Origin of the sequence: Sulfolobus sp. E5-1-F (assembly GCF_009601705.1) — an archaeon.
Lineage (GTDB): Archaea > Thermoproteota > Thermoprotei_A > Sulfolobales > Sulfolobaceae > Saccharolobus.
The window spans coordinates 1,741,241-1,798,911 of the sequence record NZ_CP045687.1; the positions used below are offsets into that span (position 1 = coordinate 1,741,241).

58 protein-coding genes, 3 tRNA genes and 1 pseudogene (2 of these 62 running past the window's edge) are annotated in these 57,671 nt (G+C 34.1%); 23 read left to right on the top strand and 39 right to left on the bottom strand.

All coding sequences use genetic code 11. The features are described 5' to 3' along the window. Positions 1-451, top strand: partial view of a DNA primase regulatory subunit PriL gene (gene priL, locus GFS03_RS08920; protein ID WP_153423599.1) — the end only. 473 nt of this gene lie to the left of the window's left edge; the window shows 451 of its 924 coding nt (coding positions 474-924); its start codon lies off the left edge, out of view; its stop codon occupies positions 449-451. Here the strand turns inward: priL and pgsA are convergent. Next, positions 430-1,017, bottom strand: coding sequence for an archaetidylinositol phosphate synthase (pgsA, locus tag GFS03_RS08925; protein ID WP_153423601.1), 588 nt, complete (start codon positions 1,015-1,017; stop codon positions 430-432). The two genes, priL and pgsA, sit on opposite strands and share 22 nt — an antisense overlap. 34 nt (positions 1,018-1,051) lie before the next feature. On the opposite strand from pgsA, the gene GFS03_RS08930 reads away from it, so the two are divergent. From GFS03_RS08930 to GFS03_RS08940, 3 genes are read left to right on the top strand one after another with little or no spacing between them, the layout of a single operon-like run. Continuing rightward, the gene (locus GFS03_RS08930) at positions 1,052-1,363 is read left to right on the top strand and encodes a hypothetical protein (RefSeq protein WP_153423602.1); all 312 of its coding nucleotides are present in this window, start codon (positions 1,052-1,054) and stop codon (positions 1,361-1,363) included. A gap of 27 nt (positions 1,364-1,390) precedes the next feature. Then, positions 1,391-1,876: a protein-lysine N-methyltransferase gene (locus GFS03_RS08935; RefSeq protein ID WP_153423604.1), complete on the top strand. Its 486-nt coding sequence runs from the start codon at positions 1,391-1,393 to the stop codon at positions 1,874-1,876. Then, positions 1,873-2,316 (top strand): DUF2286 domain-containing protein, encoded by a 444-nt coding sequence (locus GFS03_RS08940; protein ID WP_153423605.1) that lies wholly within the window; start codon positions 1,873-1,875, stop codon positions 2,314-2,316. The genes GFS03_RS08935 and GFS03_RS08940 overlap by 4 nt, the downstream gene beginning before the upstream one ends. Positions 2,317-2,397: 81 nt before the next feature. Here the strand turns inward: GFS03_RS08940 and GFS03_RS08945 are convergent, their stop codons facing one another. Then, a complete protein-coding gene (locus GFS03_RS08945) occupies positions 2,398-5,049 on the bottom strand; it encodes a DNA-directed DNA polymerase I (protein WP_153423607.1) in 2,652 nt (883 codons plus the stop codon). 218 nt (positions 5,050-5,267) lie between these two features. On the opposite strand from GFS03_RS08945, the gene GFS03_RS08950 reads away from it, so the two are divergent. Then, positions 5,268-5,342, top strand: a tRNA-Arg gene (locus GFS03_RS08950). A gap of 6 nt (positions 5,343-5,348) precedes the next feature. Here the strand turns inward: GFS03_RS08950 and GFS03_RS08955 are convergent. Together GFS03_RS08955 and GFS03_RS08960 are read right to left on the bottom strand one after the other, a co-directional pair. Then, complete coding sequence (locus tag GFS03_RS08955; RefSeq protein WP_153423609.1) at positions 5,349-5,849, bottom strand: DUF367 family protein; 501 nt, start codon at positions 5,847-5,849, stop codon at positions 5,349-5,351. 161 nt (positions 5,850-6,010) lie between these two features. Continuing rightward, positions 6,011-6,955 (bottom strand): annotated as a pseudogene (locus GFS03_RS08960) (mechanosensitive ion channel family protein). 134 nt (positions 6,956-7,089) lie between these two features. On the opposite strand from GFS03_RS08960, the gene GFS03_RS08965 reads away from it, so the two are divergent. The 4 genes from GFS03_RS08965 to GFS03_RS08980 are packed head-to-tail and all read left to right on the top strand — an operon-like array spanning position 7,090 to position 10,574. Next, the gene (locus GFS03_RS08965) at positions 7,090-7,875 is read left to right on the top strand and encodes a hypothetical protein (protein WP_153423611.1); all 786 of its coding nucleotides are present in this window, start codon (positions 7,090-7,092) and stop codon (positions 7,873-7,875) included. Between the two features lie 41 nt (positions 7,876-7,916). Continuing rightward, on the top strand, positions 7,917-9,152 hold the full coding sequence (locus GFS03_RS08970) for a phosphoglycerate kinase (RefSeq protein WP_181443749.1): 1,236 nt from the start codon (positions 7,917-7,919) through the stop codon (positions 9,150-9,152). Then, positions 9,145-10,167: a phosphorylating glyceraldehyde-3-phosphate dehydrogenase gene (locus tag GFS03_RS08975; RefSeq protein ID WP_153423615.1), complete on the top strand. Its 1,023-nt coding sequence runs from the start codon at positions 9,145-9,147 to the stop codon at positions 10,165-10,167. Before GFS03_RS08970 ends, GFS03_RS08975 begins: the two co-directional genes overlap by 8 nt. After that, complete coding sequence (locus GFS03_RS08980) at positions 10,164-10,574, top strand: universal stress protein (protein WP_153423617.1); 411 nt, start codon at positions 10,164-10,166, stop codon at positions 10,572-10,574. Before GFS03_RS08975 ends, GFS03_RS08980 begins: the two co-directional genes overlap by 4 nt. Here GFS03_RS08980 and glyA read toward each other — a convergent pair. The 6 genes from glyA to speD all read right to left on the bottom strand — a co-directional run bounded on the left by glyA (position 10,567) and on the right by speD (position 16,188). Beyond that, positions 10,567-11,868, bottom strand: a complete 1,302-nt coding sequence (gene glyA, locus GFS03_RS08985; protein ID WP_153423618.1) for a serine hydroxymethyltransferase — start codon at positions 11,866-11,868, stop codon at positions 10,567-10,569. The genes GFS03_RS08980 and glyA overlap by 8 nt on opposite strands. Before the next feature lie 43 nt (positions 11,869-11,911). Further along, positions 11,912-13,141: a hydroxymethylglutaryl-CoA reductase (NADPH) gene (gene hmgA, locus GFS03_RS08990; protein ID WP_153423620.1), complete on the bottom strand. Its 1,230-nt coding sequence runs from the start codon at positions 13,139-13,141 to the stop codon at positions 11,912-11,914. Further along, entirely contained in the window at positions 13,138-13,539 is a 402-nt protein-coding gene (locus GFS03_RS08995) for a Zn-ribbon domain-containing OB-fold protein (RefSeq protein ID WP_153423622.1), read from the bottom strand. The genes hmgA and GFS03_RS08995 overlap by 4 nt, the downstream gene beginning before the upstream one ends. A 6-nt stretch (positions 13,540-13,545) precedes the next feature. Beyond that, positions 13,546-14,625: a thiolase family protein gene (locus GFS03_RS09000; RefSeq protein WP_153424578.1), complete on the bottom strand. Its 1,080-nt coding sequence runs from the start codon at positions 14,623-14,625 to the stop codon at positions 13,546-13,548. Further along, on the bottom strand, positions 14,625-15,677 hold the full coding sequence (locus GFS03_RS09005) for a hydroxymethylglutaryl-CoA synthase (protein WP_153423624.1): 1,053 nt from the start codon (positions 15,675-15,677) through the stop codon (positions 14,625-14,627). Before GFS03_RS09005 ends, GFS03_RS09000 begins: the two co-directional genes overlap by 1 nt. A 106-nt stretch (positions 15,678-15,783) precedes the next feature. After that, entirely contained in the window at positions 15,784-16,188 is a 405-nt protein-coding gene (gene speD / locus GFS03_RS09010) for an adenosylmethionine decarboxylase (protein WP_153423626.1), read from the bottom strand. Positions 16,189-16,299: 111 nt separating this feature from the next. Between speD and GFS03_RS09015 the strand changes: the two genes are divergently transcribed. The 3 genes from GFS03_RS09015 to GFS03_RS09025 all read left to right on the top strand — a co-directional run bounded on the left by GFS03_RS09015 (position 16,300) and on the right by GFS03_RS09025 (position 17,411). Continuing rightward, entirely contained in the window at positions 16,300-17,118 is an 819-nt protein-coding gene (locus GFS03_RS09015; RefSeq protein WP_153423628.1) for a hypothetical protein, read from the top strand. Between the two features lie 43 nt (positions 17,119-17,161). Next, positions 17,162-17,253 (top strand) — tRNA-Met (locus tag GFS03_RS09020). A 68-nt stretch (positions 17,254-17,321) separates the two neighbouring features. Beyond that, positions 17,322-17,411, top strand: a tRNA-Glu gene (locus GFS03_RS09025). A gap of 91 nt (positions 17,412-17,502) precedes the next feature. Here the strand turns inward: GFS03_RS09025 and GFS03_RS13830 are convergent. Next, positions 17,503-17,562 carry a putative integrase gene (locus GFS03_RS13830; protein ID WP_409349258.1) on the bottom strand — a complete coding sequence of 20 codons (60 nt, stop codon included), beginning with the start codon at positions 17,560-17,562 and terminating at the stop codon, positions 17,503-17,505. 456 nt (positions 17,563-18,018) lie between these two features. Between GFS03_RS13830 and GFS03_RS09035 the strand changes: the two genes are divergently transcribed. Together GFS03_RS09035 and GFS03_RS09040 are read left to right on the top strand one after the other, a co-directional pair. Further along, a complete protein-coding gene (locus GFS03_RS09035) occupies positions 18,019-18,207 on the top strand; it encodes a hypothetical protein (protein WP_153423629.1) in 189 nt (62 codons plus the stop codon). Positions 18,208-18,210: 3 nt separating this feature from the next. Then, entirely contained in the window at positions 18,211-21,849 is a 3,639-nt protein-coding gene (locus GFS03_RS09040; protein WP_153423631.1) for an end-filament protein, read from the top strand. Positions 21,850-22,156: 307 nt separating this feature from the next. On the opposite strand, the gene GFS03_RS09045 is transcribed toward GFS03_RS09040, so the two are convergent. Together GFS03_RS09045 and GFS03_RS09050 are read right to left on the bottom strand one after the other, a co-directional pair. Next, positions 22,157-22,471 carry a hypothetical protein gene (locus GFS03_RS09045; RefSeq protein ID WP_167738488.1) on the bottom strand — a complete coding sequence of 105 codons (315 nt, stop codon included), beginning with the start codon at positions 22,469-22,471 and terminating at the stop codon, positions 22,157-22,159. A gap of 31 nt (positions 22,472-22,502) precedes the next feature. Then, complete coding sequence (locus GFS03_RS09050; protein ID WP_153423635.1) at positions 22,503-23,489, bottom strand: tetratricopeptide repeat protein; 987 nt, start codon at positions 23,487-23,489, stop codon at positions 22,503-22,505. 169 nt (positions 23,490-23,658) lie between these two features. On the opposite strand from GFS03_RS09050, the gene GFS03_RS09055 reads away from it, so the two are divergent. After that, positions 23,659-23,814 carry an AbrB/MazE/SpoVT family DNA-binding domain-containing protein gene (locus tag GFS03_RS09055; RefSeq protein WP_009991401.1) on the top strand — a complete coding sequence of 52 codons (156 nt, stop codon included), beginning with the start codon at positions 23,659-23,661 and terminating at the stop codon, positions 23,812-23,814. Here GFS03_RS09055 and GFS03_RS09060 read toward each other — a convergent pair. From GFS03_RS09060 to priX, 5 genes are all read right to left on the bottom strand, one after another. Beyond that, entirely contained in the window at positions 23,811-24,746 is a 936-nt protein-coding gene (locus tag GFS03_RS09060; RefSeq protein ID WP_153423637.1) for a nucleoside hydrolase, read from the bottom strand. The two genes, GFS03_RS09055 and GFS03_RS09060, sit on opposite strands and share 4 nt — an antisense overlap. 2 nt (positions 24,747-24,748) lie before the next feature. Continuing rightward, positions 24,749-27,553: a leucine--tRNA ligase gene (leuS, locus tag GFS03_RS09065; protein ID WP_153423639.1), complete on the bottom strand. Its 2,805-nt coding sequence runs from the start codon at positions 27,551-27,553 to the stop codon at positions 24,749-24,751. Between the two features lie 60 nt (positions 27,554-27,613). After that, complete coding sequence (locus GFS03_RS09070) at positions 27,614-28,513, bottom strand: hypothetical protein (RefSeq protein WP_153423641.1); 900 nt, start codon at positions 28,511-28,513, stop codon at positions 27,614-27,616. A 129-nt stretch (positions 28,514-28,642) separates the two neighbouring features. Beyond that, positions 28,643-28,846, bottom strand: coding sequence for a hypothetical protein (locus GFS03_RS09075; protein WP_153423643.1), 204 nt, complete (start codon positions 28,844-28,846; stop codon positions 28,643-28,645). A gap of 82 nt (positions 28,847-28,928) precedes the next feature. Next, a complete protein-coding gene (gene priX, locus GFS03_RS09080) occupies positions 28,929-29,393 on the bottom strand; it encodes a DNA primase noncatalytic subunit PriX (RefSeq protein WP_153423645.1) in 465 nt (154 codons plus the stop codon). 59 nt (positions 29,394-29,452) lie between these two features. Here priX and GFS03_RS09085 point away from each other — a divergent pair, with 59 nt between their 5' ends. Further along, positions 29,453-30,142: a hypothetical protein gene (locus GFS03_RS09085; RefSeq protein ID WP_153423646.1), complete on the top strand. Its 690-nt coding sequence runs from the start codon at positions 29,453-29,455 to the stop codon at positions 30,140-30,142. Between the two features lie 35 nt (positions 30,143-30,177). Here the strand turns inward: GFS03_RS09085 and GFS03_RS09090 are convergent, their stop codons facing one another. Both GFS03_RS09090 and GFS03_RS09095 read right to left on the bottom strand, forming a co-directional pair. After that, positions 30,178-30,846, bottom strand: coding sequence for a hypothetical protein (locus GFS03_RS09090; protein ID WP_153423648.1), 669 nt, complete (start codon positions 30,844-30,846; stop codon positions 30,178-30,180). Continuing rightward, a complete protein-coding gene (locus tag GFS03_RS09095) occupies positions 30,831-31,076 on the bottom strand; it encodes a hypothetical protein (RefSeq protein WP_153423650.1) in 246 nt (81 codons plus the stop codon). Before GFS03_RS09095 ends, GFS03_RS09090 begins: the two co-directional genes overlap by 16 nt. A gap of 56 nt (positions 31,077-31,132) precedes the next feature. On the opposite strand from GFS03_RS09095, the gene GFS03_RS09100 reads away from it, so the two are divergent. Next, positions 31,133-32,392, top strand: coding sequence for a hypothetical protein (locus GFS03_RS09100; RefSeq protein ID WP_153423652.1), 1,260 nt, complete (start codon positions 31,133-31,135; stop codon positions 32,390-32,392). Here GFS03_RS09100 and GFS03_RS09105 read toward each other — a convergent pair. The 12 genes from GFS03_RS09105 to GFS03_RS09160 all read right to left on the bottom strand — a co-directional run bounded on the left by GFS03_RS09105 (position 32,373) and on the right by GFS03_RS09160 (position 44,390). After that, complete coding sequence (locus GFS03_RS09105) at positions 32,373-33,983, bottom strand: hypothetical protein (protein WP_153423654.1); 1,611 nt, start codon at positions 33,981-33,983, stop codon at positions 32,373-32,375. The genes GFS03_RS09100 and GFS03_RS09105 overlap by 20 nt on opposite strands. Beyond that, positions 33,980-36,142, bottom strand: a complete 2,163-nt coding sequence (locus tag GFS03_RS09110) for a hypothetical protein (RefSeq protein WP_153423655.1) — start codon at positions 36,140-36,142, stop codon at positions 33,980-33,982. Before GFS03_RS09110 ends, GFS03_RS09105 begins: the two co-directional genes overlap by 4 nt. A gap of 54 nt (positions 36,143-36,196) precedes the next feature. Continuing rightward, positions 36,197-37,021: a pyrroline-5-carboxylate reductase gene (gene proC, locus GFS03_RS09115; protein ID WP_153423657.1), complete on the bottom strand. Its 825-nt coding sequence runs from the start codon at positions 37,019-37,021 to the stop codon at positions 36,197-36,199. Positions 37,022-37,105: 84 nt separating this feature from the next. Further along, complete coding sequence (locus GFS03_RS09120) at positions 37,106-37,768, bottom strand: DUF72 domain-containing protein (protein WP_153423659.1); 663 nt, start codon at positions 37,766-37,768, stop codon at positions 37,106-37,108. Next, complete coding sequence (locus GFS03_RS09125) at positions 37,765-38,790, bottom strand: pyridoxal-phosphate dependent enzyme (RefSeq protein WP_153423661.1); 1,026 nt, start codon at positions 38,788-38,790, stop codon at positions 37,765-37,767. Before GFS03_RS09125 ends, GFS03_RS09120 begins: the two co-directional genes overlap by 4 nt. 483 nt (positions 38,791-39,273) lie before the next feature. Beyond that, positions 39,274-39,933, bottom strand: a complete 660-nt coding sequence (locus tag GFS03_RS09130; protein ID WP_153423663.1) for an ABC transporter ATP-binding protein — start codon at positions 39,931-39,933, stop codon at positions 39,274-39,276. Then, positions 39,911-40,897, bottom strand: coding sequence for a FecCD family ABC transporter permease (locus GFS03_RS09135; protein ID WP_153423665.1), 987 nt, complete (start codon positions 40,895-40,897; stop codon positions 39,911-39,913). The genes GFS03_RS09130 and GFS03_RS09135 overlap by 23 nt, the downstream gene beginning before the upstream one ends. Continuing rightward, positions 40,898-41,854 carry an ABC transporter substrate-binding protein gene (locus GFS03_RS09140; protein WP_153423666.1) on the bottom strand — a complete coding sequence of 319 codons (957 nt, stop codon included), beginning with the start codon at positions 41,852-41,854 and terminating at the stop codon, positions 40,898-40,900. Positions 41,855-42,188: 334 nt separating this feature from the next. Further along, the gene (gene tatC, locus GFS03_RS09145; protein ID WP_153423669.1) at positions 42,189-43,061 is read right to left on the bottom strand and encodes a twin-arginine translocase subunit TatC; all 873 of its coding nucleotides are present in this window, start codon (positions 43,059-43,061) and stop codon (positions 42,189-42,191) included. Continuing rightward, on the bottom strand, positions 43,045-43,362 hold the full coding sequence (locus GFS03_RS09150; RefSeq protein WP_153423671.1) for a twin-arginine translocase TatA/TatE family subunit: 318 nt from the start codon (positions 43,360-43,362) through the stop codon (positions 43,045-43,047). Before GFS03_RS09150 ends, tatC begins: the two co-directional genes overlap by 17 nt. A 37-nt stretch (positions 43,363-43,399) precedes the next feature. Next, a complete protein-coding gene (locus tag GFS03_RS09155; protein WP_162000410.1) occupies positions 43,400-43,681 on the bottom strand; it encodes a twin-arginine translocase TatA/TatE family subunit in 282 nt (93 codons plus the stop codon). A gap of 76 nt (positions 43,682-43,757) precedes the next feature. Then, positions 43,758-44,390, bottom strand: coding sequence for an HAD family hydrolase (locus GFS03_RS09160; protein WP_153423675.1), 633 nt, complete (start codon positions 44,388-44,390; stop codon positions 43,758-43,760). Positions 44,391-44,466: 76 nt separating this feature from the next. On the opposite strand from GFS03_RS09160, the gene GFS03_RS09165 reads away from it, so the two are divergent. Next, positions 44,467-45,888 (top strand): tRNA uridine(34) 5-carboxymethylaminomethyl modification radical SAM/GNAT enzyme Elp3, encoded by a 1,422-nt coding sequence (locus GFS03_RS09165; protein ID WP_153423677.1) that lies wholly within the window; start codon positions 44,467-44,469, stop codon positions 45,886-45,888. On the opposite strand, the gene GFS03_RS09170 is transcribed toward GFS03_RS09165, so the two are convergent. After that, positions 45,872-46,420, bottom strand: a complete 549-nt coding sequence (locus GFS03_RS09170; protein WP_153423679.1) for a class I SAM-dependent methyltransferase — start codon at positions 46,418-46,420, stop codon at positions 45,872-45,874. The two genes, GFS03_RS09165 and GFS03_RS09170, sit on opposite strands and share 17 nt — an antisense overlap. A gap of 32 nt (positions 46,421-46,452) precedes the next feature. After that, the gene (locus GFS03_RS09175) at positions 46,453-47,553 is read right to left on the bottom strand and encodes a metallopeptidase TldD-related protein (protein ID WP_153423681.1); all 1,101 of its coding nucleotides are present in this window, start codon (positions 47,551-47,553) and stop codon (positions 46,453-46,455) included. A gap of 175 nt (positions 47,554-47,728) precedes the next feature. Here GFS03_RS09175 and GFS03_RS09180 point away from each other — a divergent pair, with 175 nt between their 5' ends. Then, positions 47,729-49,354, top strand: a complete 1,626-nt coding sequence (locus GFS03_RS09180; protein ID WP_153423683.1) for a B12-binding domain-containing radical SAM protein — start codon at positions 47,729-47,731, stop codon at positions 49,352-49,354. Here the strand turns inward: GFS03_RS09180 and GFS03_RS09185 are convergent. Further along, entirely contained in the window at positions 49,351-50,799 is a 1,449-nt protein-coding gene (locus GFS03_RS09185) for a DUF790 family protein (RefSeq protein ID WP_153423685.1), read from the bottom strand. The genes GFS03_RS09180 and GFS03_RS09185 overlap by 4 nt on opposite strands. Continuing rightward, positions 50,786-52,120, bottom strand: a complete 1,335-nt coding sequence (locus tag GFS03_RS09190) for a DEAD/DEAH box helicase family protein (RefSeq protein WP_153423687.1) — start codon at positions 52,118-52,120, stop codon at positions 50,786-50,788. Before GFS03_RS09190 ends, GFS03_RS09185 begins: the two co-directional genes overlap by 14 nt. Positions 52,121-52,199: 79 nt before the next feature. On the opposite strand from GFS03_RS09190, the gene GFS03_RS09195 reads away from it, so the two are divergent. After that, positions 52,200-53,291, top strand: a complete 1,092-nt coding sequence (locus tag GFS03_RS09195; protein WP_238699091.1) for an alcohol dehydrogenase catalytic domain-containing protein — start codon at positions 52,200-52,202, stop codon at positions 53,289-53,291. On the opposite strand, the gene GFS03_RS09200 is transcribed toward GFS03_RS09195, so the two are convergent. After that, positions 53,288-53,569, bottom strand: coding sequence for a TIGR00304 family membrane protein (locus tag GFS03_RS09200; RefSeq protein ID WP_153423691.1), 282 nt, complete (start codon positions 53,567-53,569; stop codon positions 53,288-53,290). The genes GFS03_RS09195 and GFS03_RS09200 overlap by 4 nt on opposite strands. A gap of 50 nt (positions 53,570-53,619) precedes the next feature. On the opposite strand from GFS03_RS09200, the gene GFS03_RS09205 reads away from it, so the two are divergent. Then, complete coding sequence (locus GFS03_RS09205; protein ID WP_153423693.1) at positions 53,620-54,525, top strand: translation elongation factor; 906 nt, start codon at positions 53,620-53,622, stop codon at positions 54,523-54,525. 15 nt (positions 54,526-54,540) lie between these two features. Next, positions 54,541-54,804 carry a hypothetical protein gene (locus tag GFS03_RS09210; RefSeq protein WP_153423695.1) on the top strand — a complete coding sequence of 88 codons (264 nt, stop codon included), beginning with the start codon at positions 54,541-54,543 and terminating at the stop codon, positions 54,802-54,804. Here the strand turns inward: GFS03_RS09210 and GFS03_RS09215 are convergent, their stop codons facing one another. Then, entirely contained in the window at positions 54,805-56,553 is a 1,749-nt protein-coding gene (locus GFS03_RS09215) for an ATP-binding protein (protein WP_153423697.1), read from the bottom strand. Beyond that, entirely contained in the window at positions 56,534-57,292 is a 759-nt protein-coding gene (locus GFS03_RS09220; RefSeq protein WP_153423698.1) for a DNA double-strand break repair nuclease NurA, read from the bottom strand. Before GFS03_RS09220 ends, GFS03_RS09215 begins: the two co-directional genes overlap by 20 nt. Between GFS03_RS09220 and GFS03_RS09225 the strand changes: the two genes are divergently transcribed. Continuing rightward, positions 57,252-57,671: the 5' portion of a thiamine-phosphate synthase family protein gene (locus tag GFS03_RS09225; RefSeq protein ID WP_181443750.1), read on the top strand. Its footprint extends 501 nt past the window's final position; the window shows 420 of its 921 coding nt (coding positions 1-420); the start codon lies at positions 57,252-57,254; its stop codon lies beyond the right edge, outside the window. The two genes, GFS03_RS09220 and GFS03_RS09225, sit on opposite strands and share 41 nt — an antisense overlap.

Consider the following 57,671-nt stretch of genomic DNA (forward strand, 5'->3'; position numbering starts at 1 on the left):
GAGTAAACAGATTTTACATAATGGATACGTATATTTGGATAAAAATCAACTTACCGATCTGATAGCTGAAAATATTAAGAATAAAATAATTGAAATGATAAAACCACTGAATCTTAAGGAAATACCAGAAAAATTGAAGAGCTTAATAGAAAAGAAAGGAATAATTCCTCCTTGTATAGAAAGCATTTTAGGGAAGGAAAAGTTAAATGAGGAGGAAATAAGGACTTTAATTACATTTTACATTAACATAGGTAAGGGATTAAGTAGCATAGTAGCAATAATGAAAAAATGGAACGTTACGAACATAGAGGACCTATATAAGAAATATAGAGGAGATAAAGAGACTAGGTATATCGTGTATTCATGTGCGAAGATGAAGCAATTAGGTTTATGCGTAAGTAATTGTAATGTTAAAAATCCCTTACAGCTTTACTTCCTTAGTAACGAATAGACAGCATGGAATCTCTGGATCACTGTAATTACAGTAAGTAACATGAATAAATAAAATACATACAAGGAAACCTGTTTACTAACTATTAGGTAAAGTAGAAGAATTATAAGTACAAATATTATCCTTTCTCCTCTCTCTATTATTCCTCTACCCTCCATTTTTAACCCAAGTGATTCAGCCTTAGCTCTAATATATGAAATTGTTAGAGATAGTCCAACAGCTATCGCCACAAGATACGAGGTAAATCCTAAGAATATGAAAGCGGAGATGTAAAGAATGTCCTCTATCCTGTCTAACGTAGAATCTAAGAAACTCCCTAAGGGAGATGCAGTATTTGATACTCTTGCTACTTCTCCATCTATTCCATCCATTATTGCTGAAATTATTAAAAAAACTATTCCTAGCACAGTATTAGCTCTCATGATTTCAAAGTAGTATATTACTGCAAATACTAGTCCTAGTAATGTAATAAAATTTGCACTTACTCCAAATTTGGTTAATGTTTTTGCTAACGGTTCTATTACTCTTTTTATTTGCCTTCTTATTCTGGTTAACATAGCAACCACTACTATTTTAAACCCTTTTAACTAGTGATACGGGATGACAGCTAAAAAATTGATTCTGGTAACCTCGGAATCCCACCCTTTACACAAGGTATTTATGGAAACTTTAGATGAGCTTTCTAAGGAACTAAATTTAGAAAAAGAAGTTAAAATGGAAGATTACGCATTTCTTGCAGATTATGGTGAAAAGGACGAATTCGATATGCCGTTTCTTCCCCAATTATTAGTTCAAACAGACGATGGGAAAATAATCCCCATACTGACTAAGATGCCATTCGATGCTAGCCTAAAGCCAGACAAGAAAGCAGGTAAAGAAGAAGCTATTAAAAAAATTAAAAACCTAGGATGAGATAGGATTATTTTGAAGTGAGAAGTTTTGAGTTACGTACCACATGTTCCTTATGTACCAACACCAGACAAAGTTGTAAGAAGAATGTTAGAAATAGCTAAAGCTTCTCCAGACGATATAGTATATGATTTAGGATGTGGAGATGGAAGGATAATAATAACGGCAGTAAAGGATTTCAACGTAAAGAAGGCTATAGGTGTAGAAATTAACGATGAAAGAATAAGAGAGGCATTAGCAAACATTGAGAAAAACGGAGTAACGGGAAGAGCTTCAATAGTAAAAGGTAATTTCTTCGACGTCGATATTTCGGAAGCTACTATAGTTACAATGTTCCTTTTAACAAATGTTAATGAGATGCTAAAACCAAAGCTCGAGAAAGAGCTAAAACCTGGAACTAGGGTGGTTTCTCACGAATTTGAAATAAGGGGTTGGAATCCAAAGGAAGTAATAAAAGTTGAGGACGGAAATATGAATCATACAGTATATCTCTATGTAATTGGTGAACATAAATGAAAATTTTAATAGTAAAGAGTGAAAATGGAAAGGTTACGTTAGAGAAAATAGCTGAAGGTGAAATTAGCAAAGTATTACGAGATGTTGCAAAAGAGGCATTAGAGGAATGGAATGAACTAGCTTCAGATTTTATAATTATGCGTGACAATCAAGAGGTACGATTACCCCTTCCGTTAAAACCTGAGGTTTATGAAGCAATTAAGACTTTTTTAGTTGGCAAGGATAAAAAAGAGGCTCTTGCTAAAATTCCATTGTATATAATAAGCTACGAGAATGAATGGAAAGAAAGTGATTTTCAAGATAAGAAGATCTATGTGGTATCATTTTATATTAATGATGAAATAAAGAAAGGCATATTAGATGACGCAGCCCAAATGACAAGTGAACAGAAACAAGAACTAACAGAAGAAGAGGAAAAGGAAGATTTGGAGGAAGAATAAAATAAATAGTTAAATTTTCTAAACACTTTCTACCTTAAAGGGTTAAAAAAGAACATTATTGTGAAAACACTCTTAGGTTTGTTAATTATTTCCTTTTCCTCCTGGAAATGAAAAGAACGAATCTATTGAAATTGTAGCTGCTATTTCATCCCAAGATACTCCAAATGCTTTTAGGATTTGTTCGAATGTGCTCCTTAAAGCTTCTAAATATTTCTCCACATCTATTTCAGTAACTTTTGCTAGTTGCACTGGTTTTACTCCATCTTTTGATCTAACCTTAACATAGTATATCACGTCTCTGGGCAAGACGTTAATTCCAAAAGGTTTAAGTTGTAGAGCTGCTTTCACATGTTGGGGAGTGTTCTTTTTATATGCGTCTAAAGGCTTAGATAGCATCACTTTAAACGCTAATTCATCGAGATTGTATCCCTTATTCTTTAGCTTTTCATATGATCCTTTAATCACGTCTACTATTTTTCCTTTAATTTCCTTTACATCATTTGGCGAGTTTATTGAAACCATTAGCTCCTTTACATCATTAAATACCTTTTTTACGAATTCTGGTGTATTTCTCTTCTTCACTAACATCCCCTTTATCTCAACCTTTCCATCCGGATATACCCCAAAATAATTCTTCTTCAATCCTGAGAATGCAACAAATTTATATGTTTTATCAACTTCTAAATCCAAATTGAAATTAGACTTGACCCATTTTATAATATTCTCTAGACTATCTTTAGGAGGGTTAAGGAGAAATAACGAATCAGTATCGCCATATAGTACAGTTAAACCTTCTTCCCTTGCTTTCTTCACAGTACTGGTAATCACATATCTACCTAATGCAGTAACGCTCTCCGCTACTGCTGGTGCATATAGCGGAAATGTTTCAGCTCCAAACACACCATAGGTAGCGTTTATAAAGACTTTCATTGCTCTCTGTACCACATCATAAAGTAGTTTTTGTTCTTCACTATTATTAGGGTTCTTCGCTTTCTTTTTGTATATTTTTACTCTGAAGTCTCTTAGTAACCCGGTTATTACTGCAGTTATACCTGGTCTATCCATGCAAACTATATGTAGTACCTCACCGGTCTCATCTTTTACTTCATAAGGCTTTTTGCATTGTTGAATATCTACAGTCTCATAACTGAGATTCCACGTTCTAATTATTGATGGATATAGCGACGCAAAATCCAAAACGGTTATGTTAAAGAATATTCCAGCTGGAGGGTCTATAACTACTGCGCCCTTATAACCTTTCCCTTTTATTAGTGCAGAGGTTCTAATGTTTGAGGATTTTGCTAATATTTCTTCCTTTAGAGGAATCAACCAATTTCTTTTCCTATGTTCCCAATAATATAGATTCTTTACCCAAGTAGAGATTTCTGTTCTCGTCAATTCCTCTATTCCCAGTCTAGAAATTCTCGAGAATAATATAATTAACTTCATAGTTAGATCATTGTTAAACGTCGTAAGCTGAAGCGTTATCTCAGCGTCCCTAAAGTTATATTCTATTAACTTTTCTATATCCAAGAAGGATATTAGCGTATCTACCTTAACTTTCGACGTACCCAATAAGGCCTTTGCTACAGCATCTAAATTATATTCATTATACTTACCTTCAAATGCATAATTTCTTACTGCCTTGTTAAAGAAGAATTTGTATAAATCTATATGAAGACCGGCCAAGTACTTACTTTCATTCTTACTGACAATATCTATGGGGATTTCTTCTGGGAAATAGCCTAATTTTAACGCTCTAAAGTAGATATAGGGTAAATCAAAATCATCTCCATTGAAGGTAAGAACTACTGGGTATTCTAACAATATATCAAAAAATCTCCCTAATAGTTCATACTCAGTATTGAACCTTTCTATTGATAATCCTTCGAGTTTTACATTTCCTTCATTAACATCGTTTCTGTTTAATACGAGAACCTTCCTTAACCCATCATTTCCTGCTAAAGCAATACTTATAATTGGAAATTCTGCTTTCTGAGAATCTGGAATCCTACCCTTAACTGGTGTATACACCTCAATATCTATCGCAACCCTTTTTATTTTAGGTATTTCAGTTTCAAATATGGGAAGCCAATCAACTGCCATTTGTCTAGTCATCTCATCTGAGTCAGCAAACGCTTTCTTAATCTCCTCAACGTCCTTCTCGTCTAAAGACAAGGAAACACTCTCTAACTTACCATTCTTAACAATATAAGGCATACCTGGAATCAGACCTGTGTCATACATATAATTATTGAAGTACTTTATGTGAGCCTCATATGCTTTAGGAACATCGTCCCTTAATCTTCTTACCGCTAATGGATCTCTAACCACAATTTTAGTCAATTTGAATTTATTCCAAGTATATGGGTCTATCTTAGTCACAGTCTCTATATGATCAAATGCTGGATCTCTAACAATTTTAGGCACTTTACTTACTTTATCTGGTTCAAGATCTACTAGAAAGTATGGCTTATGTCCAGTACTATCATATAAGGCATAAATTTTTTGGGTTACTTTATCAAATAACTTACATACAGCCTTACCTTTCTTGCCATCATAATCTACTTGCAATAGGAAATATATCTTATTTTCTTGAGCCTCTTCAAGCCATTCCTTCTTAGTTATCCTTTTTGCCTCAACGGGATAGCTAGGTTGTGATTGTTGAGTATTTTGTTCATTCTTGACAGATTTAGATGAAGGTATATCAAATAGGGTAAGTTGCTTAGCCATTTTCTAACATATATAACTTTATGAAAAATACGCTATAAGTTTTAATGCGGAAGGGCAAATGGACATTTATGAAGAATACGAATCTTAAAATTTCTAAAAATGTTATAAGCTTACATCTACTTTTGTCTCATTATTTTCTAAGGGACGCATCTTAGATCTTAGTAAACATTATTAATATGCATGAGAAAGGAAACATCAAATACAGAACAATACTTTGAGGACCCGTAGCTTAGCCAGGACGGAGCGCCGGCCTGCGGAGCCGGCGGTCCCGGGTTCAAATCCCGGCGGGTCCGCACAATTTATTTTCTAAGAATTTTTTCAATAATTTCCTTTTCGATCCTCTTTATTTCTTCTTCATCTTTATTTCTATATGCTTCCAGAAGCTCTTCATTCAATTCTATGAAAGTGTGACCCCACTTTACTACATTAGAGAACTTCATAGCCTCGTCTACCTCATTAAGAATATATAACGTGGCTATCAACGCCTCAACAGATGACAGTTTGTAGGCTATGCCATAATGTATTGGATTACCTGCAAACAGAATTGGCAATCTTCTATGCTCTCCTCTTACACTTTTAAATTCGTTTAGTGACGTATTATTCCATGAGGTGTCGATAATCGTTATACCCCTCTTTATTAATATATCTTTGTCTTTTATTGATAAGGTTCTTTCAGAGAAGGGATCAAGAATTATACCTCTGCCTACTTTCGAAAGTTCAGCAAGTTTAAGTTTAACTAACTTCTTACCGGTACATTTCCTTGGATCATCTTTATGATAGTCTATAACATATACCTTCATTGGTTTTCTAATGAGTTTTTTTGTTTTCTAAATATTAATAAGTATAGCAAACTTTACGAGTCTAATTCTACTTTAAAATTCTATACAAGGTAGGTTCTTTTTATTATTAATTTGTATTAGAACGACATTTTGGTAAAACTTGTCAATTAAGCTGAGAAAGACTATGAGGTCTTGATTTGTTGTGAATCTTGTTGCTCTTTAGCTATAAGATCTTGCCTTAGTCTTAATAATCTTTTTACTGCATCCGATTTTATTTTTCTCCAATTCCTCATTTACATCTATTTTTAATCTAGCTAATACTATTACGTGATCCTTATCGCTTTACTCATTTATGTAAGGTCCTTCAATTACGTTAAAGTCCTTCAATTCCTCTTTAACTAGATTTTCTAAAGTACTTATATCAACGAAAGCTAAAGGAAACTCTACCCTTACATTAATAACTTGCTCTTCAGAGTATTTCGAGGTCTAATCCAAAACTGCTGAGTTTAGTAATACAATATTTGGTACTCTTAATTCTCTTAAATTCTCTAAAAGAATTCTAGAATAAAACAAATCTATCTCAACCACTGTACCTTTGTATCCTTGTTCTATAAAGTCCGTTGAAAAATACTTATAGGCTGGGAACTGTGCAAGAAAGAATGGTACTTGTGTGGAAACAATTCTTATTTTATCCCCAACGGTAATATATCCACTTAGCATTATTAGCAAGCCAGCAAAAAAGTTACTTAAGACTGGTTGCACAGCAAGACCTACAATTAGACCGGCAAAAGTACTTCCCGCAATTAGTGTAGAGGAGCTAACTCCTAAGGGCAATACCACTAATAGTAGAACAAGCACATATCCAAAGTACTTTACACTGTTTGCTATTACATTAGCTCTTATACCGAGTCTCCTTTGCGAATAAACCCTTATAGCTTCTGCTATCGACGAGACTATCCATAAGCCTATAAAATGTATAGAAGCATCCTAAGATAGAAAATTACTGAGCTAATCGTAGATTGGTTGGTTATTCCAAAACCTTGTAAAATGTACGGAATTATAAAGCTTAGTATAATTACTAAAAAGGACAGAAATACTAGTATGGCAAAACGTAAACTTAATCGCATCTCTATTCTATCTACTACTTTCACTTAAGATTTAAATATATGTAAACTGTATAGTCATATCGCTATCTGGCATATTTTTCGAGCATAAATCCTTGTAACTGCTAATTGTTAAGGATTTAAACTTTAGTTGCATAATGTTATTAGAGGCTCAAAAATTGATCTTTGACATATTCAAGAAAGATAAAAACGATGAGGTTAGAGAGCCATTTTACGCTGACGAGTACGGAGAATGGTTAGTTGTCTCCCATAATAAACCATTAATATATATTTCAAATATTTTACAGAAATCAATCAAGAAAGCTGGATTAAAGAACCATGATCTATACGTGATCCAATATACCGAGGATGAAAAAATAAGAAATTTGGCTAGTATAAAGGGGATGATTTGTAGCAATGGAAATGTAAAAGAACTTGATTTAGCTAATGCAATAAAAAATTCCCTAAGCGATAATCTTACAGTTGGTGAAATAAAGATATTTAAATTGAAGATTTGTGGCATTCTCTTTATATTCTTCTATATAGACGTTGTAGTTAGAAATCTGAAGGACACGCGAGGTAGTGTAAAACTCCTCTTTCCGCCAATGGGTGTAAACTTATACGATATACCCTATACTCTTCAATCGTTAATAAAGAACGTAATAGAAAAAACCCTTGGGATTAATTGTAATGTTTCGGAAATAGATACTGGTGATGGAACTAGACTTAAGGCAATAGCTGAATGTAGGCTACAGCAACCCTTAGAGTCTATTGAACCATTAAGGAAGGCATTAGAGTATTTTAGCCTTTCTGAGCCTAAGATCTCCTTAAATAGGACCAATGTGAGACAAATTGAGTTACAGATCTTTATAAATCAGTTAAAGACTAAGGCGTTAATACCTCTAATTTGGGATCGTTTTATTATCGATTCTCTGCGTTGCTAAAAGTTATTACCCTAAAATTCAGTATATAACTGGGGATCTTTTTGATCAAAGTGGGAGATTTAACTATACCTACAATGGATGATATAGATATACGATCGAAGAAAGTTCTATTGCGTATTGATATAAATTCACCTGTAGATGAGAACGGTAGAATAATTGACGATTCTAGAATAAGGGCACATATTGGAACTATAAAGGAACTAATAGAAAAGGGTAACTCTGTCGTGCTTATTTCACATCAAGGTAGGCCTGGAGATAAGGATTTCATAAGCCTAGAGGAGCACGCCAAATTACTCTCAAAGTATTTAGAACGCGAAGTAATTTTCATAGAAGACGTAATAGGTCCATATGCCAGAGAAATGATCAAAAAGCTAGAAAATAATGGAGTTCTACTTTTAGACAATATAAGACTAATTTCAGAGGAGTTAATAGAGGCCCCGCCACAACAACACGTAAAAACATTTTTAGTAAGAAAATTAGCTCCACTTTTTGACGTATATGTGAATGATGCATTCGCTACTTCACACAGAAGCCAGCCAAGTATTGTAGGCTTTCCCCTGGCTTTACCATCAGCTGCTGGAAGAGTAATGGAAAAGGAAGTTTCAGCTTTAGCTAGAATTTTTAATGCTGAAGATACACCAAAAATATTTACATTAGGTGGTGGTAAGGTTCACGATACTATTAGAATAATCGAAAATCTAGTGAAAAAAAGAATAGCAGATAGGATACTTACTGGTGGTCTCGTTGCAGAACTGTTCTCTGTTGCCAAAGGAATAAATCTAAATCCAAAGAACATGGAAATTTTGGAAAAATTAGGTATTTTGAGCTTAATTCCTAGAGCTAGAAAACTACTTCTAAGTGGAGCCCCTATCGAAATACCAGTTGACTATAAGGTAGAAATAAACGGAAACGTAATAGAAGAACCAGCGAGTAAGGTTACTGGTGTGATAAAGGACATCGGTTCCACTACTGCGGAGATATACTCTTCATTTATAAAAGATGCTAAAGTAATAGTTTTAAGGGGACCAATGGGAATAATCGAGGATGAAAGATTTAAGAGTGGGAGTAAAAGTGTCCTAAAAGCGGCATTGGAGGGCCAAGGTTATGTTATAATAGGAGGTGGACATATGATAAGTGCTTTAGATAAGGATATGAAGATCGATAGTAATAGAGTTCATATATCTACAGGGGGAGGAGCCCTTCTCTTATTCCTATCTGGAGAAAGATTGCCTGCATTAGAAGCATTATCAATGTCGGTGGTGAATAGCAGTGATTAGCGTAGCTGTCAATGGATATGGTACTATAGGGAAGAGAGTTGCTGACGCCATCCTTAAACAACCAGACATGAGACTCGTAGGAGTCGCAAAGACATCTCCTAATTACGAAGCGTTTATAGCACATCATAAGGGAATCAAGATTTACGTACCCCAACAGTCCATTAAGAAATTCGAAGAGTCCGGAATACCAGTGGCTGGCACAGTAGAAGATCTAATAAAAACCTCAGATATTGTAGTGGACACTACGCCAAATGGTGTTGGTGCACAATATAAGCCAATTTATCAACAATTACAGAGAAACGCTATATTTCAAGGTGGCGAAAAAGCTGAAGTAGCTGATATCTCATTCTCAGCCTTATGTAATTATAACGAGGCCCTTGGCAAAAAGTACATTAGAGTAGTATCATGTAATACTACTGCACTACTTAGAACAATATGTACAATAAGTAAGGTCAGTAAAGTAGAGAAAGTTAGAGCGACAATAGTTAGAAGAGCTGCTGATCAAAAGGAAGTCAAGAAAGGACCTATAAATTCATTAGTCCCTGATCCCGCAACAGTGCCAAGCCATCACGCAAAAGACGTTAATAGCGTTATAAGGAATTTAGATATAGCTACGATGGCAGTAATAGCCCCAACAACATTAATGCATATGCACTTTATCGACATAACCTTAAAAGATAAGGTAGAGAAAAAAGATATACTTAGCGTTCTAGAAAATACTCCGAGGATAGTTTTAATCTCCTCAAAGTATGATGCAGAAGCTACAGCGGAATTGGTAGAAGTGGCGAGAGATTTGAAAAGGGACAGAAATGATATTCCAGAGGTAATGGTATTTAGTGACTCGGTTTACGTTAAGGATAACGAGGTCATGCTCATGTACGCAGTGCATCAGGAATCAATAGTGGTACCAGAAAATATAGATGCAATAAGGGCTTCAATGAGATTAATGAGTGAAGAAGATTCCATGAGAATTACTAATGAAAGTTTAGGAATATTAAAGGGGTACCTAATATGAGTGAACCATCTTATTTTGTGAGCTTCTGGTTAAGGAAAATACTAGTACCGGTGGACGGTTCTGAGAATAGTTTAAGGGCGCTAGATCTTGCAGTAGATTTCGGTATGAGATATGGCTCCAAAATAACTATAATACATGTATGTAGTGATTGTAACAATATGAACGATATACAGTCACTAATTGAAAAAAGGGTAAACAATAAGATTGAATATGATTTAAAAATAGTTAAGATTAACATAAAGGAGTCTAGTGTTTCAAATGAGATATTAAAGGTAATAAATGAGGAACCTTATGACGCAGTAATAATGGGAGCAAGAGGAACTTCATTAAATAGCGATATAAATATAGGCTCTACAGCTCTAGCAATATCCATTAATGCTCCAGTCTCTGTAATCTTAGTTAGATGATTAATTTTAATGACTTCGAAGAATATTTTTCTAGATCTTTCATATCATCGAAAGTATATTTGACCTCTAAGAAATTCTTCCTCATCTGGATTACCTCTTTTTTAACTTCATTAACGTCCTTCTTGTCTATAATAACTTTCTTAAACAACTCAGCAATCTCCTCCATTTCACCTTCTTTCATCCCATATCTGGTCATCTCTTGTACCCCTATTCTTAGGCCACTAGGATCAGAAACGTTTTCTGGCTTATCATAAGGTAGCAAATTTTTGTTTACTATAATATTTGCATCTTCTAGTAATTTAGCTATCTTATTCCCTCCACCGAATTCTCTGACATCTACAGCAACTTGATGACTCTTAGTATAGCCTAGATTCTCACCAATTACCTTAAATCCTCTTTCAGCTAAAGCTTCAGCTAAAGCCTTTGAGTTCCTTATTATTTGATTAGCGTAACTTTCGCCAAAGTACTTCATCTCGATTGCTGTTACTGCAGTTGCTGGTAATCTATGTAAATGATGATTACTAACAAACCATGGGAATATGGTCCTTGAAACTTGCTTAAAAACTTCCGAACCGTCAGAGAAAATGGCTCCACCTTGGGGACCAGGAAAGGTCTTATGAGTTGATACAGTCATGATGTCTGCTCCCTCTTTTAGCGGATTACTCCAAACTTTACCCTCTATTAATCCGTATACGTGAGCTGCGTCGTAAACCAATTTGGCTCCAACAGCATGAACATGTGGAGCCAGTTCTTTAGTAGGGTGAGGAAATAGATAAAGGCTACCTCCTAGTACTACAAATTTCGGTTTAACTTCTTCTATCATCTTTACCGCTTTATCTACATCTACGTTAATGTTTTCTTCATCAAATGGCATTTCAATATGTTGAATACCCAAAGCTCCCAATGTTCCAAATTTGGTATGGCTAACATGAGCTCCAGCTTGTACTGGAGCTATTAATGCCTTATCTCCTGGCTCAGCTAGAACTCTAAACACGGCGGCATTTGCTATTGTACCACTAGTAGGTCTCAGATCGCAATCCTTCGAGTTTGTTATCTCATTCATCAATTCCATAGTAAGAGTTTCGATTTCATCCGTATATTTAGTCCCTTGATAATATCTCTTGTAAGGTTTACCTTCTGCATATCTAGACATGAAGTCACTCATATATACACTTTCAGCCAATGGACTCATTACGTTTTCAGATGCAATAAGGTTCAAAGTCTGTGTTCTTCTCCATACGTTCTGTGCCTTAGTAATTTCAAGAACTTTTTCCAATTCTTTAGGAAATGTCATAAGAGTAAAGTAGTTACAGAATATTTAAATTTTGATAAAAAGATCAAACTTTCATTGCTCTTCCAAGTCTGGCATGAGCCTTACCTAACTCTCTGTTAGATAAAGCAGCTAGGAGATTGAGTTCCCCAGATAGTACAGTAGAAGCTATGATCTCAGCTAATTTCTTAGCATTAGAGCCAGGTGGATTTCCACTGCCGTAAACTCCCATAATGGATAGCGCTTCTTTCTGGGTAGGCAACCTTGTACCTCCTCCTACAGTTCCTACTTCTAACGAGGGCAGTGTAACTGATATATATAAGTCCTCTCCTCTTACTTCAGTCCATGTGTATCCAGAACTGCTCTCAACTATTTGAGCTACATCTTGACCAGTAGCGATAAAGATCGCAGTAACTATGTTTGCGAAATGAGCATTAAATTGAGATAAGGATCCTGCTCTTGCTGTCCCGAGCCAATTCTTTCGTAGATTTATATCATGAATTAGTTGAGCATTAGAGTGTAATATATTCTTTATAACATCCTTATTAATGAGAGCCTCAGCCACTACAGTTTTACCTCTACCGAAGAGGGTATTGACATTGGTCTGTTTCTTATCACTACACATATTTCCACTTACAGCTAAACAATCAGCTGATGGGAAGTTTTCCTCAATAAATTCACATACTTTTTCTACTGCTATCGTAACCATGTTCATCCCCATAGCATCACCAGTTTCAAAGGAAAATCTAAGCCAAACATTATTGCCTAGTACGAAAGGTGTAATGGATTTTAATTTACCATGATGGGAGGTAGAATTGGCTATATTCTTTATCTTCTCAAGATTCTCCTCTATGAACTTTAGAAAATTCGGTATCTCTTCTATTGAATCAAACTTAAAAACGGGGGCTCTCGTCATTTCATCCTTTAAAACCTTAGCCCTAACTCCCCCACTTAGTGTAACAGCCTTGATACCCCTATTTACGCTGGCTATTAGCGCTCCTTCTGTCGTCGCCATAGGTACATAGAAATCGCCCTTTGCGTAATCGCCATTGACTCTAATTGGCCCCACTATACCTAATGGTATCTGTATTGCTCCAATCACATTTTCGGCATTTTTATTTTTTATCTCACTATAATCAATAACTGTAGAACCAATTGAGGGAAGACCAACTCCTACAATCTTCTCTAATGCAAGCCTCCTCGCAACCATTGCAGCATTTGCTTCTAATAAATTGTCAACCTCATGAAAAGAAATTTCTCCCTTTACTAACTTTTCAACCACTTCATCAATTTTCATCCTTCAGCTACCCTAAACTTTATCCCATACTGTATTAAACCATTATATGAGTCCGTATAAACTCTCCTTAATGTAGCTTCTACCTTAACTCCTTCTTTTAGTTTATCTAAATCCGCATCTACGATAGGTGCTACTATTTCTACACCTTCATCTAATCTAACTAGCCCAATAACACTAGGAAGTCCTTTCTCGTGCCCGTCTCTAGACTGATAGGAAACAGTATATGATTCTAAGATTCCCTTACCGCTTATCTCAATCTTCTTAACGTTTTTACTCCCGCATTTAGCACAATATGATGAGTAAGGAAAATTAACATGTCCGCAACTTTCACACTTACTCGCCGTTAACTTATACATGAATCTTTTGTTTCTCCAAACTTGAGGAGGAGATATTTTCATCTAAGATCACCTAGACAAACTAATACCATAACTCACTATACCTAAATCATCTGAGGAAATTACGAGATAATTATCAACATTAGCCTTTTTGCCTTTAAACGAACCAATTAACTGCATATAAGCCTCAGCTAGTTGATATAAGGCAGTAGCTCCACCAGCATGTCCTCTGGCTTTCAGTCCTCCACCTAAATTGACATTGATACTATCTAAATTATATAAGGATTTGCCATTTTCAAATATTCCCGATTCCTCTAACATTAATGCTGCCATAATACTATAGGAGTCATGAATTTCAATTCCAGTTTTCTCAGTGAATTTCATACCTAACTTATTCCTCAACATTTTTACAGAAGGCAAAGATGGAGAAAACTCATACCTAGCTTGTGCTGAAACAATATTATTAATCTTCACTGAGGACTCAGTCTTGTTGCTTGAAAGTAAGAGTATTGCAGCCCCATCTGCTCTAGCACCGACGTCAAATAATCTTATAGGATCTGAGATTATCTGTGAATTAATTACAGTATTTAAGTCAACTTGAAATCTTAAATATGCGAAAGGATTTTCTATAGCATTCTTGTGCATTTTGATAGCCCAATTTGCAAAGTAATTTCTATCGACATTATACTTTTTCATATATTGTCTCATTAACAAGGCAGCTATCGAATGAGAAGAAATACCATTATAATACATATAATCATCTAAATTGGTAGCTATTGCGTCATTAAGATATTTAGAAGGATAATCTGATTGCTTTTCAACTCCCACTATTAGAATTGAGTTTACCATACCGCTCTTGATCATCGAATAAGCTGCAAGTAATGCAGCACCTCCACTGGCGTCAGCGTTGTCTACCTTAATAGCGGGTACGTTAGGTTTTCCTATTTTTTCCGCAATCTTTGGTGCAATTAAAGATGAGTTATTCAATTTTTGAGAATAGGCATTCGCAACTATAATTAAATCAACATTATTTAAATCATATTCTCCTTCGAAGTTCTTATAGGCCTCAACTACTAAATCATATATATCATACTCATAGTATCTATCAATTGGTATCATTGATGAAGAATTAATGTAAACTTCTGTCATCATTCATACACCTTTAACTTATTAGTATACTTAGCATATTCAGCATAAGATACAAGTTTTTTGTTATTTATATAATATTCGACAGTTTTAGCCAATTTCTGCTTCTCTAATATACCTTCGGAAACTAGAATACTGAACGCGTCGCTACCAGCTCCACTACCAAATGGGGCAACCAATATTCTTTCACCAGGCTTTGCGATATCTAACACTTTAGCTAAACCTAATAGGGCAGAAGCGTTATAGGGATTGCCTATATATGGAGCAACTAACCCTTGTTTAACTTTTTCCAATGGAACCCCTAATTTTTTGGCAACTTGAATTGGAAACTTACCATTAGGCTGATGAAATACAAAGTAATCGAAGTCAGAAACCTTCAAACCGCTATTTTGTAGCAAATCATTAACGGCGGAAATTATATGATGAAAATACGCTGGCTCCCCAGTGAAACCTTCTCCATGGACTGGATAAGGAGTTCCATCTCTACGCCAGAAATCTGGAGTATCGGAGGTATATGATGAAGAATACTCTATTACCGCAGCTGAATGTTTCTCATCTGCCTTACCTACTACAAACGCAACACCAGCAGCTGCCGAACTTAATTCTAAAACGTCACCAGGGTTAGATTGCGCAGTGTCAGCACCTACTACTAATGCGTAGCTATCGTTATTATGCAAAACAAAACTAGACGCTAATCTTAATCCTACTGATGCAGCTCTACATGCAAATTCCATATCTGCAGTTGCCGAATAATTGTTAATGCCTAGTGCATCTATCAATATGGTTGATGTTGGTTTTACTGCGTAAACTTTAGATTCTGAGCCAAAAAGGACTAGTCTTATTTTAGAAGGATCTACTTGGGCTCTCTTAATGGCATTTATTGATGATTCCCAGGCTATGGTTGTAGAATCCTCATCATAACCAGGGACTGACTTTTCAGTTAATCCAAGACCTCTTACAACACCATCATCGTAACCCCACATCTTAGCAATATCCTCTACTTTTATTCTATATCTTGGGATATAAGCTCCCCATCCTAGAATACCAGAAAGCATTATTTTCTAACTGCTTTAATCAAATATAAGGTTTTCGATTTTTGTCTATATGTCTATAGACAGTTGACGAATGAATTAAAAAACAAATAGAGATTAATATAAAAAACTATTGTGAACTTCTATCGGCATAAAACATTTGATAACGTTTAGGATTGAGGGCATTTACTATATGAGCAAAAGCAGATTGTGGATCACTATCTTCACCACACGTGTAAACGTCAAGCGTAGCATAGTTATACTCATTCCACGTGTGAAGTGCTATATGACTCTCCTCCACTAGGGCTATAACTGAAACTCCTCCCTTTTTCCCACCAAAAGACCAAGCTTTAATTTCCACTAGTTTCATATGGGCTATATTTACAGCTTCTAGGACTAACTTCTCTAAAAACTCCTTGTCGTTTAGTTTTTCAGTATCGATGTCATACAGGTTGCCAAACACATGCTTTCCTATTATCCTATCCTCTTTGCCTTCGGGGGAATTATTTTTTTGTAATACTTCCTGTTCTGACATCTTTCTTTCTTATGCCCCCATCTCATCTTCATCAATATGAGAATAATAAGTGTATCTATCCCCATAAACCTTAGGATAAACGTTATAACTAGCCAATAAGTAGTACACGTAATGACAAAAAGTATCGGGATTGGAACCATTTTGATAATAATAAGTATAATTATAATTGGCTCTGTTGCAACAATATTTTATCTTGAGAATGCTGATGTTAATATCTCAATAAATCCGCTATACTGGAGAATATATTCAAATAACTACGAAGTGATAGCGTTCTCAATAACAGCTACTAATAATGCTCCATTATCCCAAACACTAAATATAACACTTCTATCACTTTATCTCGTTCCCGGATCAAATGGAATATTAAAACCATTAGTCAATTCAACAACATTAACCGTAAAACCTCACTCCTCCTCAACAACAATAATTTATTTAGCTTTTTCCTCCTCAACATTACTTCCAGAGATAGAGAAATTTTCAGTAATAGTACATGGACTCTATGGTTATTCAAAACAGTTTGGCAATGTGAGTACGATTTACACTACAGACTTAACAAAAAGTATGGCCATATTTATGGGAATAAATCAGAACCAGTTTCCATATCTATCCATAGTTGGAAGCTTTACTCCAACTGCGAATTTTAACTATAGTTATAATATAGTATATTATCAGTACAATTATACTTCAAACACTTCATTCCTACTTACAAAATTCACAATATCTCCGTTTGGCAAACAATATCTTCAGCCAGGAAATTACAACGTAACTTTCAGTTACTTAAGTTATGTTAACTCCTTCTCAATTAATATTCCAAGGGGTACTCCAGTATATTTTTACTTACCCGTGCCCATAGCAGACTTCAATATGACAGTAACTTTACATGGTCAAGGAGTTAAATATCAAGGTTATTTCACAGTAACCTTGGAATAGATAAGAAAAACTTTTTAGGTAAATGACGAAAAATCTTATAAGTGCCGCCGTAGCTCAGCCTGGTTAGAGCGCCGGACTCATACGCATAATATCTGGGAAATCCGGTTGTCCGGGGTTCAAATCCCCGCGGCGGCATGAAATAAATTCAAGACCTTCGTTCAAAAAACTTTAAATTTCACCCTTTACTTATTTTATGAGGACGTGCCGCGGTGGTTTAGCCCGGTCAAGCGCAGGCACCGAAAGAATGCGGGCCTTTCGAGCCCGTGACCCGGGTTCAAATCCCGGCCGCGGCATTGGGGGTAAACCCCCACACTCTCACTTTCTTCCAATTTAATGTTAAGTTTTCACGATATCAGCTAAAGGACCTACACAAATTTCCCTTGCCTAACCGTTTATCGTTTCCAGCATATAGACGTAATACTTCCCTTTTCTTTCCCTTATAATTACATCTCAATGTTTATAAATGGATCTTATCTTTTGTCCTATTCCCCCTAATGTATTATGGCTACCAAAAAGAATTTATAACCATCGCAACTCGTAAATTTTCGCCAATACCTTGATAATAATACCAAAAATATCATATTCTTGATAGTAAATTGAAATTCAGTGCTCAAATTGAGCTGGCTTCATCTGATCCTTCTATCTCGTTAACACATATGTTCTCTCATCCTTTGCAAACTCGTCCATTACGGTATACCCAAAATCACCTACTTAAAAATAAATCTACAGTGTATTACTAAGCATTTTCTCTAATTCAATTAAATAATTCTCTTCATCGAATATATTATCAGTAAGTGAGAGAATGAATAAAAATCTGAAATCGTTATTACAATGATAACTATTAGCCTATAGAATGGACAGGGATCTTCTTTCGCTATTCCGCAATGGGTCAGTTAGATTGTGGTGACGATAATACTTATAATAATGATGGCAATAGGATATAAGATAATGGAAACTGCAAGTTTGGCAGTTTTCGGTATTGTTGGGCTTTACTTGGCGTTGTTACCTCAGTTCTTGACTTATATCGTTATTTTCACTGTGGTAATTGTAGATGCAAGAATAATTAACAAAGCAGTTAGGGGGACGTGAAGAATGAAGAGTAAAGCGATATTTCTATCTATATCCATAATATATGTATTAGGTATATTACCAGCTTTTGTTATAACACAAGCGAGTATATCACCCCCACCGCTTTACGTAATGCAAGCAGTATCTGCTCAGATTCAACAGCTCTGGTCAAAGAGTCCTACTGGGACTTACGCTTTTCATGAAGCTCCCTCAGTGAACAATAGTTTCTGGATTGACGATAATGCAAAATTCTTAGAATCGATAGCACCTTGGTGGCAAAGCTATTCTTCTTATGTGAATTCAACATTACAATTTATACAACAAGGGGATGTAAATGGACTCTTTATCAAAAGACTTGAATATCCATTGAACCCTCTCCAATCAATAACAATCGGCAATTTATCAGGGTACACTAACGGATTCTACGATATACTAGGGAACCCACTGCAGAATTCCATGAGGATTGCGACATACTATAATCCAACATTAGCTGTGACTTATCTATTTGGAAATGTTGTCCGGTACCCGAACGGAATATTAGTGAATATTGAACAAGGATTAGAAAACCCAATCACCGATGGTGGATTTGGCGAGACAGGTGGGCAAAATCCACCTTGGGAGTCCTTAAACACTGCAACGCTTGTAAATGATTCGATTGTAAGCATAGTGAATAACGCGAAAACATACTTGAACCTCACTGGACCAGACTTCTATGGATTCCCCTCTGAACAATTACAATATAACTTCCCAATTGTCAATGTCCTTCCTCATTATTTGACGTTTCAGAATGTAAACGGAATTCTAGGACAATATAATTATCAGGGTAAATTCGTCCCATTCAACGTAACACTTGTACTTCAATCTTCTTCCATTAATAGAATTTACCTAGAATTTATCTGGAAAAACAGTACAAGTGGTACTTACGTGCTGACAGATATGCCAGTATACTTTAAAGCAAATGGGCAATGGCAACAAGTTATAGTCACAGTGCCCGCTAGTGTATTGCCAAAGTATTACAATCTGGGAACGTTATCCACTATACCATTATTGGTTGCTATAGGTCTCGATTTACCTGGGAGTAGCCCATCGCAGACTGGACCAACGGGCGTTTATGTAGGCAATGTTGCAACAAATTACCCCACTACTTTCGGTCCGCAGTTTAATGTGACAAATAAAGGAAGTTATGTTATCTTCAACGAGAGTTGGAAGAGTGATTCTTTAGGTGCCACATTTTGGATAGCGTATGTTCTGGGCCAAGGCAATGCAATTGAAGTATTAGCGTCAGCACCCGTAAATCAGTCTTGGATTTATGTTGGCTTCAATTGCTTAGCAACCATAGGAACTGGATATACTATTCTTCAAACGCCTAACGGAATTCTGAAAAACTACCAGAACAGTGACAACATTAGTTGGACTTATTTAGGTCCAAATTTTGGAAAATGGATGCTGTTATCAACCAATTACGCACCAAACTGGATAGGTGATTATCAACTACTCTTCGTCTTTCCAATGGCAGGAACTTCTAATCCGTATATGGATACATTAAACAACACTGTTTACATGGGTGATCCAACAGAGGTCCGCAATACGCTATATTTTAGAAATTACACCACTTTGCCGAGATACTTCGAATGGGTACAAATCGCTTATGAAAATCACGGAAATTCATCTGGAGTGTTTGGGTTCTTCTTGATACCTAGCGTAGATTACTTGGTGAATCCATCAGTGATAGTTAACGACATGTTTCCATCTAGCTTAACAGCATACAGCCCGTCTTCAATACCAAACTATTGGTGGGAGGCAGTTTGGGGCGAGAATTATTATGAAGGCGAAATAATCTATGCTTTAGCATTATTGGGCAAATACGGGAATTCACAAGCATTGCAAATGGCCCAACAGGCATGGCTATCTTATTATAATCAATTGAAAGCGTATAATGGGGCAACTTACACATCTTCATTAGCGCGATTTATTATGGCAACAATATTATTGTATAACATAACGGGGAATTCTCAATACTCTTCAGCATACACACAATTGGCAAATTGGCTTTTGCAATATCAGAATCAGAGCAAATATGCGACAATCTATATCCCAATGTGGTACCATAAAGATGTTTATGTCCCCTCTGTGAATGGATTCAAGACTTACGGGTACATCATCAATAGAACTGCACAAATGGATGTGGGTACAGTCATTAGCGGTACATCGATCGCGATCAACTTCTTCGAAGATATTCCGCTAAATACATCATACGGAATATATTTGTTGACTAATGGGACTGGGAAATTGCCATTCACATATCAGAATACATTAAATGTAAGCGGGACCTTTGTGACGTATATTTGGATGAATGGCGGAGGGATCGCAACTACGGTAAATATTACGGTAACGGTCCAGATAGCGTATGATGGGAACGTCCTGCAGACCATTGGCTCTGCAACATATACAAATGTTCCGATTCAGCCTGGAGGGACCAGCGGTTCCCCACCATTCTATCCTGTTAAGATCGTAGTACCAGTATTAACTACAATAACCGCACCGCCGAACTCCACATTAATCGTAGGCTGGAACATCAAAGCACCGCAAACCGTGTACGTCTTAATCGATAGTACAAATGGACCTTCTAATGTAACAATTCCATTATCATGGCCAAATCCATTCTATGGTTTGTTCACGCTCCCAGAAATCTACAATCCGAATCCGGGAGTCCATAATTATCCACAGCCATACTTCTTAGATGTTTCAGCAATGGCTGGGCAAGCTCTAATGGCATTATACACAGTTACTAAGAATTCTACATATCTTGAAGATGCAGAATTAGTAGAACACACAATTCACTATGGATCGGTGCCTACGCCAACATATGGGATACTAGGAGTGCCTAATCCGCCAGTAGAACCTAGGCTATGGGTTTACGCTGATTATTCCGCTGTTGACGCGGATTACTATACATATAAATCTGAATTAGTCAGCGAGTTTGCGGATAGTATCGGCAATAACACATTAGCCAGCCTAGCAATAAGCAGAGTATGGCAGAGGACCAGCTATACATACCCCACTAGCTACATTTATTATGTAGACAGATATGGCTCAAGGCTAGAAATGAATAGTGAAACACAGCCATGGGGTGATGTAGCCACTCAGCTTTATGTGAATACATGGAGTCCCCAAAACTTGGATCTCTTCTGGGCCTCGTTGCCTAACAATAGCTATATCATAAACCAGACTTGGAACGGAACTGCACTATATATACATGTATTTATGTATAACCAAAGCCAAGTTCAGCTATTATTCGCTACTACAATAACGAATTTCAATATAATCGTAAACGGAAATTATACGAACTATAAGGTAAATCATCAAATATTGCAAATAATTGTAAATCTAAGGCAAGGAACGAATACATTAATAATCGTACCAAACTCGGTAAATCAAACTAAATTGATACTACTTAGTTTAATAGTGTACTTCATCGTAGTGGCCTTCGCGTATGTATTTAGCAAATCGAAACTAATTACAGCTCTAGTGAGCTTGGTCGCTGTAGCGGTAATCTATGCGTTAGCCTTATGGCCTGTATATATAATATTTCTTGTGGGGGCTGTGAGTCTATTTATGTTGTTTTATGCGTTACGTAGAAGGGGCAAAGAAGATAGGGGCTAAGCTTATAATAAATGTAATTTTCTTCAACATAATTTTACCACATTTAGCGATAGATTTCGTTACCATTTAGCCATCCGTTATTGCAAATCTACTACTTAATAATTGGCTCCGTAACACACAAATATAACGTGAAATCTGACTATTGGATGTGCCAGTCGGGATTGGATTTGGACTTTATTCTATTTTGTCGATTTGCTTATTTGTATTGCAATAACAATTTTTTGCTGTTGTAGCTTTCGTGTTCAACGTATTTGCACATATTAACATCCGAATCAGGGCATGAATGGCTCTTCATCTTTTCCGTTCCTTATTCCTCATCACTTAGGAACTTATTTAGAAATTCATCTACATATTGTTTCTCTCCGAATATAACTATGTCATCGATTGATTCATCATAATACTTTTTAATTTTATTTATTAGATTCGTCATATTATATATATCGAAGTCCAGAACTTCTCCCCCAGACAATTTATCCTCTTCGTATACGACTATTATCATGTTTTTATATACTGAAAATCTAAATGCCGATACTATCTTGCCATCTTCAACTTTCTTATAGAGCATTATTAGCATTAAAGGTTCTGTGATTCCATGCCTAGTGTATTCGGCGTGTTTTATCATGAAATAATAAGAAGAGAGGATGAATATATTTTTACTTTTGACTTTTCTCAATGTACTTTTCGTAGAATGAAATGGCTTTTCTCAAGTTAGTTACTTCTTCTTCATAATTAGCTAATTCTGAGTAAGCCCTAGCTAGGAAAAGATAATCTTGAAGTTTTTCAGCAGTTTTTATTGCTTCTTTAAGGAATTGTGGTATTTTCGTCCTCTTGTAAATATCATAAAGGATGACGAGCTTGTCTTTACTATCTTCAAGATTTACCATTTTTTCCAATATTTTCACAAATAAGGATGGATCATTATTGGACAGCTTATATAACGGTTTTAATTGGCTGTTGTAATCTCCGAGTTTTTCATAAATCTGTATTGCTCTTCTTAGATCTTTCTCATCATCGGATATTGAAAGTATATCAGCTAGTATCTTGTCATTTCCTAAAGCTAAAGCGATATCTTTAGCCTTTTTTAGTAGTTTAGTGTCATTATAATATTTAGCTAACGCAGCATATGTTATGGCAAGATCCTCAGAGGGAATTTCGAATTCCTCTAACAACTCTCTCGCTTCTTCAATATATCTGATTTCCCCTAATGCTAGGCAAACTTTAGCCAATAATTTTTTGCTTAGCGTATTTATCTCTCCTCTTGAATTTACTACTAAGCCTTTTAGTGTATTATATGCGTTTAACAGCTCTCCTTTTTGAAAATAGGCTAAAGATAAATTATATAGAATGATATTTTTATCTTCATTATTTAGATTATACTTGCTAAGTAATTCTTTAAAGGTTAAAATTGCAATATCTGGCATTCCTTTCTCTAGGTATATTAGCCCCAGAGTATTCAAGACAGTAGGGTTTTTCTTTTCAATTTCGTTAGCTATGGATAGTGCTCTATCTAGGAGCTCAGTATTTTTATATTTTTTATAGAGATTATAATATTCTTGAATAAGCATAGTATATAGAATATTTCTCTTCTCCTTGTTCTTCTCCTTTTTTATTTGTTCTTCAAGCTCTACTATCCTTTCCATTTTCATAAAATTAGGAAGAGAGACATAAAACTATTACGGAAGTGTTATTATTTTTCACCTAACTGTATAATTAACGCTCTATATATTTAATGGTCCTTAATAGTTTCAAGGATTGTCTTTTCTTAGAGTTTGATAAAATATTTAAACCTTCTTTTACTAATACATTTTTATGCCAGTTGAAGAAGTTGTAAAGGTTTCTCGTAACTATCAAGTAACAATACCAGCAAAAGTAAGACAGAAATTCCCAGTAAAAGAAGGAGATTTAGTTAAGGTAATCTACGATGAAAACGAGGGAGTTGTTAAGATTCAGATTTTAAAGAGCTAAAACCAATTTAACAAATCATATATTTTTTCCATGAACATCCTCTTATTTATTTCATAAACTATTTCGGCATTAGGTTTGTCAGACCAACTAGTATCAGCATCAAATCTGTCTACTAATGTCATTCCTCTTGTAATATTGTCAGTGTTGTCTATTACTACAAATCTTTTCTCTTTCCTTGTTGCTATACTCTCGTCGATTGCTATTGCAGTTGTAATTGCATCAGGATGAGGATGTCCATTTATCTTCTGAACTGTCGAGGAGTATTTCCTATAGTGTGAGTACATTAAAACGTAAAGTTCACTCATTCTGGTCTTCATATTTTTAATTAAATTCCATTCTTCGTCTGTTACTGGATAGTTAATTATAACATCCCACGGTACCATGGTAATGTCAAAACCAGCATTAAATACTATTTTAGCAGCATCTGGATCTACCCAAATATTAAATTCTGCTACCGGAGAAATATTGCCTATTCCAAATACTGCACCACCCATTATCCAGACTTTCCTAATTTTCTTTACAATTGAATTATCTAATAGGTAAGCTAAAGCTAAGTTAGTTAGGGGCGAAATAGCTAAAAATTCCAATTTCCCAGCATATTTGTTTGCTAAATCTATGATTGCTAATGCAGCATGCTTCTCCTGAGCTCTTAACCTTCTGGGTTCCACCAATATATCTCCTATTCCACCTTTTCCATGAACTTTTTCCACTGTCATGTAATTTTTTATTAATGGCTTGTTAGCACCAGGATACACTGGAATTTCACGATTAACTTGTTCTAAAGCCCATAATGCATTCCTTATTTCTTGATCGTATGATATATTACCCTCAACAATAGTTAGTGCGACTACGTCAATGTTATTCTTTAATAAAAGATATAAGCTTAATATATCATCTTCGGCAGTATCACAATCTATTATAAAGTGTCTCATGATTATTCAATCACAATAGCTGGACTTAAAGGTAATGCTTGAGACTTCTTTCCTTTTATATCTGGTACTGTAGGGTCTTCTGCATCGTATACTATAATCTCTGAAACGGCTAATCTCTTTAACAAGAAATTCATATTCTTTATTATTATTTGCTCTTCATCTACCTCATTGCTCAATAGATAATCTCTTATAGACTTATCTAATTTCGAGAGAGTGACGTAAACTTTCTCTGCAATTTTATCCCCCGTTTTCATAACAAATTCCCTTAATGGGATTCCTTCGTTAATTGCACTTATCGTATTTTTCATTAGTTCTTTGACTTTCTCGCTCTCGTTAATATATATAACTACTTTTTCAGCTTTCTTATGTACAAGATCCTCCAGCTCTCTTACGTTTTCTATAATCTCCTTAATATAGGATACCTCAAGTATGGCATCTGGATATAAATCTAATTCATTTGATTCTGGATACTTTTCTAAAGAAACAAAAGTGTTTGAGATTTTATGCCATAATTCTTCTGCGATATGTGGTGCAAATGGAGCAAGGGCCCTTATCCATATGGACGATATCTTCCTTATAACTTCTTGATTGGGTATTTCAATTAGATCAAAATAGTCTCTTAAAACATCATACATTTCGTAAAGGAGTAAATTCACAGCATCCCTAAACTCAAAAAATGTGATGGCATTATTCACTTTTTCTATTATTTCCTTGACTTTAGAAGAAAGCCATTTATCTGCTGTTCTTAGTTCTTTAATCTCCGTATTTATACTTAACAATCTATCTATTAGATCATAAACCTTCTTTAGTTGCTCAGCGATTGGAATTACTAAATTCTCATTAAAATCTAAATCCTGCAGTAGATCCGAAGTTGAAGTTAGTGCTATTCTTACTGGATCTACCCCAAATTCTTTGATTGCTTTTGATAGTGTGTAAATATTTTTTAGACTTTTACTCATCTTTCTTCCTCCGACCCTCACGAAGCCATTGACTATGATCCTTTTAGGTATGTATTTCTCACCAAAAATTGCAAGATGATTATAAATATAAAATGGTATATGATTTTGAATCAAATCCCTTCCAGTATGCCTTTGATCTACTGGATACCAGTATAGGAATTCTTCCCTTAGCTGAATGAGCTCTGTACCATATTTCTTTTCTAGTTCTTTAGCATCTCCTTTTCCTAGAAAGATAAAGTCAAAGAACTCATCATTAATATCAATGGGCATTTTGTAGATTATTGTATATAGGACAGTGTACAACGTGGAATCGCTTAGACTTTCAACAATTTGCGACTCGTCCCATGGTAATTTAACTCCAATACCCCTACTTCTTCCTATGGGTTCTTTTTTGGTATTGAATATAGTTTTTTCTAATTCACTTTTAGCTAGACTTGGTATTAATTCAATATTGTTAATAGCCTTAAGTACTGACGCTTTCCACTTAGGATTATCGTAAGCTATAAACCATTGATTCTTTATTCTTTTTGGTACGATTTCAGCTCCACATCTACAGTAGATTGGACCATTCAAGATTTCATAAATAGTATCGTAGATGTTTAGAGATTTCAGTAACTCTATTGTATTTTTTCTCGCCTCTTGAACTTGCTTCCCAACTATGTTTTCCTTTACGTATTGTTTTAAGAAATCGGGAACTAGAGATAATATTGTATCTTTCATATATCCCTTATAGTATTCAGTTCTGTAGATACTTTCCATGAAGTCCTTCAACGCATATGTGTTTTTAGTCTGCAAGACTGCACTTTCACCGGGTATCTCATCGAGTCCTTCAGTCTCTATTACTGGTATTATTTCAAATTCCTTATTAGCCTCAGTAATTGCCAAATAGTGAAATGGATCGTGAGCTGGATAACTCATTACAACTCCAGTTCCTAATGATGGATCAACGTATTTGCTTCTAATAATCTCAAGCTTTTTTCCAGTTACTGGGTTTATAGCGTGTAATTTAACGATATCTGATATAGAAATAGTTTTTACCATTTTCATATCCTTCTGATAGGATAATTTTCTGTAAGCTTTTTCTGACACTATGAAATTCTTACCTTCATACTCAACAACTATGTAATTCGCGTCAGGGTTTACCATAAGTGCGACTACTCCAAATATTAGCTCTGGTCTTGAGGTAGCTACCATGAAATTATAGGAATCACTACCCTCAAATAAGATAACATTCATTGTAGTGATTTCTGGTTCTATATCACCTCTTGTATCATGCATCCCTACCGGAAAATTATCATTAGGACAGTAACCCACAACATCGTCCTCAGTAACTAAATAACCCAGCTCTTTTAGTTTTTTTAGTTGCCAATGTATGAATTTCTCAAATCTAGTATCAGTTGTTGTAAAAGATCTCCTCCAGTCAATGCTCGTTCCGATAGTTTTCGCCGTATTTTTCATTTCTTCTTTAAAATATTCAGCCAACTTATATGGGTCGCCTAACTCTTTGATCTTATCTTCTGGTACTCCGTAAACGTTCTTAAAGAACTCTATCATATCAACATCTCCTCTTCTAATTGAATCAGCTATAGCTAATACCGGAGTACCTGTAAATTGAAAGGCAAAAGGAAATAGTACGTTATATCCTCTCATCCTTAAGTACCTAGCATATATATCTGCATTAACATAGGTTCTCCCATGACCAACATGCATTGGGCTATTTGTATAAGGAAAAGGAACTGTAATGAAAAATTTTGGTCTGGAGTAATCTATACTTGCTTCAAATACCTTACTTTTTTCCCATTCCGCTTGCCATTTTGAAGCTATGGAATTGAAGAAATCACTATACATAAAACTAAGATGCTTTCTAATCTTAAAAGCGTTATAACTTAAGATATCTACACAGATAAGTTAAGCTGGTTTTCGATTTGTTCTAGATAGTCTAGTGGCTTCTTTAATTCCTAAAACTATGCTACTAATACCTATTATACCGACAACACTAATCACCAATAGAAATCCTATATCTATAGCATCAAGGTTAGGTATCGGATTACCAGTTGATATTGCAAAATTATCAATGACCGGAAACGCTATTATGAGCAAACCCACTATAGCAAATACAAAACCACCATAGTAAAGTGTTCTTCCTGCGGTTTTCCTCGCAGTATATAATATTTGATCCTCTGTTAACCTTTTTGCTCGCAATATGTTACTAAATAGTGCACCAAATATTATCTGCATAATCATTGTACCTATCCCAAACATAACTCCCGGCAACGGCGCATAAACTATGGAGGGTAACTGAGGTGCCAAAACAAACGTTATTATACTAGCATAGGCTCCAAACCCAAAACCAGCGATTAGACCATGTATTATAGTCATCTTTAAAGGTACATCATTCAATTCTACTCCACTAGTTTTTGTACTATGATGTCTGCTATTAAATAGAACATCTATTGGCAAATGTAAGTATCTTCCTTTTAGGATATAAGAGCCAGCAATAGCCATGACGATCCCAACTATAACATATACTGGTCCATCCAGATTGTATTTTTCGTAGAATGCTGCTAGACCTATAAAACCTAATGTAGTTAGAAATGCCCTCTGAATAGTAAAGCCTAGAGAAAATAGGAATCCAGCTTTCATTCCTCCTTTTGTACTATATTTTCCTACTGCATAGCTGAAAGTTATTGGCCATGTATGCTCATCTGGAGTTGCACCATGAAGCATACCTAAAATTAATGAGATTACAAGTATTTCCCAAGTTGTTAATCCTTCCGGTGGATTTAGTATTGTGGATAAGCTTATCATTTCCTCACCAATATTAGGGTAACCCTAATAAGATTTAAATTTTTCTATCAATAATCTAAGTTAGATGATTGATTCGCCAGCGTCTGAAAAATGATGAAAGTCTTAAGTAATGATTTTTTTTAAAAAAAATTAAAATATAAATTTTCCAAATTTCCCTCTAATAAATATGCCCAATACTAAGAACGTAACTGCAAATCCTATAACTGCCGGAATTGCTTGCCTCCATTGCGGAGCTATAAACAGTAAATCAATAACCCATAATGGTATTATAAGGAATACTATTAAGGGAACTAATACAAGTATCCAAGTTGTAATAGAATACTTGTCTTTCATAAATTGTCTTACTTCAACTAAGGTTTTAAGTTTTATGCATAAAAATAATTTAATCGTTAATAAAACATCTTTTTCGCCAAGTTTAGTTATTTTTTAATACTTTCATTATCTCATTGTACATTTCCTTATCTCTTTCCTCTATTCTCTTTAACGACCACGGGAGCAATCCCTTCTTCTTAACTCCATTCAGTACAGATTTTAACCAAGATTCATAAACTTTCCCCGATTGCAATTTATAATAGAACTCTTTTAGAATATTTAACGCCTCCTCTTCATTAATACCCTTTACATTTACTAAATACCTAGATGCTACATAAAGTATAAATCTTTTCCTTGAGTCTTGTAATCCTTTCTCTAAAACCTTATCTATCCACGAATAATCTGACGACTTTTTAGGTGGAGGTGGAAATTTTCCTTCCACTTTAAACAAAAAATTTCCCTCATTATCATAAATTGAGGAAAAACCATCAGTATATTCTATGTGTCCAGCAGGCGTATCATCAGGGTAATGAAGAATAATTCTTCTAACTTTTTTCTCTTGACTCACAATAGATGATTGATATTCAAGGAAAAAAATATAGCTTAAAATTTGTACTACTACTCTAAATGCAAATATTAGTAGAACTACATCCTAAGAAAAAAATCGAGAAACTGCTAAAGGAAATAAAAATTTTATCCTCATTTGATGGATTTAATATACCTGATTCCCCACTCGGTATGCCATCACCTATGCCGTCCTTTGTAGCTTCTTTAATTAGATACTATCTATCCCTAGATGAAAAAACAATAATCATAAACCAAAGACTATTAGATGTTAATGAACTATTTATTCGCTCGTTATCAATAACTGCCAAGATGTTAGATGTCCAACTAGCCTTTACAAAAGGAGATAAACCAAAATATGGCAAAGAAGTAGGCTATTTGTCGTCAGATGAGGCTGTAAATGTAGCAAAGGAATACGGTGTGAAAAGTGGAATGATGATAAGTTTAAGGAAAAATGAGAACGAAATTATGGCTAGATTAGACTCAAATGCTGATTTCTTCCTAGTTCTTAGAATGAAAAACGTAGATCAAATTAAGCATTATGGTTCGAAGCTTATTGATAGAGCAATCCCTTATTTAATAGTAATAACTGACAAAAATAAAGAACTAGTAAAGAATCTTGAGCAACCTTATTTTATAGAGGATGAGATATTTTCAATTATCAATTCGCTTAATGATATAGGAGTAAAGGCAGTCTTAATTTCATCTTTAGGGGATTTGAGCTTCTTCGAAAGGCTATACTCAAAACTGTAAAAGAACATTAAGAAGTTGAGATTAAACTTGGAAAACTAGCTTAGTTGAGCATTAATTTGCTTTATAATGTTAAGAATTTCTTGAGCGTGTTCTGGCATTTTGTTTATTAAATCACTAAGCTCAAGGTACCAATAATTTTCCTTTTTAACATCAACTAGTTGCACGTAAACTTTCTTTCTAGTTGCTATAGCTTTCTTAATACATAAAGAACTTTTATTGCATTCTACAGAAACTTCTCTCTTATAAAGTATCGTTAAAAGTTGTTCTAAACTACCTCTAATATCCTCACTTATGTTTATCTTTTTACCTTCTACTAAAATTTCCTTTATCCCCTTATTTTGTTTATAGCAAATTTCCTGTGTATTGCAATTTTCACTTACTACCACTATATACTCATATAATTTGGTTTCTATTGATGGGATATGGTAAGTAAACAGGTCTGCATCAATCTCATTTCCATCGTAGTTTATTCTATTATTTTTGTTTATTCTAATATAAAACATTTTTTTCATATTTCCGCATTTTACACTTATGCTAGCAGTAGTATTACCCCTATTTACAATAATCCTAATATTACCCACGGAAGCAACTAATTTACAAGGTGAATAGGATTTTATTGTATATACTGTACAGAAATTTTCATAAGCTGCTTTCCTAACAACGTTAAAAACTATAGTGTCAATATAAGCTAATATCGCATACATTCACTTACCCTTGTAACAATTTTTTCAAACTCCTCTACCGTAATGCTTGGTACAAAGATTCTCCAGCTTTCATCATTAAGTGAAGGCATGCTCATTATTGCATTTAGAAGCTCTCTGCACGACTCCACAGAACCATCCCACTTCTCTTGATTTTCTATTATATAGTCCTTAAGAAACATTAGAGCATATAATATCTTTCCTTTTCTCGCTAACTGTAAAGCTGTTTCCATCTGAAGGAATTATGAAAAATACGTATAAAAATGATTAACCATAATAAAAGGACAAAATGAAAGAAGAATCTTACCGACTCCTTGAATACGTTATAGAACACGGTGTAGAAGGAACTTTTACTGCCTTAGAGACGAGTAGGGGAACACAGATTGTTTTGGTCAAGGAAGATTCTCATACATTAACTGCAGTTCTCTGCATTGATGGAATAGCAAAAAGGATAACAAAAAAATTTACCAAAACTACAATTCACAAGGCAATATACGAGCTAATTGACGAGATAGAGAATATGATATCGCAACCTATAGAGGAATTAAAGATTTCGCAAAAAGTCTCCTTCGAGAATTGCATAGAGGAAAGAGAAGAAAAGCCAAGAAGGAGAAAGATGGAAAGACCAAAACTACCTTCAATTGACGAATATAAGAGAACTAAAATAACACAAAAACATATTATTCCTCTATTACATTTAGGTGAGAAAAAGTATTTATCTTTAACATTGGAATTGGGCGTAATAGATATTATAGAATTACCATTCTCTTCACCAATTATCGTTGAAAGTAATCAAGTTACTCCATATAAAATTAGAGAAATAAGAACAATATACAATGTTCTTTCACTATTTAAACTAGATAGATTTAATAATTCTAATCCCTTTTCAACTACTAGTTTAAACGGAAAATCGTTAACTTTCTTTACTGCACTATATAAAGATGTTGAGTTGTTAGGCCAGACTTCCATTAGTATACTCCAAAGAGATCTAAAATTGGTAAAGCATAAAGTGAGCATGTTTTCAGTAAGTAAAAAAGGTAGTTTACATACTGAAGAAGTTGAAATACTAAACAATAAAAATAGCTTAAATAAAAATGATATCAAAGTTGGTTTATTCTTAAGAAATGATGATGGCAATATCGTTCAGATCGGCGATATAAATCTTGGGGAACTTCATGAAAAGAACATATTTACAGTAAATGAATACGTATATTCCTCTTTATACGTGATGAGGAATGATGATTACTCATTTTTTGACAACGTATTAGTGAAGTTACTAAACACTTACATAGCAAAGGGTAACTACTCTAGATTAACTAAAGATATCTTAGAAAGAGAAAGTAATGTTAACTACTCGATACCTATAGTCATGGGAACTATGGAGAATCGTATAGAACTAGCGAATCCGATCTTGTACTGGTATTCTAAAGAGGTTTTGAATAGTGACGAAATATGTACAAATTGTCCTATCAGTGAATACGTTAACAAGTTTAACGAATTCTTAGACAATTACGTGAAACTAGGATACTTCAGAAGCGTTTTTCTTTAGTAAAAATATAAGCTACTAACAAGAAGGCGAGTACAATAAATAAGGATAGTGTATAGTAATTAATACTTATATTCGTACTTTTTTGCTCTACTGATATAATGGTAGCTGGAAGATAGAAATCACTTGCACCTTTTATCAATGGTATTATTAAGGTTATGTTTGTAGATGAGTTAACCCAAACCACTCTTACGTATTCATATGACGTTGACGATGGATAGATTATGGGTAATGGAAGTGAAAATTGACCATTGGAATTAGTGTAACCTTTATAATAAAGTCGCAAACTTGATAAATTATCGCCTATATATATGTAAAATTGTTGATTTGGAACAGCAGTACCATTATTCCCTAAAAATTCGAACGTGAAATGACTTTGTAATCCTATTATGAAATTTGGAGTAACAAAGAAAATTTTTGAGATACCATTATCGACTCTCCATCCAATATAGGTTATGTTTGACCAAGGTATCGGTGTAGTAATGTTTAGATAGTAAATTTTATCAGCATAAATAATTTCATATAAGCTAATATTGTTATTATTATTCAAAAATATTAAACTTAGTAATCCTCCCTTTATAATTGGCAAAGTATCATTTATAATTTGAAAAGATGAATTTGGTAATTTAACTTGTAATTTTCCATTATTTACGGAATATAATAAAGCGTAAACTTTCTGTGAGAGATCTGTTTGGGTCAGATTTAAATTGCTTCCTAGAAGTTCAACTCCAGCATTAGTTCCACTATAATATGTAAAGTTAACTGTTAAAATGAGATAGTTTAATCGCGATATATTGTAGGACTGAACTATATAACTACCACCCATTAGACCTTCTAAAGTTTCATACGTCGAGGTTATGTTAATAATTTTGCCAACTCCAAGTTTCCATATTGGAGAGCTAACAACATCTGGTGATAAGTAAGTTTCTCCAGCTATCATTGGCTGGCTTTCCACACATTTAGCTGACGCAATATAGTATATGTAGGATAAGCCATAATTTTGAAACCAGCCTGCATATTTTACTTCAGACCAAGGTATTGGAGTTATATAAATTAATCTAGTAATGTTGCCGTCTAATAAAATATAGACAACTGTTAAATTACCTTCTACATTGGAAAATTGAATTGAAAGAAAACCACTTACGCTGACTGGTAGATTATTTACTGCAACTCTCAAGCTACTGTTAGGAGTCTTAACCAATAGTTGGCCAGAAGTTACAGAATAAATTAATACATATGGCTGTTGATTTGCTGGTTTTCTCAAATCTACGTTTCCACCTAGTATTATTGCACCTGCTTGAACTCCGGAGAAGTAATTATACAAAGTCGAATAATTGAAGTTGTTATAAGTAGAAAGATTTACTTCTTGTACAGCATAACTATAAGACGAACCTATTACTGACTCATAAGTCGTATTATGAATCACAATGGCAGTTCCATTGGACCATAATGGACTGCTGTACACATTATTTCCAACTTGCTGATACGATAAAATCCTTACTACATTAGGAGATATTATCACTATCGAGAAAGATGAAGTTACTAATGTAAATAGAGAAAGTGATAATATTACAAATACTAGTAGCGTTTTCATACTCTCATTCCTCTTCTTATCAATAGCACTAAAGATACTATACTTAGAAATATTGAAGCATAGCTTACATATTCAATCTTTTCATCAGAAATCACTATAGTGTACTTACCTGGAGGGAGAATTATTGAATGATTTATGACTTTTCCGTTAATATTTAAGCTCTCATGTATTGGAAGATAAATTGAATAATTTGAGTCAATAACTTCAGTAATTTCACCAATCGTAATACTTGTTATTATTTTAGGTTTATAATAGGAGGAAAAGATTGACCTATTATCTACAGTTACTTTACCTCCTATTATGGTTAAGGAGCTATTGGTAATAATCTCAACTGTATCGTTATTTATTACAACACCCTTTATTCCACTAATGTTCCCAATATGTGTTGGAAATACTATTGTGATCTCTGAGGGTGTCATGTTAGAATAGAGTATAAGGCCTAGTGGTTTATCAAAGGGAGAGTAAATTACCTTAACTGATGAAGAATTAGAGTAAATGTATGAAAACGTTAATTGCGGAGTGTAGTTAGGTATCGCTGGAATTGGAAATCCAAAGTATAATGGATTCTCAATGATATGTGAATTAAATATGAAATACCTAACGTCATAGGATATTGATGGAGTAGGAATTCCACTAGCGGTAAGATTGAGAGCATTAACTAATGTCGTAATTCCAAACCCATACTCTCCAGTTTTGGGTAGACTAGGCAGATTGTACGTGTAAAAAGTAGTATTTGAATAACCAGAAATTACGCCGTATGAAAAGCTGGTAGTAGATAGAATAACTAGACCAGTCAGCAAGGTCAAGTAAAGGATACTAGTATCCCTTAAGCTTCCAAATATTAAAATAGTAGCAAGGAGAATTAGCGGTCCCGTGTTTATTCCTAATATTTGTAGTATAAATGATATAAAAATCATGTATATTATTTCAGTATTTTTAAATCTTAGTTGATATAAGAGAACAGACATTGAAATTAGGACAATCGAGATAAGAATTTCTAAGTTAGATATGTTAAATGTAAATTTATCATAACCAAAGATTAAGAAGGGAATTAACCAAAATGCATTAACGCCTAGGGCATATAATGGGAAGTAATACCTACGGTATACTAATGGAATTATTAGAGCAGATATGAAGATCGGGATAGAAGACGATGATGTCAATGTTAGAATTGAATAGAGCACTTTATTCCTATTATATGTAAAGAGTAAGGCTAAAGGCAGAAATGCGTATGAAAAAATTGAAATTGAGTGAGATATTACGGGATTAAATATATTTATCTGATATAGTAATGAGAAGAGTAGTGGATATTTCAAATTAAGTCTTTTAAAGGCATAATATGATATTAAGCCGGATAAGAATGTGAAAATCCACAGAAATACTTGCGCTGTTATTAAAGGGTTTTTTATGAGAAGTGCTAAAAGATAAGCGAAAAACCAGCTTGCAATTAAGTGCTGATTCGAGTTATAACCTATTTCGTATATCCAAGGCAGATATAAATGAGAAAAATAAAATGAGTCAGCTGACCAGTAAACAAATGTAGACTCATTTGGATAGCCTAACATTATTGATGCAAAAGAAGCGGGAATAAATGACAAGTACGGAAGAATATTTCTTAATACTGGTCTAATAATTCTTTTATTCTCAACAATAACTCCTATAACTCCAAAGACTAAATACAGGAATGATATTTGTGAAATTTGATTAGCTAATGATCCATTATTTGCAAATATTACACCGGAATATATTAAATATAATAAACCCGAGATGACTATAGCTCTCACTTCACCTCCAATTTTTATCAATAATGGAATAAGCAATATTAATATTATTAATAAAAAATAAAAATTATTTATAATTAATCCTGGCGCAAGGGCTAGAAGAATCGAATAAACAAATTTATTATTTTTTCCAATAATTGAAATCAGTATTAGAATAGATAATATAATCAACTTCTGTAATTGAATTGTAATAATATGTAACAAAAATAATGAGGAGAATATAATAGTTGGTACAATTAAAGATAATTGAGATTCATAAAGAATAGATAAAGCGGAAGATATAAGGAAGAATCCTATAAACGACTCATACAACGGAAATTCAAATATCCCTATAATATTTATTATACTCAGTATTGTAGTGACTATACGCTTATCCATATTTAGCGCAATAATTACTTTCGTATATTACTATTAAGTTTAACCTTAACCTCTTTATTTGCTATTATTTCTAATATTCTTATCAATCTCATTACCTATTTCAGCTGCCCTCTTGTAGGACGTCTCTATTGTCTCGATTAATGCAGACTTAATTCCCTTAGCCTCCATAACCATAAGTCCCCTTATTGTAGTACCAGATGGTGTAGTTACTTGATCTCTTAATAGCATAGGATGATCTATTTTACCCTCCTTAAGCATACTTATAGTTCCACCTATCATATCTAAGATAGCATTGTAAGCTACCTCTCTCTGCATTCCACAAGCAACAGCACCTAGACTTAACGCGTCTATAATTTCAGCTATAAATGCAGGACCACTGCCTACTAACGCAGTCCAAATATCCAAGTATTCTTCCGGAAGCCAATACACGTTACCTAATGTCTTAAATATGTTCTCTACTAATTCTCTACTTTTCCCATTATTCTCGGCTATTGCTGTAGTAGATTTACATACTATTGCATTGATGTTCGGCATGGCTCTATAAATCTCAGCACCATTAAGTAGACTAGATAATGTAGATAACTTAATCCCTGCCATTATTGAAATTACAACCTTACCTTTCCATGACTCTATACTAACCTGCCTTAGAACAGTAGGAAAATGTTGAGGCTTAACGCTTAAGATAATCACATCAGATTTATCGACTGCATAATTATTATCCTTAGTAGTCTCTATCTCTAGATCTTCTAGTTTTCTTAAAGTCTCATCTTTTCTAGCAGTAGCAATTAAGTGAACGTTAGGGTATTTTAGCCTTATAGCCCTTACAATCGCCGAACCTATTTTACCAGCTCCTAATATTGCAATAGTTAAATCTTCCATAATTTTCAAAATGGTTAGGAGCTTAAATATTCAGACGGGTAAGTTGTCTTCACCACTCCATGTGGTCCCTTATCATCACACATTTTAAGATTTCTCAGTTAAAATTTTAAGCATATATCTAGCATTCTTAAGCATCCAATGATCGTTATTGAAGAACACGTAAACATACTTAGGATTTAATGCGATAATCTTATTTGCCAACTCCCTTAGTTCATTTTCAGAGTAGTCATAATTATACCAAACATCCCTTCCATGCAATCTTAGGTATATATAATCACCACTCTTTATAATATATGTACCTATTGGTGAATCTATTGAGACAACTACACAACTAACATTAAAGGGTTTTACGTACCATTCGATGTCCCTAAATTCGACAGCCATTTTGTCCTTTAATAATTCAGTAAATTGAAATACTCTCTTCTCATTGTCTAAATTTCTCTTAAAAGTTGGTGGCAATTGAAACAAATAAAAGTCTGGATTCAACGACTCAACTATTTCTTGAAACTCTTTCCAAGACTGAAAATCTTTTAGCCTTTTAATGTGGGTAACTCTCCTATTTACCTTTACTACCCATCTAATCTCCTTGAATTTACTCCATCTTTCAATTAGCTTTCTTGTAGGATATCGATAAAATGTCATATTAACCTCTACTGCGTTAAGCCCACTATTCTTAATATACCACTCTAAAGTACCTTCCTCATTCCAGTCATATACCCAGCCAGAGGTTCCAACAAAAACTTTCATAATACCTTTAATCCGCTACCGGTTAAAACTAATACTGCATTATCAACACTGAATTTCTTATAAGCGGCGAATACGGTGGCAGAACTATACTCTACTAGTAGGCCCATTTTTGCCAATTCCTTCCAAGCTTCTATTATTTCATTATCACTTACAACTATACATTCACTAATAGCCTTTAACATGTAATCTAATAGAAATGGTCGAGTTGATACTAAAGCGTCTGCAATGGAGGTAACCCTATCTGGTGGTGTATAAGAAATATTTTTGAATTTAGCACATAGTGGCATAACTTGCTCTGTTTGAACTGCTACGATTTTAGGCATTTCCGATATGACACCGGAATCTAGCAAGTGCTTGAATCCCTTATGAACACCTAAAAGTAAAGTCCCTGCTGAAACTGGAATGAAAACATAATTAGGAGTTTTCCAATCTAGACTCTTTGCAATTTCATATGCTAGAGATCTAATTCCATCTCTAAATTGAGGTTGTAAAACATGCGATGCGTAATAATAACCTGAGTTTTCTGCAGCTTTTGCTACATCTTCTCTACTTCCCCTTACCCTAACAACGTGAGCACCATAGGCTTCTATTTGCTTTAATTTTCCTCCTTTAGCCGTTTCGGGAACGAAAATATATGCATCAATACCAGCAGCTGCTGAATACGCTGCTATTGCTGATCCTGCATTTCCAGAAGAGTCTTCGCTGATCTGTTTTACACCTTTTTCAGCAAGATAAGAAACCAGAGTCACTGCTCCCCTATCCTTATACGATCCCGAGGGATTTAAGAAGTCAAGCTTAAACCATATGTTCCCCTTTTTAATCAATGGAGTTCTTCCTTCTCCTAGGGATATGAAGCGCTTAACATAAGGGAAATTCTTTTCGTTATAGGGAAATCCTTTCTCATAATTCTTATCAAATTCGAAATCTATCAGAATGTCGAATGGCCCTCCGCATTTGCTACATTTAATCTCGTATATACTTTCCCTTTCCTTTCCACATCTCATACAAACTTCTCTTACCATACTACTACTCATGAATCTAAAGTATATAACAAATATGTTAGCTTTCTACATGTCTATGACAAAGCTTAACAATTATTAGAAGCTCTTTTACTCACGCTTAAATTTCTTTTAGTAAATAAGTCTACGTCATTCATTTGTACAGTTAATTCTAGTGTTATTTAGAAATTTAATATATAATAAAGAGGTTACTCTATTGCATGAGATATTAGTGGCCAATTACAATAATAACTGACTATTTAAGCTTCCATATATGTGGTGAGTTGCTAGAAGAGCACTTATTAAGCAAATGTTTATCTTGAAAAATCGAGTTACTAAAAGTAAGCAGAATAGTCATAAGATTTTATGGATTTCTTTGTAGAATAACGATTAAGTTATCATAATCCTTGATATGCTGAAAACTCCATATATAATGGCTAAATTAAATATAACTCCCTCTAATTATAAAATATCAACAAGAACTTGTTTATAACCTCGTAGGCTTATCTATCCGATTACGTTAAAAAATGTTTCTCCATCTACTTGTATTTTTTTGAGCTTTACACCATATACATTAGAGAGTAAATCTTCAGAAAGATCACTAACCCCTCCCTCATATTCCAATTTTCCTTTATTGATTATAATAACCTTATCAGCGAACCTTAGAATTTCTAGCTCATGAGAAGTAATGAGAAAGGTCTTATGGTTAAACTTCTTTAAAATATTCATTACAAAGAATTTATTTTTAACATCGAGATTTGAGAGAGGTTCGTCCATTATTACATTTTCAGCCTCTGCTATAGCTTTTGTTATTAAGATAAGTTTTCTTTCACCAGAGCTTAAGGTGGAAAAATCTCTCTCAAGAAACTTCTCGACATTTAACTCCTTTACATATAGTTCATAATTAGTTCTTTTTCTACCTGCTCTTAATACGTCTATAACTTTCATATTGGGAGAGAAAAATTCAGCTGGAACGTACGATATTTCACCATCAACTCTTATTTCACCGTTATATTTCACCATCCCAATTATCGCTCTCAACAACGTAGTCTTGCCACTTCCATTTGGTCCTAAAATCACATTAATACCTTTTCCTGCACTAAAAGAAATATCTGACAAAATTAGTTTGCCTCCTAAGATTACGCTAATATTCTTCAACGTTAACATCTTTTCTCACCAACGCGAATATCATTATTGGAGCTCCTACAATTGAAAGAAGAGCCGTTAGAGGAATGAAATAACCAAATATACCATGAGATAAAATGTTACTTAGAATTAAGATTGTTGAACCTAATAGTGAGGAATACTTCACTAACTGGCCTGTATTCCCTCCAATTAATCTCCTAATAATATGTGGAACTATTATGCCTAAAAATCCTATAATACCGGCTATTGAAACGCAGTAAGCTATTACAAGGCTTATGAACAATAGCCAGAAGACTCTTTGTTTATTAGGATTTACTCCTTGAGAATAGCTTATCTCATCACTTATTGACAGTAAGTCTATCAATCTAGAATTTGATAGGCTAAAGTAAAGTAAAAGAATTGCTAATATTGACAATATTATGACATTAAACCAACCGACCACGCTGATATCTCCCAAAAGCCAAAAGGTAAGTGGAGGTACCTGAGGATATTTAGCGCTTATTATTGACAATATAATCGTTACTAGAGATGAGAAAATGAATGAGACTAATACACCACCAACTATAAGACCAAGATATCCCGACTTCTTTCCAATCACTATAGTGATTAAAGTTGCTAACGTTGCAGTGAAGAATGCTACTAAGGGTTGGAAATATATTATCCATGAAAAGGGTAAATTAAGCGTCAGCAGTAAATACGTAAGAACTGCTCCAAATGCCCCACCAGAGGCTGTCCCACTTATATAAGGATCCACCAGTGGATTTCTCAGCAACATTTGAAGAACTGCTCCAGATGTAGATAAGATTAAGCCAATGAGAATTGCCACAGTTAAGGTAGGTAATCTTATGTTAAGTAATATATAAGCGTAAACCCCATGAGGATGAAAAATCTCGGTAATTGGTATAGTAACATCACCATAGAGTAGTCCAAGTAAAAAAGAAACGATAAATCCTGTAATTAAAAAAATAACGCTTAAACGAAGCATCTAAAACACCGGAAGCGTTACATTAAGATTATTTACCACCCAATTGTCAGATATAAAATGCGGTGCCTTCCCTTGAATTATAAGCTTAATCTCTTGGATAGAATATACCGAAAGTGGGCCAGGTTCATTAAATAGATTAGTCGCTAGATTCCCCATTACATACACATTACTACTATTTATTCCCTTATATTGAGATAGTAAGTAATCGGTGTAAGTTAAATTATATTCTTCTTGTGCAATAATAACTGACGGTTTTGCTATTAGTAGTTGTGACGGGGTTAATAATGGATAGCCAGAGTAGTTTGCAAAAACGTTAATGCCCCCAGCTTGGACAATTATACTATTTATAAAAACATTCCCACCTGCAGTATAGAAACTCAAGTCTGGACATATCCACAATAAATAGGCTATGCTTACATTTCCAGTTGACGAGAAATCGCTTATTTTCTGATTCATCCAATCTATTAACTGTTGAGCTTTACTAGTTACATTAAAGTATTCTCCTACTTTTAATATACAATTTTCTATTTGCGAATAAGAGCTAGCAAAATCGTTATTTGTAATTAAGACATTAAGTCCAGCTTCTTTCATTTGCTCTATATAACTTCCAATTAATCCTTCTTCAACTACAATAACCGTTGGATGTAATATTAATAAACCGGAAATATTTGGAGGAGATATTTGAGAAAACACTGTAACATTGGATGGTATATACTTCGTGAGATTAAGGGACTGCAATAACTGGTATGAGTAGTAGTCAATACCCACTATATACTTGCCTAATCCTAAACTAATTAGAATTTGTGTATCACTAGGTGCTAATGATACGATTCTAAGATTATTGTTAATAGTAACTGGATTAGATGTGGTAGAACTCTTGTAATAGTAGAAGACTGAGACTATACCAACTACTATAATTATGGCCACGATCGTACCAATCACTTTTGCATTTGGCATAAAATGTGGATAGACTATCCAAACTATAAGTTTTTTGGCTTAAGATAAGATGAGAAAGCATTTAGCTCCATTTTACTCCATTCCACCATTACTCATCTAATATATAATTCCATGAAATAACTTAGACCAGTAGTGGCCCTTAAATATAGTACATTAATATATAATTATTAATGATATATCTATTATTTTCAATCCAATAAAGTAGTTTGAATCTATTGTAAGATTTTAATATGACTTTATTTTTGTAAAGATTTCTTATAGAAATATTTAAGGTATAACATACTTAAGACAGTTTTCCCTAAATTAATGCTGGATAATTACTTCTTATAATAGTCTAAAGATTTCTGAGCTTTTCCTTCCTGCCCTTTTCTATGAATTTACTTATTAATGCACCTATAAAATATAAGGTAGACAAGGTTATTCCTATTACTGTTTCTATTATACCTCCCGTTGTCCCTGGTGAAATTATCCACGCAATAATAAATGAGACTAGAACTCCCCATCTCCAATTTCTAAGCCAAGTAGTTGATTTTACAACTCCAATACCCGTTAGACCACCCATTATAAGGGGAAGCTCAAAAGATAATCCAGTAGCAATTAGCAATGTCATTACTGTACTCACAAAGGACCTTAAGCCTAAAGTTGGTTCCACCGCAGAACCTAAAGCACTAGCATATAATAGTATTATCCTTAACATTAAGGGAATAAGAAGAAAGTAGGCAAAGGCGGAACCTAAGGCAAACAATAGGAAGGCAGGAAATATTATACTCTTGAACAGTTTCTTCTCATGTTCATATAGTCCCGGAGCTACAAATGCCCAAATTTCCCTTACAATGATAGGGATTGTAGTAAATATTGCTAAATATAGAGAAATATAAAAGGATGCGAAGAGTGGATCGAATAAATTTATGATTATTAATTTTACGCCTTTAGGTAACTCATCATATATGAAAAGTTGGGTTAATTGTACGGATATACTATCAAACAAAGATGGATAAAAAACGGGAACTTCCGCTAAAACGTATCTAAGACCAAAGAATGGGTAAGGTAAATAGATTTTAACTAGTTCTATCCCTAACATAAAATAGATTAGAAAAGTTATTGCTAAAGCGATTATAATTCTCCTTAATCTGTAAGCTAATTCTCTTAAATGTTCTATTAAAGGCCTTTCTTCAAACTCTGCAACCTCTCTAGTTCTTTCCGTCACTAGCTTTCAGCCTCTCTAATTCCTCTTGTAATCGTTTTATTTGAGCCTCTAATTCTTTGATTCTTTCTTGATTTGCAACCTTTACGTACTTGAAACTAGCCCCAGTCAACGGAGTATTATTAGTATCCTCTACACTATTTAATTCCCTCATTAACTCAGTCTTAAATTCGTTTTGCCTTTTCCTTATTTCACCTAAAAACCTCCCTATTGACTTAGCGGTATTTCCAGCATTTTTATCCCCAGCCATCAAAAGTATGAAGACAACTATAACTACTAAGAAATCACTTAGGTTGCTAATCATCTCCTATTCACCTAAAGAAAAAAGTATGTGTAGTATTTTATTGATTCTGCTTAGATTTCTTTAACTCCTCTAACTGTTTCTGTAATTCAGCTATTTGCTTTTCAAGATCTTGAACACTGGGTTGTTGTTGAACTAATGGTTGTTGAAAGTTTTGTGATTGCATTTGTTGTAACTCCATCTCAGCCTCAATCCTGCCCTTCTTGAACTCTCCAACCGCTCTCCCCATCGATCTAAATAGTTCTGGTATTTTAGAAGCTCCAAAGAATAATACAGCGATTACTACCAGTATTATGATCCAATCGTAAGGGTTTGTTAACATTCTCCCATCCTTATAAGAAATCTTATATTGTAAGATTAAAAACTTTGTTTTCATTCGAGTGAGAGGTTAAATACTGTTAAAAGAATTCAAACCAATCCGATATTTCGCACAATGAATCCAATATCTTTGCATCGTATTTCCTAACCTCTTCTTCATTTAGAGGAACACTGCTCCTTACTACCAGAATCTCCCTTATTCCAGCTGAATAATATGCCATAACATCGTAGATTGTATCCCCTATTCCTACGCTTTCATTAGGATCTACGTTTAATCTTTTAATTGCCTCTATCACCGGCATAGGATTAGGCTTCCCTAGTTTAACATCATCTCCTGCAACTAGGACATCTGGTTCCACTTTAATTACCTTTAGAACTTGAACAGCAGAGTTACGCATCGACGAAGTTACCACTGCAATAGGTATTTTCACATCTCTTAAACGATTTATCAAATCTATTACGCAGGGTTTAGGTTTTGCCAAAGTTTTTACCAATTCGTTATATATTTCGGTCTTTACAGAAGCTAATTTTTCTGCGTTGCTCTCTCCAATCAAAATCTTTGCTATATCTATCGTTTTCCTACCAAGCAAATGTCTAATATCTACTTTAACCTCATACCCCATTTTTCGTAAAGCTATTTCCCAAGCTAATTTGTGAACTTCATCGGTATTTGCTAAAGTACCATCTAGGTCAAATATTACTGCTTTTCTCATAAGTTATAACCTTACTGGAAATATTAAAGTTTTAACACAGTAAGTCCTAAATATGAATAAAGAGTAGTATAGTTTAATGCAAACAATAAGGAAACCAACTAGGATGCTTTCTGGCGTTACAATAGTATCGATAATGACTCATCCACATTCTTGTCCGCATGGGAAGTGTATATTCTGCCCCGGAGGAGTGGATATAGGTACCCCTCAAAGCTATTATGGTAGAGAACCAACTTTAATGAGAGCAATAGAAAACAATTATGACCCATTCTATCAAGTACAGTCAAGACTAAGACAATATGTCGAGAATGGACATACCCCAAGCAAAGTAGAGTTAATAATAATGGGTGGTACTTTTCTATCATTACCCATAGATTATCAAGATTGGTTTGTGACCTATGCCTTGGAAGCTATGAATAGATTTCCTAGTTCCGATAAGCCTCCTTTTGTGTATTTAGAAGATGCACAGTTAAAGAACGAAAAAGCAGAAATACGTTGCGTAGGGATGACAATTGAAACGAAACCCGATTGGGCTAAGGAGTGGCATGCAGACCAAATGCTGAGATTAGGTGCGACCAAAGTTGAATTAGGAGTACAAACTGTATATGATGACATTCTAAAGTTCACCAATAGAGGTCATACCGTAAAAGATTCCATAGAATCCACTAGAATACTAAAGGACTCAGGATTCAAAGTGGTCTATCACGTTATGCTTGGTCTTCCTAAATCAGACCCTGATAAAGACCTGGAGGCATTTAAGACAATATTATCTGATCCTAATTTTAGGCCGGATATGTTAAAAATATATCCTACCTTAGTAGTTGAAACTGCACCGTTAGTAAACTTATGGAAAAGAGGATTGTATAAGCCTTATGATACGGAGACTTTAGTTGAATTAATATCTGAAATGTACAGATACGTCCCTAAATGGGTTAGAGTGATGAGAATACAAAGAGATATTCCCGCTAACGTAATCTTAGACGGTAACAAAAAGGGAAATTTAAGAGAATTAGTAGAGAAAAAAGTCTTGGAAAAAGGAATTAAGATTAATGAAATCAGGTTTAGGGAAGTTGGGATGATGTGGCAACATAGAGGATTATTACCAGATGAGGCCAGAATTCATCTTTACAAGGAAGTTTACGAAGCCAGTGAAGGTACTGAAATTTTCCTATCTTTCGAGGATGATAAAGAAATTTTAATAGGTTATTTACGATTGAGAATACCATCAAATAAGGCTCATAGAAAAGAGATAGATGGAAAGACAGCCATAGTAAGGGAACTTCATGTATACGGGATAGAAGTACCGATAGGAAGCTGGGACGAATTGGGTTTCCAACATAAGGGATATGGAAGTAAGTTGTTAAGTGAAGCTGAAAGAATTGCGAGAGAGGAATTCGATATGCGGAAAATTTCGGTTCTATCTGGAATCGGTGCTCGAGAATATTATGCCAAAAGGGGCTATGTAAAAGAAGGTCCTTATATGTCTAAGCAGTTGATTTAATACCATAATAAAGGGAATTATTGGGCAATAAGCTACTTACTCTATATATCTTGTAGATCTTTGTAATGAAACCTTTGCTTTCCATTATTCGTTTCAATTCCCAAGGGTAATAAAGTCTATAAAAACGCCTGATCTCTTTGCCATTTATGATACTTCTCTTGATTATATATCTTCTTAAGAAGAAAAACTTCAGCTGTACTAACCATACAGTAACCAGTATTTCACCTTCATTTTTTAACACTCTATGAGCTTCCTCTAAGGCTTTAGATGGATCTCTTAAGTGATGAAGAGATGCTATATAAGTTAAAGAATCAAATGATGAATCTCTAAATGGTAAATATTCCATATCAGCTTGTACTAAATTTTGACATCCTTTTTTACGAGCTTGATTTAGTTGGTTTAGGGAAATATCTAAGCAAATAACTACTCTTCCCTTGAATTGATCACAATTTTGACCAGATCCACAGCCTACATCGATAATTTTATCTCCATTTATCAATTTGATATAAGGATTAGGCTTTCTTCTATACACTATATTATCGTATGCATTTATTATATCTTTCTTTAGTACAATATCGCTCTCACCTTCATTCTTATGTATGGAGCTACACCTCCATGTTCTTCATCTATAAATACTCCTCTATTTTCTTTAGTAATGGCATCAATTGTAACTAGTTCTTGAAGTGGAATTGCAATCTCCCTAAAGAATATTTGTCCTTGACCTATTTTAATTACACTTCTCGGAGTTATTCTAATACTATTACGTATTAATTCCGACTTCTTAACACCCATAGCAATGTACGCCCCTCTACTTTCATCAATTAGCTCATTAAGAGACCAGTCTCCATGCTTTACTTCTAAGGAGAAATAATCTGGTTTTGGTAAAATGCCTCGAGCATTTCCTGCTTCTCCATATTTCGAAGTAAGCGTTCCTAAATAATTTGTAATTATTCCGTCTCCAATAATCTCTTTCTTCTTCGTTTTTACTCCCTCATCATCAAAGACTGAAAAAGATGGGGAGAAAGAATTTAATGGATTATCATAAATTGTGATTTCACTTGATATTTTTTCATTTAATTTCAACTTAGGAGAATTACCATTTAAAAAATTTCTAAAAATGTAATGGAAAATTGATGCTACTATTTCAGAATCTAATATGAAGGTTAACCTACCACTCTCAGTCAAGACTTGTCTAGATGGAGAAGAAAGTTGAGCTTGAGTTGTCTTCAGATATTCTACAATAGATGGTATATCTTTAGGTTCGCCAGTATATGAGAAATTTAGATCGTTATACCTTACATAATTTACTACTTTTTCTTCACGACACTCTTTAACATCATGAATTAAGATAGACTTTGCAATCTTCTTGCTTACAACTTTTAGTTGATCAGTCTCATCTAATTTAATATTAGAAAAAAGCCCTAAATACTTTTCCTTATTTATCCATGTCTTCACTGATTCATGATAAAAGTCTTCACAAATTTCAAACTCCTTTATCTTTTGACTGCTTTCTAATAATTTGTTACCATCATAAACTACCCATCTACCATTAACTAAAGCTCGACTCAAAGTAAAAGATCTTCTATACTCAATGACAGTATAACCTTCATATGAGAATTCCGCCTCAATCACTTCTTCATGATATTTAACATCTTGACGTAGCATTCTAATATTATTTTATAAATTATATGCCTCCCTTTTTAACTTTCTCACATAGTAAGATTGTTTACATTTAATAGGCTAAAAGTAATTTGGTGTAATAGTTGCAGACAGTAGCATAATTCCATATACAATAAAAAAGTTTACGTTAATTAAATATTGCTCTTTTTCATGACCTATAATGAATACTTTTTATATTAGGAAAGTAAAATATATCATTATGGCATGGGACATCGTATTAACCGCGGATAAAGGATCTTTCACAGACTATGGGGGTTCCAGTGTATTGGGTTATGTAGCTTGTATGCCGTCAAGATTAGTACCTAAATTCTTTATGGACAGATTCTTCACACCGGATGTCCCAGTGGATTCTGAAGGGAGAGCAATAATAGCGCCATACGCTCTTAGAAAAGTAGAGAGTATTCTTGTTCATGCAGGATTCGATAGCGTTGCAGTAGTACCTCCACACAGGCTAGAGAAGGCAATAAACCAGAATACTAAAGTGATAGGATTAACAGTCCATGATCCCTTGGGCTTAAATCCAGTTAGCTTTAAGTTAAGTATGATATTTGGAGGCGGTCCTACATGGACCGCCAAATATTTTGACGAATTTAGCGAAAAAATCTCGAAGCTTAAGTCAAAGTATAATTTTAAAGTAATAGTAGGTGGGCCAGGAAGCTGGGAATTAACCAAAGAGAAAGTGGATTGGGCAGATGTTATATTTATAGGAGAAGCTGAAGTAGATTTACCACGAATTGTGAAATCCATACTTGATGGACAAGAAGTTCCTAAGATTGTCTATGGCAAGAATCCAAAAGTAAATGAAATACCACCAATAATAAATCCTGCAAGATTAGGGGAAGTTCAGATAACCAGAGGATGTCCAAGAGGATGCCAATTCTGTCCAATAACCCCTGAGACTTTTAGAACTATACCATTGGACGTTGTGAAGAAGGAGGTCGAAGTCAACATGCGAGCTGGGATAAAGAGAGTTGAGTTCATAACTGATGATGTTCTACTATACGGTTCACAGAAATTAAAGGTAAATCATGAAGCTATTACAAAGTTGTTCACCGAAACCATGAATATGGGAGTAGATGGAATATGGTTTCCACATATCTCTGCCCCAGCCGTTAGAAGTAGTCCGCAAACAGTAAAGGCTATGTCTGAGATAGCAAGATATGATGAGGATAGGGCTGCAGCTCCAGTAGTTGGACTTGAGAGTGGAAGTGAAAAGATACTTAGTAAGTACATGAGAGCCAAGCCTTTCCCTTGGACTCCACGAGAATGGAAGGATGTTATACTTGATGCAACTGCAATAATGAACGATAATTACATTTATCCTTGTTACACTATGACAATAGGTTATCCGGAAGAGACAAACGAAGATGTTGATCAATCAATTGATTTAGTTCAATCCATAATTGATCATAAACTTAAAGCTTGGATATTTCCGTTGCCTGTCATACCTATGGGGGTTTCTTATATTAGAAATAATCCATTTCCAATGTTAGAAAAAATGCCAACTAGATATTGGGATCTACTATACATATCGTGGAAATACGATTTACAGATAACGAGAGAAATGATACCAATTCTCACTGGTGGTATTAAGAACAAATTTGCTCAAAGGACTGTCCAATATATGATAGATAAAATATTCGATAGCATTGAATGGGTATTTAAACAACTAAAAGAGACACAAGGAAAATACGCATATACTTTCGCAAATATTAATCTTAATAACACGATGGGAGTGATAAAAGCGATCTACTGGCTATTCAGGCTAGCCTTTAAACCTCTTTAATTTTTTTCCACTGTTGCATCCGAAATATTCTTCCAAACAATTTTATAACCTAAATAATCTATAACATCAACTATGTAATTTCCGTATTTTTTTACTAATGAAGAAAGTTGTGTATTTGAGAAATCTTCCTTTTTTAACTCTTCTATAAATGATTTCTTTATAGCGTAATTTTTTAGTACTATATAGTCTGATCTTTGCATCAACTTGCTTCTAATTACCTTTTCATCCACATTATACCTGGTTGATAATTCCTTAATCAAGATAATATCATCATTGATACCGCTCAAGTCGACATCCTCATTGATATTTGCTTGAAAGTTTCTTAAAGCTGAATATAGTTTAACTATATCAACTTTTTTCTTAAATTTTATTACATTTAAAGTATCCGGTATATAGTTTTCATATGAAAGCTCTTCATTCAAGAGAACTAAAATAGGATATTTGAAGTTTCTAAGTTTCTCTAGCTTAGAATTTACATATTCTTTAGTCCAAAATCCCATTATCTCTACGTATACCTTAATATTGCCTTTACTGAGTACAAAATCCGGAAAATAGAGTCTTTTTTCTATCACTATAGGTTCAGGTTCCCTTACTATACTCCAATCCCTTATGACCCTTCTAAACTCCTCGTAGAACTTTTCCTCAATTGAACTATCAAATCTTTTCTCTATCTCTTGATCATTAATATACTTAAAAAGTTTAGAATAACTACTGGAGAGTTCTAGCCTATAAGTTCTTCTTTTATTTTTGCCTAAAACTATATCAGCTATAATGGTCCACTTATTCTTAGAGACTAAAAACGGTACTAGCGCAGCCAAATTTCTCCCATATTTTTCTGTCATCTTTACTAAGGATAATGGGCCAAAAATCTCTATTCTAAGTGGATTTTCATATGCTAAATACATTAATCCTAACATTTTTATTCTTCTAGCGATTTCTCTCCAGCCTTCACTAACTGAAACTGTGACCTTATACGCATTGAAAATAATGGTTTGTAAAAGGGAAAGATTGTAGATCTTTAATAGATCTTCAGGAGAAAATTTAGGGAGTTCTACTATTTTCTTTTCAACGTCAAGATCCTCATACATTACCTTTATGGGATCAACATGAAAAATGCTACTGACCTCTTTTAATATTTTCTCCTTAGTATTTTCCTCTAATGCTGGACCCCTACTAAATAATTGCCTACGCAATTCTATATAATCAATCTTAGTCTCACTCTCAACTGTACAATATCTTAGATAAATTTTACCTAATCCCTTTACTAATTTATAATCATATATCTTAGATAAATATTTTAAATCTTCTAACACATCACCTACTTTTGCTCCTATTTTAAACATATTAATGACTTCCTTTGCTACATCTATGTCAGAGTCTGTAGCAAATAGCGGAATTATCCTTTGATTTTCTATCTTAAACCTAGCCAGATCAGAGGTTAGCATTTTGCCTTCGCCTTTTACTTAAATTATAATCACTAGTACCTTTAGTTATTATTTCTATCAGTCTAGCTTTTTTATTTTCTTTCTTCCTTAAGATTCTACCCAACCTCTGTATGAATTGCCTAGACGTTCCATAACCTCCTAAAACTATGGCAACAGAAGCATCTGGAACGTCAATACCTTCATCAAGAACACTAGAAGTTACTATTACATTGTATTTTCCAGATCTAAATTTCTCAAGAATCTCTATTCTTTCTTGCTTATTAGTCTTATATGTAATTGCAGGAATTAAGAATAGTCTTGATATTTCGTATGCCATCGACGTATTTCTAGTGAATATTATAATTTTCTCTCCATTTAGCTCCGTGAGTAAGTCTTTTAGCTTCTCTAACTTTGCTTTCGAATTTACAGCGATTTTAAGAGCTTCATGCCATGCTAATAACGCCTCTCTAGCTTCCTTATCCTTAGCTGCTAGCTTAATTAATTTGTTGAAATCATTCAACGATTTTAACTCAAGATTGCGTTGAGATAGAAATTTCTTTAGGATTCCTCTATAGTGCCTATATAATTTTTCTTCATCTTCAGTGAGATTTACATATATACGTTGGATTTCAAAATTTGAAAGATATTTCCCGACTAAGTTAGACACTGTGATCCTATACACTATAGGCCCTACTAGTGAGGGATATAATTTATGCCTTCCGTCACTTCTTTCCGGCGTAGCAGTCAAACCTAATCTGTATGGTGCTGCTAAACCTTGAGCTATTATGGAATATCCCTCTGAAGGTAGATGATGAACTTCATCAAAAATTACTAATCCAAACTTGTTTCCTATTTTCTCTAGCTGGGTATACGCTGAATCATATGTAATTACAGTTATTCCTTTAAGTTCATCATATCCTCCTCCTATCCTTCCTGCCTCAACTCCAAGTAACTCTTTTATATTTTCATACCATTGCTGTAATAAATCGATTGTAGGTACTACTATTAATGTTGCGAGCCTAACCAGAGCTATGGCCTTTAATCCTATTACAGTTTTTCCACCTCCAGTGGGAATCACTATTATGCCAAGCTTACTCTTTAGCCATGTGTTCAAAGCCTCTCGCTGATATTCCCTTAATCTTATTCGATCTAAAATCAAAGGAAAAGGTAATAATTCTAGAACGTTATCCTCTACTTCAACATGAGATCTCTTGAAGTAAGAAAGGACTTCTCGATACTTATTCGCTTGCCCTATATAACACTTAAACTCATCATTCCAAGTTAAACCGGGAGCTGAAAAATCAGACAGTAATAAACCTTTAAAATATCGTAATCGTACCACGATATAATGAATAGTTTGAGCAGTTATAAAGGGAGATGTTCAGAAATGTTTAAATATGCTTATACTATATCTTATATTAATGAAAGGTGCAATATTGTATAAATATAATGAACCATTAATTATTGAAGATAATATTCAAATAGATAAACCTAAGGCTGGTGAAATCAAAATTAGAATTGAAGCAACTGGCCTATGTCATTCAGATGTAAACGTATTTGAGGGAAAAACCCCGGTCCCTCCACCAGTTATTGCAGGACATGAAATATCTGGTATTGTGGAGGAGGTAGGAGATAACGTCACGGAGTTTAAACCTGGCGATAGAGTTATATCAGCATTTATCCATCCTTGTGGTAAATGTAAAAATTGTATCATGGGAAATGAGAATTTATGCGAAGTTTTTGCAAAAAACCGACTAAACGGAACATTACTAGATGGTACTACTAGATTACACTTTAGGGATGGTACTCCAATAAGGGCATTTTTAGGAGGAGGATTTGCAGAATATGTAATAGTACCTCATACTGCGCTCACTAAAGTTCCAGAAGATTTAGATTTGAAAAAGGTTGCAGTATTGGGTTGTGCGGGCTTAACTGCTTATGGTGCTGTAAATTCAGCTAGAATAGAACCTGGTGAAACAGTTGCTGTAATTGGAGTTGGCGGTGTTGGATTGTCTGTAATACAGATGTTAAAGATCGCTGGTGCAGGCAGAATAATAGCAATTGGGACTAGAAAATGGAAATTAGAAAAAGCGTTAGAACTAGGGGCTAGTGATGTAGTTAACTCTAAGGAGACTGATGTTATTAGAGCAGTCAAGAATATAACCGGTGGGGGACCTGATGTTGTAATAGAGATAGCAGGGACTACCGAAACAGTGAAAATGTCTTTAGATATGGTTAGAATAGGAGGAAAGGTAGTACTAGTAGGATTACCTCCAACTACTGCTGAAATTCCAATTAGAATAGCAAGTATAGTTAGAGGAGGTATTAAAATTATAGGAGACTATGGTGGGAGGCCCAGAGTGGATATGCCTAGACTTATTGAGCTTGTAAGATTGGGAAAATATGACCCTAATGCATTAGTTACAGGGAAATTTAGATTAGAAGAAATTAACGAGGCAGTAAAATTATTAGAGCAAGGAGAGGCAATAAGAAGTTTAATAATTCCTAATTAAAATGGAGCTCTGGCAGTTTTTCTTCCAATTATAAACATTATTAAATAAATAATTAACATTATTATGGTAAATACAACACCAACTATAATTAGGTTACTTAAGACTGATGGTGGGACATTGCCAAATGCTATTGGAATTGGCCCTAATAACACTAATCCTGCGAATTGCGGAGAAGATGAAGTAGTTGTCTGTGGAGTTTGAACTTGTGATACCACACCTAGGAAGAGTAGAATGAAACCAAGAAATATTAATGTGAGACCAGCCGCAATTAACTTCATATGTTAATCTTTTGTTATAAGCTTTATAAACTTTATATTAAGGTGAGCGTATGTATTATGGGAGTGTAATTACAGTCTTATCGTCAGATAAGAATAAAGTGACTGAGATTGCTGAAAAATTAGGTAAACTTCATGAAACCGCCAATACTAAAATATATTATCGAAAAAAAGGTGAATATATCAGATCAATCCTATTAACTACAGAGTATCCAGAAAAAATTATAGATCTAGCTGAAGCATTATCGCTTTCGTCCACTGCGATATTATATATACCAGAAACTTTAACGTGGATGGATGGAGAACTAGCACTTCTAATTGATTCTCTAAATACACATAATAAAATAGTAATATCTAACCTAGATAGAGGTAAAATAAATAATATTTTAAGTTCTTTAAGCTCCTTTATTAAATTCGAACTATACAATGATATTTCCGACTTAAGCGAGACGAAAGAGGAGGACAAGGGAATAGTTTATGTAGATAGAGTATTTACAGTCAAAGGTGTTGGAACTGTAGTTACTGGATTCTCATTTACAAATGTTGAAACTCATGATAAATTGGTAGCGTTACCTTATAATAAGGAGGTTGAAATAAAGAGTATTCAAGTTTTAGATGAGGATCAAAAAAGTGTTTCGACTGGAATTAGGGTAGGGTTTGCTCTGAAAAACGTAAAAGAAGAGGAAATAGAAGATTTAATGTATTTGGTTAAGCCAAATGTTAAGGTTACAAAAGAAATAGAAGGACAAATAACTAATTACAAATGGTCCACTATAAATCAAGGGCAAAATCACATAATAGTTAAGGGTCATGCAATAAGTGTTAATATAAAAATCGATAATCAAAAAGCTAAGATTATTTCATCTGTTCCAATACCTATCGTTGAAAATAGGATACCCATCTTAAACGTTAACGTAAGACAAGGAAAACCAAGAGTATCTGGGTATATTAATTTATAAGTTAATTACTATAATATGGAAAACGCAATTTTAGCTGCATATAAGAAGGCGAAGGAACTAAATAATGATGGTGAAGTTCACCTTTTTAAAGATGAAAACGGTGCATACTATCTAGTCATAGTTAGAACGGCTAATTGCAAAGAAAAGTCTAAACTAATAGATGCAATCTACGATGAGGTATACAAATATACTAACGAGACTAACCTTATAATTCTAATTATGTCTAAGAGTGCTTACAAGGCCTTTGCTGATCAAAATTTAGAAGAAATAGAAGTATAGTCATAACTTACTTATTTTATCTTTTAATAAATCTAGATTATTTTCCGCTGCAAAGAATACTGGGACATCATGAGGGAGAGCCGATTTGAAGCTTACTAATAACCATTGTCCTGGTTCCAGTTCTAGAGTCTTATCTAAGAGCATATCGCTTATCCCAAAAGTTTCGGCCAATAACTGTCTATCGTAAGGCCTAGGAAGCGTACTTATGAAGTAAGAGTGTAGTTGTTGTAGTGCGTTAGTGTTTAGATAAGCTAATCTTTGAGTACTTATGAGAGAGTGTAAATGATACTTTCTTCCATGTCTAAGTAATTTCTCTATGGCAGTGCTTGAAGCTTCACTTTTATCTTTTTGTTTGGTATCGTAAGGTATAAACTCTTGAGCTTCATCGATTACGAATAGTACTTTAGGATTGTCAGAATACATTCTCTTTCTCCTATTGTAGATTTGATTAATTACAGTCGCAACTACTTGCCTTCCCTCCTCTAGGTTAGGGAGTTCTAAAATGAATAATCTAGGTGAGTCCTTGGAAGAGTCTAAAATTTCTATTGCTAAATTTTCTATATCATAATCTTCAGTTTCTCTAATACCAAGTGAGATGTATGCTCTTATACCAGATATAAATGTAAACAGTGACGAATTCTCCTTTAAATGTGCATCTTTCCCTAAATTTTCTATTTCATCCAGTAGCTTGTTAATAGAGTCATCTATGATATCATCTACTGTTAGTTTTCTTTCTCTCATGAAATTATCTAACTTACTTAGAAAAGTGTAAAATAGTGGTTTCTGGGATATAGCAGTATATTTATCTTCTATTTGCTTTTTGACTAGATCTATTAAATCAGCATAAGTTAAGTAGGAAAAACCTTCAGGTGGAACATATAACTGTTTCATTTTTTCATTTTGATGTAAAATTTCTGCACCTTTTTTTATCTTATCTCTAATATCTATAATATCATCAGGGATCACGTGACTTCTTAAAAATTTTCTACTCGCATCAACTGGATTGGGAGGAACTCTATCTAAGCTTACGACTCTAGATGGAACTTCAAGCAACTTATCTAAGAGAAGTATTGCATACTCCATTGATACATCAAATATTACAACTTTAGTGTCGGGTATGTTATCTAATACTTTTCTCGCTATTAAGGACGCTAAATTTGATTTACCAGAACCCGTAAAGGCGAAAATTCCTAGGTGGTACTTTATTGCTTTTTCTAGATTTATTTCTAGAGAAAGTTCTTCATGTAGAATGTTTCCTAAACTTATATTACTATTTGCACAGACAAATGATGCATATGCCTTTTTATTCAAAATCTTAACAGAGGAACCCAATAAAGGTGGGAAATATCCTTTTTTGAATTGAATATTATTCGAATTCACTTCAAGAATATATCCTAAGGGATAAGTTATTGAATCTATCCATATTTCTTTCTCATCTTTCGAATACCAACTTTCACTAACTTTTTTCATGATTTCATTTCTAATCTCCTTAGGTATTGTAGAGTCCAGATTTATCATACCATAGTGCATTGGAATAATATCCGCAACTTCTAAAATCAGATAGCTATTTTCCTTTATTGTATTTACAGCAAGCAATTTTCCTATACCTAATTTATCCTTTAGCGAGAAGGGAAATTCTACTATATAATTTCTAAAAGATATTGTACCCCTGCCATCAGATGTTTGTCTAGTTATTATTTTGGCTTCTCTTAGTTTTCCCTCTTCTTCTTCAAAAATACTTTCCATCATTTCTTAATCTCTCAATCCAACTTCTAAATTCTCTGTATCTAATATTACTTTGCAGACTGTTGAGAGTTAATAACTTGCTTAATTTATTTCTGTAATATTTCACTAACTTATCTGCTAAAAATAATGGATAATTATACCCTAAGCTTTCTGGTATTGATTCCTTAGCTAGATTATATATTAGGTAAAGCAATTCTTCTTGATTTTCTACAAAAACTTGAGACTCTATGTAGAATACCCACGAGAATGGGAACAGTTTAAAATATCCATAAATCATATCACCATGTTTTTCAGTAATTATTAGCCAAGGAGGATTTTCTATTTTATTCAGAGTTTCCCTTTTTACTATATCAAAATCCTTTACAATTCCGATGGAATTTTTAGGAACAGAAATACCTAAAGATTTGTCGAATGATAGTTTCCTATCGAAAAATATTAAATCAACTTCATTTTCTTTCATACTGGAGTATTCTAGTTCTCTCATCCTCTTTTCTGCTTCACAAATACATAGCTCGTCATTAACTGAAATATCCTCTATAGTAAATTTGAAATCCTTAAATATTCTACCTTTGACTATGCCTATTACTATATATGCTCCCTTATTTCCTTCCAAAATAATGTCAGAGAAGGTTCCATCAATTGCAGCAAACGTTAACTCTCTATTCAGAAAGTAATTTTTGTCTGATCTCAATCTTACTATTGTGCTAAAATCACCACTATCAATGTTTGATGACATATTCATACCATCAATTAGAGTATTAGAGGCTAAAAGACTTAGGGAACTACATATGAGCCAAACAAGGATTGCTAATCTTTTAGGAGTAAGCCAACCAGCAGTAAAACAATACTTAGATGAAGACGAAAATTCGTATATTAAAAGATTACAGAATTTGGGACTAACACATGAGGAAATAGAAGATTTTCTGGATAAACTTACACAATTACTGATGAATGGTGATTCTAAACAAGTAATGCAATATATCAGTATGTTTTTCCTTTCCAATCTAGGTAGGCTAAAATTCTGTAAATATCACAAAATGGTTGATAGTGAAATTCCAGTTGATTGTGATATTTGTAAGAGTCTATACAAAGAGAATGAAGAAGAAATGATGGAACTTGCA

Bases quoted from the DNA above. Each gene is read 5' to 3' on its own strand.
- GFS03_RS09150 (WP_153423671.1), bottom strand. From the start codon at position 43,362: ATGATTAGCAACCTAAGTGATTTCTTAGTAGTTATAGTTGTCTTCATA.
- GFS03_RS09195 (WP_238699091.1), top strand. From the start codon at position 52,200: ATGAAAGGTGCAATATTGTATAAATATAATGAACCATTAATTATTGAA.
- GFS03_RS09070 (WP_153423641.1), bottom strand. From the start codon at position 28,513: ATGATAAGCTTATCCACAATACTAAATCCACCGGAAGGATTAACAACT.
- GFS03_RS08930 (WP_153423602.1), top strand. From the start codon at position 1,052: ATGACAGCTAAAAAATTGATTCTGGTAACCTCGGAATCCCACCCTTTA.
- GFS03_RS09000 (WP_153424578.1), bottom strand. From the start codon at position 14,625: ATGACAGAAGTTTACATTAATTCTTCATCAATGATACCAATTGATAGA.
- GFS03_RS09050 (WP_153423635.1), bottom strand. From the start codon at position 23,489: ATGGAAAGGATAGTAGAGCTTGAAGAACAAATAAAAAAGGAGAAGAAC.
- GFS03_RS09005 (WP_153423624.1), bottom strand. From the start codon at position 15,677: ATGCTTTCTGGTATTCTAGGATGGGGAGCTTATATCCCAAGATATAGA.
- GFS03_RS09060 (WP_153423637.1), bottom strand. From the start codon at position 24,746: ATGAGACACTTTATAATAGATTGTGATACTGCCGAAGATGATATATTA.
- GFS03_RS09140 (WP_153423666.1), bottom strand. From the start codon at position 41,854: ATGCCAAATGCAAAAGTGATTGGTACGATCGTGGCCATAATTATAGTA.
- GFS03_RS09105 (WP_153423654.1), bottom strand. From the start codon at position 33,983: ATGAAAACGCTACTAGTATTTGTAATATTATCACTTTCTCTATTTACA.
- GFS03_RS09125 (WP_153423661.1), bottom strand. From the start codon at position 38,790: ATGGTAAGAGAAGTTTGTATGAGATGTGGAAAGGAAAGGGAAAGTATA.
- speD (WP_153423626.1), bottom strand. From the start codon at position 16,188: ATGTCAGAACAGGAAGTATTACAAAAAAATAATTCCCCCGAAGGCAAA.
- GFS03_RS09160 (WP_153423675.1), bottom strand. From the start codon at position 44,390: ATGAGAAAAGCAGTAATATTTGACCTAGATGGTACTTTAGCAAATACC.
- GFS03_RS09220 (WP_153423698.1), bottom strand. From the start codon at position 57,292: ATGAATATGTCATCAAACATTGATAGTGGTGATTTTAGCACAATAGTA.
- proC (WP_153423657.1), bottom strand. From the start codon at position 37,021: ATGGAAGATTTAACTATTGCAATATTAGGAGCTGGTAAAATAGGTTCG.
- GFS03_RS09165 (WP_153423677.1), top strand. From the start codon at position 44,467: ATGCAAACAATAAGGAAACCAACTAGGATGCTTTCTGGCGTTACAATA.
- GFS03_RS09180 (WP_153423683.1), top strand. From the start codon at position 47,729: ATGAATACTTTTTATATTAGGAAAGTAAAATATATCATTATGGCATGG.
- GFS03_RS08955 (WP_153423609.1), bottom strand. From the start codon at position 5,849: ATGAAGGTATATGTTATAGACTATCATAAAGATGATCCAAGGAAATGT.
- GFS03_RS09175 (WP_153423681.1), bottom strand. From the start codon at position 47,553: ATGCTACGTCAAGATGTTAAATATCATGAAGAAGTGATTGAGGCGGAA.
- glyA (WP_153423618.1), bottom strand. From the start codon at position 11,868: ATGACATTTCCTAAAGAATTGGAAAAAGTTCTTGAAATTACTAAGGCA.
- GFS03_RS09110 (WP_153423655.1), bottom strand. From the start codon at position 36,142: ATGGATAAGCGTATAGTCACTACAATACTGAGTATAATAAATATTATA.
- GFS03_RS09210 (WP_153423695.1), top strand. From the start codon at position 54,541: ATGGAAAACGCAATTTTAGCTGCATATAAGAAGGCGAAGGAACTAAAT.
- GFS03_RS09090 (WP_153423648.1), bottom strand. From the start codon at position 30,846: ATGTATGCGATATTAGCTTATATTGACACTATAGTTTTTAACGTTGTT.
- GFS03_RS09040 (WP_153423631.1), top strand. From the start codon at position 18,211: ATGAAGAGTAAAGCGATATTTCTATCTATATCCATAATATATGTATTA.
- GFS03_RS08995 (WP_153423622.1), bottom strand. From the start codon at position 13,539: ATGAAAATATCTCCTCCTCAAGTTTGGAGAAACAAAAGATTCATGTAT.
- GFS03_RS09185 (WP_153423685.1), bottom strand. From the start codon at position 50,799: ATGCTAACCTCTGATCTGGCTAGGTTTAAGATAGAAAATCAAAGGATA.
- GFS03_RS09045 (WP_167738488.1), bottom strand. From the start codon at position 22,471: ATGATAAAACACGCCGAATACACTAGGCATGGAATCACAGAACCTTTA.
- GFS03_RS09055 (WP_009991401.1), top strand. From the start codon at position 23,659: ATGCCAGTTGAAGAAGTTGTAAAGGTTTCTCGTAACTATCAAGTAACA.
- GFS03_RS08940 (WP_153423605.1), top strand. From the start codon at position 1,873: ATGAAAATTTTAATAGTAAAGAGTGAAAATGGAAAGGTTACGTTAGAG.
- GFS03_RS09205 (WP_153423693.1), top strand. From the start codon at position 53,620: ATGTATTATGGGAGTGTAATTACAGTCTTATCGTCAGATAAGAATAAA.
- GFS03_RS09015 (WP_153423628.1), top strand. From the start codon at position 16,300: ATGACAAAAAGTATCGGGATTGGAACCATTTTGATAATAATAAGTATA.
- GFS03_RS08945 (WP_153423607.1), bottom strand. From the start codon at position 5,049: ATGGCTAAGCAACTTACCCTATTTGATATACCTTCATCTAAATCTGTC.
- GFS03_RS09120 (WP_153423659.1), bottom strand. From the start codon at position 37,768: ATGAAAGTTTTTGTTGGAACCTCTGGCTGGGTATATGACTGGAATGAG.
- GFS03_RS09200 (WP_153423691.1), bottom strand. From the start codon at position 53,569: ATGAAGTTAATTGCGGCTGGTCTCACATTAATATTTCTTGGTTTCATT.
- leuS (WP_153423639.1), bottom strand. From the start codon at position 27,553: ATGTATAGTGATTTCTTCAATTCCATAGCTTCAAAATGGCAAGCGGAA.
- GFS03_RS09100 (WP_153423652.1), top strand. From the start codon at position 31,133: ATGAAAGAAGAATCTTACCGACTCCTTGAATACGTTATAGAACACGGT.
- GFS03_RS09095 (WP_153423650.1), bottom strand. From the start codon at position 31,076: ATGGAAACAGCTTTACAGTTAGCGAGAAAAGGAAAGATATTATATGCT.
- GFS03_RS09075 (WP_153423643.1), bottom strand. From the start codon at position 28,846: ATGAAAGACAAGTATTCTATTACAACTTGGATACTTGTATTAGTTCCC.
- GFS03_RS09130 (WP_153423663.1), bottom strand. From the start codon at position 39,933: ATGTTAACGTTGAAGAATATTAGCGTAATCTTAGGAGGCAAACTAATT.
- GFS03_RS09155 (WP_162000410.1), bottom strand. From the start codon at position 43,681: ATGTTAACAAACCCTTACGATTGGATCATAATACTGGTAGTAATCGCT.
- GFS03_RS09085 (WP_153423646.1), top strand. From the start codon at position 29,453: ATGCAAATATTAGTAGAACTACATCCTAAGAAAAAAATCGAGAAACTG.
- GFS03_RS09135 (WP_153423665.1), bottom strand. From the start codon at position 40,897: ATGCTTCGTTTAAGCGTTATTTTTTTAATTACAGGATTTATCGTTTCT.
- GFS03_RS08980 (WP_153423617.1), top strand. From the start codon at position 10,164: ATGAGTGAACCATCTTATTTTGTGAGCTTCTGGTTAAGGAAAATACTA.
- GFS03_RS08965 (WP_153423611.1), top strand. From the start codon at position 7,090: ATGTTATTAGAGGCTCAAAAATTGATCTTTGACATATTCAAGAAAGAT.
- GFS03_RS09215 (WP_153423697.1), bottom strand. From the start codon at position 56,553: ATGATGGAAAGTATTTTTGAAGAAGAAGAGGGAAAACTAAGAGAAGCC.
- hmgA (WP_153423620.1), bottom strand. From the start codon at position 13,141: ATGAAAATTGATGAAGTGGTTGAAAAGTTAGTAAAGGGAGAAATTTCT.